Raw genomic sequence first — 54655 nt, 5'->3', positions numbered from 1 at the left:
GGCGACAAGCCCGCGTACAACTTCGAGGTCTGGGAAAAGGCCTGAAAGATCGCAGCCTGCGGCAGCTCCTACAAGGTTTGTGCATTTTCCCTGTAGGAGCTGGCGAAGCCTGCGATCTTTTGGTCTTGCTTTACATCAAGTCTGAGCCAGCTCCGCGTGCTCATCCGCATCCAGCAGCGCTTTATCTGTCTGCTGCATCACTTGACTGGTAATCGCACCGGCGGTGATCGAACCACTCACGTTCAACGCCGTACGACCCATGTCGATCAGCGGCTCAACCGAAATCAGCAGCGCCACTAGCGACACCGGCAAGCCCATCGCCGGCAGCACGATCAGTGCCGCGAACGTCGCGCCGCCACCAACACCGGCCACACCGGCCGAGCTCAGGGTGACAATCGCCACCAGCGTCGCGATCCACAGCGGATCCAGCGGGTTGATGCCGACCGTTGGTGCAACCATCACCGCCAACATCGCCGGGTACAGACCTGCGCAACCGTTCTGGCCGATGGTCGCACCGAACGAGGCGGCGAAACTGGCGATCGACTGCGGAATACCCAGGCGACGGGTCTGCGCTTCGATGCTCAGCGGAATGCTCGCCGCGCTGGATCGGCTGGTGAACGCGAACGTCAGCACCGGCCAGATCTTGCGGAAGAAACGCACCGGGTTGATCCCGGCCGCCGACACCAGCAGGCCGTGTATCACGAACATCAGGCCCAGACCGAGGTACGAGACCACGACGAAACTGCCGAGCTTGATGATGTCCTGCAGATTGGAACCGGCCACCACTTTGGTCATCAGCGCCAGCACGCCGTAAGGGGTCAGCTTCATCACCAGACGCACCAGACGCATCACCCAGGCTTGCAGAGTGTCGATGGCGTTGATCACTTTCTGACCTTTTTCGACGTCATCCTTGAGCAGTTGCAGTGCTGCAACCCCGAGGAACGCCGCGAAAATCACCACGCTGATGATCGAAGTCGGCTTGGCCCGCGCCAGGTCGGCGAACGGGTTCTGCGGAATGAACGACAGCAGCAGCTGCGGCACATTCAGGTCGGCAACCTTGCCGGCGTAGTCGGTCTGGATGGTTTGCAGGCGGGCCATTTCCTGCGTGCCGGCGACCAGGCCTTCGGCGGTGAGGCCGAACAGGTTAGTCAGGCCGATGCCGATCAGCGCCGCAATCGCGGTAGTGAACAGCAGGGTGCCGATGGTCAGGAAGCTGATCTTGCCCAGCGACGACGCGTTGTGCAGACGTGCAACCGCGCTGAGGATCGAGGCGAACACCAGCGGGATCACGATCATTTGCAGCAGTTGCACGTAACCGTTGCCGACCAGATCGAACCAGCCTATCGAGGCTTTCAGTACCGGGTTGCCGGCTCCGTAAACAGTGTGCAGGGCAACACCGAAGGCTACGCCGAGCACCAGCGCGAGCAGGACTTTTTTCGCCAGGCTCCACGTCGTGTGGCGGGTTTGCGCCAGACCGAAGAGCAGGGCGAGGAACACCAGCAGATTGAGGATCAGCGGCAGATTCATGAAGACTCCGATAAGACTTGTGCCAGTCGCCTTCGGGGGCAACTGCGAACCGGCAAGCCTAACAGTTTGATTTCCAATGAATTAATACCGAAATTGCAGGTCATCCGTCGTTTTTGGAATAAGCGCTTGTCGCTCTCGGCAATGCAACTGGCGTTGAGGAGACGTAAGCGGTCGCTGACAGACGGGGACTGTCACACTTATTTGTTAGCGTCGATGTCTTTCAGTCAGGGAGAAAACGCCGATGAAGTTCGCACCGAAAATGCTCGCTGTGGTTCTTGGATTGGGCTTGGCCGCTCATGCATTCGCCACCGACCTGAAGCACTGGCCGGCGGATCAGGCCAAGGCACTGGACGCGATGATCGCGGCCAACGCCAACAAAGGTAATTACGCGGTGTTCGACATGGACAACACCAGTTACCGCTACGACCTCGAAGAGTCGTTGTTGCCGTTCATGGAAAACAAGGGCCTGATCACCCGCGAAAAACTCGATCCCTCCCTGAAACTGATGCCGTTCAAAGACACCGCCGACCACAAGGAAAGCTTGTTCAGTTACTACTATCGCCTGTGCGAAGTCGACGACATGGTCTGCTACCCATGGGTAGCGCAGGTGTTCTCCGGCTTCACCCTCAAGGAGCTCAAAGGTTACGTCGATGAGCTGATGGCGTCGGGCAAACCGGTGCCGGCGACTTATTACGAAGGCGATTTGGTGAAGAAGCTCGACGTCAATCCGCCGAAGATCTTCACCGGCCAGCAAGAGCTGTACAACAAGCTGATGGAGAACGGCATCGAGGTCTACGTGATGACCGCCGCCTCGGAGGAACTGGTGCGCATGGTCGCGGCTGATCCGAAGTACGGCTACAACGTCAAACCGCAGAACGTGATCGGCGTGACCACGTTGCTGAAGAACCGCGAAACCGGCGAGCTGACTACTGCGCGTAAGCAGATCACCGCTGGCAAGTATGACGAGAAGGCCAACCTCGGCCTCGAGCTGACCCCGTACCTGTGGACCCCGGCGACCTGGATGGCCGGCAAGCACGCGGCGATCCTGACCTACATCGATGAGTGGAAAAAACCGGTACTGGTGGGCGGCGATACCCCGAGCAGCGACGGCTACATGCTGTTCCACGATGTGGATGTAGCCAAGGGCGGCATTCACTTGTGGGTCAACCGCAAGGACAAATACATGACCCAGCTCAACGGCATGATGGCCAAGCACGCAGCGGCGCAGGCCAAGGAAGGGTTGCCGGTGACGGCGGACAAGAACTGGGTGATCGTTAAACCCGAGGACATTCAGTAAGCCACACAGGGCCAGTTTGGGAGCGAGCCTGCTCGCGAAAGCGTAGTGTCAGTCACCCTCTTCTTTTCTGACATACCGCATTCGCGAGCAGGCTCGCTCCCACAGTTTGATCTTCAGTGACTTTGGGATCTCGGTCAGACAAAAAATGCCCCGCACTCAGGCGGGGCATTTTTGTGTTCGACGCTTGAAGCTTACAGCCCGTCGAGCATCGCCTTGTTGCGCACCGCACCCTTGTCGGCGCTGGTCGCCAGCAGGGCGTAGGCCTTCAGGGCGGTGGTCACTTTGCGTGGACGCTGCTCGACCGGTTTCCAGCCTTTCTTGTCCTGCTCGACCCGGCGCGCAGCCAGTTCTTCATCGCTGACCAACAGGTTGATCGAGCGGTTCGGGATGTCGATCAGCACTTTGTCGCCGTCCTGCACCAGACCGATCGCGCCACCGGCCGCAGCCTCTGGTGAAGCGTGGCCGATCGACAGACCGGAAGTACCGCCGGAGAAACGACCGTCGGTGAGCAACGCACAGGCTTTGCCCAGACCTTTGGACTTCAGGTACGACGTCGGGTAGAGCATTTCCTGCATGCCCGGGCCGCCTTTCGGGCCTTCGTAGCGAATGATGACGATGTCGCCTTCCTTCACTTCGTCGGCGAGGATGCCGCGCACGGCGCTGTCCTGGCTTTCGAAGATCTTCGCGTTGCCTTCGAAGACATGGATCGACTCGTCGACGCCGGCGGTTTTCACCACGCAGCCATCGAGGGCGATGTTGCCGTACAGCACAGCCAGGCCGCCTTCTTTCGAATAAGCGTGTTCGAAGCTGCGGATGCAGCCGTTTTCACGGTCGTCATCCAGGGTTTCCCAACGGGTCGACTGGCTGAACGCGGTCTGGGTCGGGATGCCCGCCGGGCCGGCCTTGAAGAAGTGATGCACGGCTTCGTCGGTGGTCTGGGTGATGTCCCACTTGGCGATGGCTTCTTCCATGCTGCGACTGTGCACGGTCGGCAGGTCGGTGTGCAGCAGGCCGCCACGAGCAAGGGAACCGAGGATGCTGAAGATGCCGCCAGCGCGGTGCACGTCTTCCATGTGGTACTTCTGGATGTTCGGCGCGACCTTGCACAGTTGCGGCACGCTGCGCGAGAGACGGTCGATGTCGCGCAGATCGAAATCGATCTCGGCTTCCTGGGCGGCAGCCAGCAGGTGCAGGATGGTGTTGGTCGAACCGCCCATGGCGATGTCGAGCATCATCGCGTTCTCGAACGCCTTGAAATTGGCGATGTTGCGCGGCAGCACGGATTCGTCGTTCTCGCCGTAGTAACGCTTGCACAGCTCGACGATGGTGCGGCCAGCCTGCAGGAACAGCTGCTCGCGGTCGCTGTGGGTCGCCAGGGTCGAACCGTTGCCCGGCAGTGCGAGACCGAGGGCTTCAGTCAGGCAGTTCATCGAGTTGGCGGTGAACATGCCGGAGCACGAACCGCAGGTCGGACAGGCGCTGCGCTCGTACTCGGCAACCTTCTCGTCAGAAGCGCTGGAGTCGGCGGCGATCACCATGGCGTCGACGAGGTCGAGGCCGTGGGAAGCGAGTTTGGTCTTGCCGGCTTCCATCGGGCCGCCGGACACGAAGATCACCGGAATGTTCAGACGCAGGGCGGCCATCAGCATGCCCGGGGTGATCTTGTCGCAGTTGGAGATGCAGACGATGGCGTCGGCACAGTGAGCGTTGACCATGTATTCGACCGAGTCGGCGATGATCTCGCGGCTCGGCAGCGAATACAGCATGCCGTCGTGGCCCATGGCAATGCCGTCATCCACGGCGATGGTGTTGAATTCTTTCGCTACACCACCGGCGCGTTCGATTTCCCGGGCAACCAGTTGACCGAGGTCTTTGAGGTGCACGTGGCCCGGCACGAACTGGGTGAAGGAGTTGGCAATGGCGATGATCGGCTTCTTGAAGTCGTCATCTTTCATCCCGGTGGCGCGCCACAGTGCGCGGGCGCCGGCCATGTTGCGGCCGTGGGTGGATGTTTTCGAGCGGTAATCTGGCATGGAGCACTCCGGGCGGCTAATCAGGTATCAAAAGGGAGTGAGCTTCTATTGACGTCTGGAACACTCAGAAATGGCCGTGTGTCCTGGATGTTGCCGATGACTTTGCGGGATCGCCGCTTGCCTCAGCCTGAGCTCATAAACCCGCCGGGGGATGAATGGCGATGAATCAGCCGATTCTACACCGCTGGCGTCTGGAGGGAATGGCGCAAAGCGTTGTTCCAGTGCCGACGGTGCGTATGGCATGACGATCGGCAGGCTCAATCGCTGCCAGAGGGCGTGATGGTGCCGCTCTCGATCATTCTGGCGCGATGACTGATCCGCTTGTTCAACGCCAGTGCGATGCAGCTGAGCAGGACAAAACAGTAGCCGAGGGTGGTTTGCAGGTTGCTTGGGCTCAGGCTGATCAAGGCGCTGATCAATCCGCCACAAATGAAAATGATCGTACTGCCTGCCGAAGCCGAAGTGCCGGCATTCTCGGGAAACAGGCTCATGGCCCGCGACGTGGCTGCAGGGCGTGCGATGGTGGTGCCGGCGGTGCAGATCAACATCGGAATCAGCACCGTGGCCGCTGAGAGCGCAAGGTGCCTGGCCATGAACAGCATTACCAGCCCCGCCAGCAGGATCAGGCTCAGCCCGACCACCATTTGCTGTCCGGGCGAGATTCGCCGGCTTAGCAGCGTGGCGACGATCCCGCCAGTGACATAGGCCGCACCGTAGATCAGCAGGATCAGCGAGAAGTCGTAGGCTGACAGCTGCAATTGATCCATGAAGATCAACGGCGAAATGACGATGAACGAGAAGTGGCAGGCGAACGCGAAAGCCGAGATCAGCCAATAGCCGACGAACTCGAAATCCCCCAGCACCCGTCGGTAAGCCTTGAGAAAATGGATGGGTGTATCTCTTGCAGCGGGCCGACCACTGTCCAGAAAAAGCCAGGCCTTGAGCAACACTACAAGCGCCAGAGCGATGAACAGCCAGAAGCTGCCACGCCAGCCCAGGGTCGCCTGCAGAAAGGTCCCGGCCAGCGGTGACACCGAGATGAATATCCCGGTGGCGGTCACCATCAGGATCCGCAGACGATCACGCTCTGCGCCCTCGAACAGATCCTGCACCAGCGCCTGTGACAGGACGAAACAGCCGCAGCCGATGGCCTGCACGATGCGAAAGGTCATGAACAGTGTGTAGTCACTGGCCATTACGCAACCGATGGCGCCGAGGATCGAGACAGCCATGCCGGCGAGCAACAAGCCCTTGCGCCCGATAACGTCGGACAACGGCCCGATCAGCAGTTGGGCAAAGGCGATGCCCACTGCGAACAGGCTGATCGACAGGGCGATGTCGGTCGGGGTGCTGGCGAAGTGTTCGGCCAGTGCCGGGAACGATGGCAGCAGGACATCCAGCGGAAACACCCCCAGCAGCACCATGGCCAAAAGCAGACTTACCGCCCCGCGTCGTTGTCGGGTAGTTGCCACCGTTCTTCCTTCAAGCATCGATCAGTCCTGCCTTGGCGAAAAGTTTGCGGTTGTTGGGTAGCGCGAAGAATCCGGCCCTTTCGAGTGCGGCAAGCGTGGCCGTGGCTCCGGATCTGGCACGCTGGCGGCTGGCCTGTTCGTTGGTCAGGCTGCCGAGGATTTCCTTGATCGCGCCTTCGCCAATGCCGGCGCGGCGCAGGCTTTGGTGCAGCCATTGCTCGTCGACTTCGAAGAAGGTCGCCAGGGTCTCCAGCAAGGTTCTGGCCGCGAAGGCGCGCTGGCGGCTGTTCAGGGTCAACCAGAGGTAGTGGAAGACCTCGGAAAAAAACCGGCTGTGGCGCGCTTCGTCAGCGAGATGGTCGCGCAACATGTCATTCACGCTGCTGACCAACGTTTCTCGACACACCTCCAGCAGCTCCCGGGCAATGATGGTTTCCGAAACGAAACCGAGCAGAAACCATGCCAGCGGGCGTTTGCTTTCCGGGGTTCGGGCGATCTGACCGGTCAGGCGGGTAATGCGCAGCGGCATCTGCGGACGACCGGTGAAACCATGCAGTTCGGCGATCTGTTCGGCTAGACGATGGGAGAACAGCGCGTGATAACCCTCGTCGGTATAGAGCTGCAGCGCGGCGGTTTTCATCCGTGAAGGAATGTATGCGGGCAACTCGCCATGGACTATGGTTTCCACGGCGCGGTTGACGATGCGGTGCTCAAGCAGCGTGGTGTAGTCGAGAAAGTGCACCAGGTGACTGGCTGCGAGCCGATGCATGACCCTGCTACCTGCAGCTTTGATGGCCGGGTGGGACAGGTACGGCAGGAATGCCGGCGGAAACCAGAAGCGTGTCTGCAGTTGCAACGGCAGGTCTGCGGGTAACTGGTAGTCGTGCCGACTGGTGCGTACCGAAGCGTGGTTGTCCCAATCGCCGAGGGTGAATCGAAGCGCCGAGGGCTCTGGCGCTTCGGGCTGATCCGCGGTTGGTGCGCTCATGGACGCGTCTCCCGCAACAAATCGCGCATTTCCTGACACATCGCCTGACCGTCGCTGGCGCCGCAGCCGACAAAGAACAACGGTTGTTCAGCGCTGCCTTCGAGTTTGAGCAGGGCTTCAACCTGACGATCGGCAAACGCCCCGGTCAGCCACGTTCCCAGGCCCAGCGCCGTGGCCACCAGTTGAAAGGTCTGCGACAGGTGACCCGCCTCGACGAACGCCATGCGATAGGCGCGCGAGTGTTCATACTTCCACCAGAGTTTGTCGAAGCGTGCGGTGATGAACAGACCTAGCGGCAGGTTATTGATGAAATGCTGGCCCGCCAGCAAATGACCCAGCGCGGGGTCGGGCAAGGGATTGACTCGGCTGAGTGCGTGTTCTGCCGGGTGATAGGCATAGATGCCCGGTTTCAGGCCTTCGATATTGCGAGCCAGGAGAAAACCTTCGCAGGCATTCAATCCGCCACCCGACGGGCTGCTGCGACGGGCGCCGAGGCCCTCGGCGATGCTCTCGTCGCGGTCATTGTCGCGATGGCGAAGAAAACCCAGCGAGAGGTACAGCAGCGTGCCGACGTCATTGAGCGTGATCGCTGCGCCAGTGAAGGAGCGGCAGGTTTTTCTCAGGCGCAGGACATTGCCCAGGCTGGCGACGGTCAGGGCCGCAGAGGCGGGCAGGGTGATCAGAGCTTTGTCTTGATGGATCGGGCGATCTTGCGCGGGTGCCGGTGTGGTCAGCACGGCGCTGCAATGGTTCAGGTATTGCCTGGACCACTCTTGAATATTCTGGGGTATCTGTTCGCAGGGAATGTTCTGGGTGCCAATATGATAAATCTTCGACAATTCATCCCAGCCCCATGGCGGACTGTCTATTTTTGCAACGGTTAATATGCCCGCGTTCAGAAGTTGTGAGTCTATTATGTTGCGTCTGTCGAACTGTTCCGGGTTATTGATAAGTTGTGCAAGTCGACAAGAGTAAGTCAGGTCAAGTTCGTGCTGGGTGTGATCTTTATAGTTCCAGACAATTTGCCCGGGTGTGCGCGGCAATATGAATAAATAAGGATTGATGTGCATGTTGTATTGATCGCTCTGGAAAAAGGGTCGAAAGAACGCTGGGGTGCCGGCACTCCCCAGCGTTCTGGCTCACTTAGCGGGCTTTAGGCGCAACCAGGAAGGCCAGGTTTGCGATTTTGTTGGTTTCCAGAGTAATTGCTTTCATAAGTATGAACTCCTTGTTCATTGAGAGTGAATGTCACCGTCGTGGTGACAACTTAATAATAGGTTGTAATGAATTATTGGCAAGCGATACTTGGGTAGGAAATTTCTATTAATTTTGTCGGAGTGGGCGTGCTGCCAGGGCGGGTTTGTAAGTATTAGTTCTTGAAATGTAATGCGCAGGGAAATGTCCTGCATGCATGTAGGAAGTTAGTTGTAGGAAAGAGGAAGCCAATTCGCCGACATTGCATCGCCGTAAAGCCAACGGGAAGCCCGCAGGCTCCCCGTTTCATGGGGCTGTCAGCTGTTAGGCAGCAGACGGCAGGTGATGCTCTTGATGTAGCGAGTCTCGGCGATGGCCGGGTGCACCGGGTGATCCGGGCCTTGACCGCCGCGCTCGAGCATCTGGATGTTGCGGTCCAGATGACGGGCGCTGGTCAGCAGGATGTTCTGCAGGTCGTCCTCCGGCAGGTGCATCGAGCATGAAGCGCTGACCAGAATGCCGTCCTTGGTCAGCAGGCGCATGGCTTGCTCGTTCAGGCGACGGTAGGCGCCTTCGCCGTTCTTCATGTCTTTCTTGCGCTTGATGAACGCTGGCGGGTCGGCAACGATCACGTCGAAACGTTCTTCACTGGCCTTGAGTTCCTTCAGCGCTTCGAAGACGTCGCCTTCGATGCAGGTCATCTTGTCGGCGAAGCCGTTCAGCGCGGCGTTGCGCTCGACGCCGTCGAGGGCGAAGCCCGATGCGTCGACGCAGAACACTTCGCTGGCGCCGAACGCAGCAGCCTGCACGCCCCAGCCACCGATGTAGCTATAGAGGTCGAGGACGCGTTTGCCTTTGGCGTAGGGGGCGAGGCGGGCGCGGTTCATGCGGTGGTCGTAGAACCAGCCGGTTTTCTGGCCGCCAATGACCGGTGCTTCGAATTTCACGCCGTTCTCTTCCAGTGCCACCCACTCCGGCACTAGGCCGAACACGGTTTCGACGTAGCGGTTGAGGCCTTCGGCGTCACGGGCGGCGGAGTCGTTCTTGAACAGGATGCCGCTTGGCTTGAGCACTTGGGTCAGTGCAGCGATCACGTCATCTTTATGCGCTTCCATGGTCGCCGAGGCGATCTGCACCACGAGGATGTCGCCGAAACGGTCGACTACCAGGCCTGGCAGCAGGTCGGAGTCGCCGTAGACCAGGCGATAGAACGGCTTGTCGAACAGACGCTCGCGCAGTGAAAGGGCCACGTTCAGGCGGTGCACCAGCAGCGACTTGTCCAGCGCCAGTTTGATGTCACGCGACAGCAGGCGCGCGCAGATCAGGTTGTTCGGGCTCATCGCGACGATGCCCAGCGGCTTGCCGCCAGCGGCTTCGAGGATCGCCTGATCGCCGGCCTTGAAGCCGTGCAGTGGCGTGGCGGCCACATCGATTTCGTTGCTGTAGACCCACAAGTGGCCGTTGCGCAGGCGACGGTCGGCGTTGGCTTTGAGGCGCAGGCTAGGCAGGGACATGACGTCGCTCCGGAAAAAAGAGCGGGAGTATACCGTGTTGATGCGTGTGCAGGTTCAGCGCTGGACATGTGGCGAGGGAGCTTGCACCTGCCGGGCTGCGAAGCGGCCCCAATTCATGCAACTCGATTCATCAGGACGAACCGGTTGGCAGGGCTTGCGACTGCTGCGCAGCCGAGCGGGTGCAAGCTCCCTCGCCACAGAGGCGCGTCAGGCAGAGAGCGCGTCGATCAACTCACGGCTGAACGCCGGAATATCGTCCGGCTGGCGGCTGCTGATCAAGTGACCGTCCTTGACCACTTCCTTGTCGACCCAATTGGCCCCGGCATTCACCAAATCATCCTTGAGCGTTTTGTAGCTGGTCAGGGTCTTGCCGTTGACCAGCCCGGCGGAAATCAGCAGCCAGCTGCCGTGGCAGATCACCGCGATCGGTTTGCCGGCGGAGGCGCCGGTCTTGACCAGATGCTGGGCATCCTGGTCGATGCGGATGGTGTCGGAGTTCTGCACCCCGCCCGGCAGGACGATCGCGTCGTACTGCTCGCTGCTGGCGCCTTGAAATGTCTGGTCGACCTTGAAGTCATCTGCCGGTTTGTCGTGGTTCCAGCCTTTGACCTTGCCGGCCTCGGCCGAAAGGATGTCGACCTGGGCGCCGGCCTGCTCCAGTGCTTGCTTGGGGCCGGTCAATTCGACCTGTTCGAAACCGTCTGTAACCAAAATGGCGACGCGTTTGCCGTTAAGTGTGTTGGCCATCGCTAAGCTCCTGAGTCTGTGGACGTTTGCCGCCGCACGGGAGCTGAGTCATCCCATGGGCATTACAGATTCCGAAGCCTGAGCGTGAATGAAAGTTCCTGACAATTGCCCACTGGTGTGTCGTCCTGCGGTTTTTAGAGGTTAGAATCGCCGCCTGTCCCAGAGTGTGTACTTATGTCCCAAGAGCTGACCACCGAACAGATTCAACAATCCCTGCAAGGCATCAGCGTGCCGGCGCAGCCGCAGATCATGGTGGATCTGCAGATGGAGCAGTACATGCCCGACCCGGACCTGGAGGTGATCGCCAGGCTGATCTCCCAGGATCCCGGCCTGTCCGGTTCTCTGCTGAAAATCGTCAACTCGCCGTATTACGGCCTGAGCAACAAGATCACTTCGATCCAGCGTGCGGTGAACCTGTTGGGCAGTCGGTCGATCATCAACCTGATCAACGCGCAGTCGATCAAGGGCGAGATGAACGATGACACCATCGTCACCCTCAATCGTTTCTGGGACACCGCCCAGGACGTGGCGATGACGTGCCTGACCCTGGCCAAGCGCATCGGCACCCAGGCCGGCGACGAAGCCTACGCCTTGGGGCTGTTCCACGACTGTGGTGTGCCGTTGATGCTGCAGCGATTCCCCAACTACATGTCGGTACTGGAAAAGGCTTACGCCAACGCCAGCGCCGAATGCCGGGTGGTGGACACCGAGAACGCCGAGTTCAATACCAACCACGCGGTGGTCGGTTACTACACCGCCAAGTCGTGGCGCCTGCCGGAACATGTCAGCACGGCGATCGCCAATCACCACAATGCGTTGGCGATCTTCAGCGACGAGTCCTCGCGCAATAGCCAGATGAAGAATCTGCTGGCGATCCTGAAGATGGCCGAGCACATCTGTGCGTCTTACCGTGTACTGGGCAATCAGACCGAAGACCACGAGTGGAACAGCATCGGCCCGCTGATTCTCGATTACGTCGGTCTGTCGGACTACGATTTCGAAACCCTCAAACAGACGATCCGCGACCTCGGCGCGCATTGATTCGAGAACGCCATGCCTGAATTGCCGGAAGTCGAAACCACCCGCCGGGGCATTGCTCCGCACCTGGAAGGCCAGCGCGTCAGCCGGGTGATCGTGCGTGACCGCCGGCTGCGCTGGCCGATCCCCGAAGACCTCGATGTGCGCCTGTCCGGGCAGCGCATCGTGCTGGTCGAGCGGCGGGCCAAGTATCTGTTGATCAACGCCGAAGTCGGCACTTTGATCAGCCATCTGGGCATGTCGGGCAACTTGCGGTTGGTCGAAGTCGGGTTGCCAGCGCTCAAGCATGAGCACGTCGATATCGAGCTGGAATCCGGTCTGGCGTTGCGCTACACCGATCCACGCCGTTTCGGCGCGATGCTGTGGAGTACCGACCCGCTCAATCACGAACTGTTGATTCGCCTCGGGCCGGAGCCGTTGACCGATCTGTTCGACGGCGAGCGCCTGTTCCAGCTGTCGCGCGGGCGTTCGATGGCGGTCAAGCCGTTCATCATGGACAACGCGGTGGTGGTTGGTGTCGGCAACATTTACGCGACCGAAGCGCTGTTCGCCGCCGGGATCGATCCGCGCCGCGAAGCCAAGAGCATCTCCCGGGCGCGGTATCTGAAGCTGGCGATCGAGATCAAACGCATCCTTGCCGCGGCCATCGAGCGCGGCGGCACCACGTTGCGGGATTTCATCGGCGGTGACGGGCAGCCGGGGTACTTCCAGCAAGAACTGTTCGTTTATGGCCGTGGCGGCGAGCACTGCAAGGTCTGCGGCACCGGCCTGCGCGAAGTGAAGCTGGGGCAACGGGCCAGTGTGTTCTGTCCGCGCTGCCAGACCTGAGGCAACAAGCTGAAAAAGTCCTACGGTCTATAGTGAGTGGTCTCACTGTTCAGCCCGAAGGATCGTGCCATGAAGTCCTTGCAAGTCCTGTTTGCCGCACTGCTGCTGTGTTCCAGCCTGGCTGTCCAGGCCGCGGAAAACGGCAGCGGTGATCCGCGCTACACCATCCAGAACCCGCCCGCCTACGCCATGATCGGCGATTTGCTGATTGCCCGACCCTTATTGGTGGTGGCAACAGTGCTGGGTGCGGGGGTGTTTGTGGTGTCATTGCCGTTTACCGCGTTGGGTGGCGGGGTCGGCGATGCGGGGCAGGCGCTGGTGGTGGACCCGGCGAAAGCTGCGTTTGTGCGGTGTCTGGGGTGTACGGGGGAGGGGTTTGAGCAGCGTGAGTGAGCTGATCAGGATTGTGTGGTGTTGCTGATGGCCCTTTCGCGAGCAGGCTCGCTCCCACAGTTTGAAATGCATTCCAATGTGGGAGCGAGCCCGCTGGCGAAGAGGCCCGAAACAGCGCTACAAAACTGTCAGATCAGGCCTTGCCGGTGATCTTGCGGTACTTCTCCATCAACTGTTCTTCAGTTTCCGGATGCGCCTCGTCCAGTGGAATGCAATCCACCGGGCAGACCTGCTGGCATTGCGGTTCGTCGTAGTGGCCGACGCACTGGGTGCACAGGTTCGGGTCGATCACATAAATCTCTTCGCCTTGGGAAATGGCGGCGTTCGGGCACTCGGGTTCGCAGACGTCGCAGTTGATGCAATCGTCGGTGATGATCAGGGACATGCTAACTCCAGCCGGGGCGGCAGGCCCGGGCGCTATAAATCAATGCGCGCAATTGTGCCGCATTGGCGAGCGCAGTGCACGCTGCTGCGATCAAGGGCACTGACAGCTGCGATCAAAAAACAAAGATCGCAGCCTTCGGCAGCTCCTACTTTTTGAAGCGCAGGGTCAGGGCATCGGCCACGGCCGGATGCACGAACTTGCTGATATCGCCGCCCAGCGCGGCAATTTCCCGCACCAGCGTCGAGGAAATGAACGAATAACGCTCGGACGGGGTGAGAAACAGGCTCTCGACGTCCGGGGCCAGTTGCCGGTTCATGTTGGCCAGCTGGAATTCGTATTCGAAGTCCGACACCGCACGCAGACCACGCAGGAACACATTGGCGTTCTGTTCCTTGGCGAAATGCGCCAGCAGCGTCGAGAAGCCGACCACTTCGACGTTGGGCAGGTGTTTGGTGACCTCGCGAGCCAGTTCAACCCGTTGTTCCAGTGGGAACAGCGGATTTTTCTTCGGGCTGGCGGCGACCGCAATGATCACGTGATCGAACAGGCGCGAGGCGCGTTCGACCAGATCGCCATGGCCCTTGGTAATAGGGTCGAAGGTACCTGGGTACAACACTCGGTTCATCGCGTCGTCCTGGCGGGAGTCCGTTGGGGAGTCGGATGGTATCGCAGCCGTCCCGGTCGGCCAAGTCGCCTGTTGGGTAAGAAAGCACTATAGACGAGGCGATAAACCGGTTTTTTCACGGATTTCTCAGCCGATCGGAGAGGGCAGTCGCCAATTGTGCTGTCAGCCCATACACCGACAATTGCGGGTTGGCGCCAATGCTGGTGGGGAACAGCGAGCCATCGTGAATCGACAGATTGCTCAGTTGATGATGCCGGCCGAGGCTGTCGGTGACTGCGTTTTTCGGGTCTTCACCCATCGCACAACCGCCCATCACGTGGGCACTGCCCAGGCGCGTGCGATACAGCTCAAGGCTCAGACCGTTGATCAGCGTGCGGGCTTCGGCCAGGTTTTTCACGTAGCGCGCATCGGCGTGCATCGGCATCACCGCGTTGGCGCCGCCGGCGAACTGGATCTCGGCCATGCTGTGAAAGGCGCGGCGCAGGCCTTCCCAGGCGTAAGGCGAGACTTGATAGTCGAGCACCGGTGAGCCGTCGCCGCGCAATTCGACACTGCCGCCGGGGCTGTCCGGATGGAAACCGTCGCGCAGCAACGCGAGCATCGCGTGGGTGTGCGGCAGGTCGGCCATGTGTTCGGCGTTCTGCTGGCCGAAGCCGCCGAGCAGCGTCGCCGCCAGCGCGGGTTGCAGCGGTGGCACTTCGAGTTTGTAGCCCATTGGGCCGCTGGTGCCGTCCTTCCATTGGAAATGATCCGAGTAGATCGACTGCGGCGCGCCGTAGAACGGGTTGATCACCTCGTCGAAACGCCCGGCGGACATGTTCACCAGATGCAGGAAGGTGCGTTTGCCGAGGCGCTGATGCGGGTCCGGTGCATCCGAGCGCAGCAGCAGTGCCGGGCTGTTGATGCCGCCGCCGGCCAGCACGTAATGCCGGGCCGTGATCGTGATTTTGCGTCCGGTCGGCGCAACGCAACGTTCGTCCATCGCCACGCATTGCAGGCCGGTGATCTTGTCGCCGTTGATCAGCAGTTTTTCCGCGCGGGCCAGATAGAGCAGTTCGCCGCCCTTTTCCAGGGTCGCCGGAATGGTGGTGACCATCATCGACTGCTTGGCGTTGGTCGGGCAGCCCATGCCGCAGTAACCGAGGTTCCAGCAGCCACGCACGTTGCGCGGGATCAGGTGCCAGCTGTAGCCGAGTTGCTCGCAGCCCTTGCGGATCACGTCGTTGTTGGCGTTGGGCGGGACCATCCACGGCGCGACGCCGAGACGTTGTTCCATGTTCTCGAACCACGGCGCCATCTCGGCCGGGCTGTGGCCTTTGACGTTGTGCTCCCTGGCCCAGTGCTCGAGGGTCGGCTCGGGAGTGCGGAAGCTCGACGTCCAGTTGATCAGCGTGGTGCCGCCCACCGCACGGCCCTGGAGGATGGTGATCGCGCCGTCCTTGCTCATGCGGCCGATGCCTTCCTGATAGAGGCTGCTGTAGGCCTGGTCTTCGAGCATCTTGAAGTCGGAACTGGTCTTGAGCGGGCCTTCTTCGATCAGCAGCACTTTGTAACCGGCGGCGCTGAGGATCTCCGCCGTGGTGCCACCACCGGCACCGCTGCCGATGATTGCGACGTCGGCTTGCAGCGTGAGGTCGCCGGTCAGTTGTGCGCCGTTGTAGGTTTTCCAGCCACGGGCGAGGCCTTCGCGGAACGGGTCGGGTACGGGCATCGATCAGGTTCTCTTGTTCTTGTTGTTCTTGCGGGCGCCTTCGCGAGCTGGCGCGCTCGCACATTTGCAGCGCAATCCCCTGTGGCAGCGAGCCTGCTCGCGAAGGGCGCGACTCGGTTTCAAACGGCAGGCGGGCCGGGGTAGCCGCAATGCGCCCAGGATTCGGCGCGGGTGTACCAGGCCATCATCACCATTTGTTGCAATGAGCTGTGGCCCATGCGCAGCAGGCTCAACGAACTGTTCTGCCAGCGCTCGAGGAAGTTGCGCATGGCCTCGGGGCTGGCGTTTTCCCAACTGCCCCATATCCCGGTGAGCGGGCCGCGGGTGACGGCCAGGCCGAGCACGTCGAACAACTGCCGGGTGAGTTTGAGCATCTCCGGCGACAGGTGATCGAGGCTGTAGTCCAGCGACTTCAAAGTCCCATCTACTGCGCCGGGCATTCTCTCGGCGGCCACGGCGCCTTCGAGCATCACCGGAATCAAGGCGCGCAGAAACAGCAGGTCGCCGTCGCGCAGGGTGACGAAACCGTTGGCCGCGACACTTGATGAACAACCGCTGAGGCTGGCGCCGAGACCGGCGGTGGCGAGAAACGCCGTGGCACCGAGGCTGAATTTCAGCAGGCCACGGCGCGACAGGGCAGGTGTTTCGGTCAGGCTTGGGTGCATTGTTGTTATTACCCGGCGGTGACGACGATTAGCGGATGAACAGCTTCTGGATCAGTTTCTGGATCGATTTGCCGTAGGGCGGGTAAATCAGCCTGGCGGCATTGAAGCGCTGTTTGATCAGCACGCCCTTGGCCTTGCTGAAGGTCAGGAAGCCTTCGTGGCCATGGTAATGCCCCATGCCCGACGGGCCGATGCCGCCGAACGGCATATCGTCCTGCGCCACGTGCAGCAGGGTGTCGTTCAGGCACACGCCGCCAGAGTGGGTTTCGTGCAGCACACGGTTCTGTTCGCGCTTGTCGTAGCCAAAGTAGTAAAGCGCCAGAGGACGCGGGCGCTGGTTGATGTAGGCGAATGCCTGATCGATGTCCTGATACGGCACGATTGGCAGCAGCGGGCCAAAGATTTCGTCCTGCATCACGGTCATCTCGTCAGTGACGTTGAGCAGCAGGCTGTGCGGCATGCGCCGGCCCTGGCCCTGTTCGAACAGCGGGATCAGCAGCGCGCCCTTGCTCGTGGCGTCGCTGACATAACTGTTGAGACGCGTCAGTTGGCGCTGGTTGATGATCGCGGTGTAATCCGGGTTGTCAGCGAGGGTTGGGTAGAAATTGTTCACCACCTGGCGATAGGCTTCGACAAACGCGCCGACGCGGTCTTGCGGTACCAGCACGTAATCGGGGGCGACGCAGGTCTGCCCGGCATTCAGGGTCTTGCCGAAGGCGATGCGTTCGGCGGCGTCCTTGAGCGGCACGTCGCGAGAGACGATGGCCGGGGACTTGCCGCCCAGTTCGAGGGTCACCGGGGTCAGGTTTTCCGCTGCGGCGCGCATCACGTGTTTGCCGATGCTGGTGGCGCCGGTGAACAGCAGGTGATCAAAGCGCAGGCGGGAAAACGCCACGCCGATATCGGCCTCGCCGAGCACCACGCAGACCAGATCTTCGGGGAAAATGCGCCCCAGCAGAGTCTTGAGCAACTGGCCGGTGGCCGGGGTCGATTCGCTGAGCTTGAGCATCACCCGGTTGCCCGCCGCCAGTGCGCCGACCAGCGGGCCGATGGCCAGATACAACGGGTAGTTCCACGGGACGATGATGCCGACCACGCCGAGCGGCTGGTACACGACTTTCGCCGACGCCGGTTGAAAGGCCATGCCGACTTTGCGCCGCGAGGACTTCATCCAGCCCTTGAGATGGCGGCTGGCGTAATGGATGCCGTGCAGGCTGGGCATCAGTTCGGCGAGCAGGGTTTCATCGGCGCTGCGATGACTGAAATCCGCGCTGATGGCTTCAACGAGCGCCTGTCGCTCATGGCTGAGCAATTCGCGCAACGCCTTGAGCCACTGCTGGCGCTGGTCTGCCGCTGGCATCGGGTTGGCGGCATAGGCGGCGCGCTGTGCCGCGAACAGCCGATCCAGCTCTTCCAGGGGCTGTTGCAGCGTTTGCAGATAAGCAATGTCGGCAGTCATCGTCGGCTCCGGATTTATTGTAATGATGACTTTCTAGAGTCTATGCTCTAGAAAGTCAAATGACTTCCCGACACAGCTTTGTTTTATCCAGTTCCGGTTAGGTCGTAAGATGCCCCTCACCGCACTCTGAATTAAAGCTCAAGCCATGGCCCCACGAATAAAAACCAGCGAGCGCATCGTGCAGAACAGCCTTGAACTGTTCAATCAGCAGGGCGAACGCAGCATCAGCACCAATCACATTGCCGCGCACATGGAGATTTCTCCGGGCAATCTGTACTACCACTTCCCCAACAAGCAGGCGATCATCGCCGTGCTGTTCAGTGAGTACGAAAGCCTGGTGGACAGCTTTCTGCGCCCGCCGCAGGGGCGTTCCGCCACCGTCGAAGACAAGCGCTATTACCTCAAGGAGTTGCTGTCGGCGATGTGGGGCTACCGCTTTCTGCATCGCGATCTCGAGCACCTGCTCGACAGCGACCCGGATCTGGCCGCGCGCTACCGGCGTTTCTCCCAGCGCTGCGTGATCCAGGGCATGGCGATCTACGAGGGCTTCGTCGCCGCCGGCATTCTCAAGATGGATCGGGTGCAGATCGAATCCCTGACGATCAATGCCTGGATCATCCTCACCTCCTGGGTACGCTTTCTGTGCACCACCCGGGAAAACTCCAACCACCTCAGCGAACAGGCGATCAAGCGTGGCGTGTATCAGGTGCTGGTGCTGGAAGCCGGATTCGTCACCGATCAGGCCCGCGAAGAGGTGAATGCCTTGTTCGACGAGTTCTACGTGCCGCTGGCCCAGGCCCTCGAGGAAGGGCGCTAAACCATTTCGAAGTCGCTCACAGGAGTCCGTTATGCCGATTGCGCAACTGCTCAGCCCGAATGCACTGGATGCCCGCAAGGAGCAGCCGGGGCTGGTGATTCTCGATTGTCGTTTTGCCCTCGAAGACCCGGACTACGGGCAGCGCAGCTATGCCGAAGGACACATCGCCGGCGCCCGCTTCGCCGACCTTGAGCGTGACCTCAGTGGCAAGGTGATCAAAGGCGTGACCGGGCGTCACCCGTTGCCCGAGCCAGCGGCGTTGATCGAGCGCCTGCAAGCGTGGGGCATCAATGCCGACAGCGAAGTGGTTTTGTACGACGACGGCCCCGGTGCCTATGCGGCTCGGGCCTGGTGGTTGCTGGCGTGGCTGGGCAAGCGCGATGGCGTGTTCATTCTCGACGGCGGGCTCAAGGCCTGGCACGCGGCCGGTCTGCCGCTGAGTTTGGATGCGCCATCGGTCAGCCGGGGCAGCTTCAGCGGCAAACCGGACATGGGCCTGCTGCTGAGCGCCGAGCAATTGCAGAAGCGCCTCGGCCAGCCGTCTCTGACCCTGATAGACGCCCGGGCCTTGCCACGCTTCAAGGGTGAGGTGGAGCCGATCGACCCGATTGGCGGGCACATTCCCGGCGCGCAATGCGCAGCGTTTACCGAAAACCTCGGCAGCGACGGACGCTTCCTGCCGACGGAGCAGCTCAAGCAGCGCTTTGCCGCGAAACTAGGTGATCGTTCGCCAACGGAACTGGTGGCTTATTGCGGTTCCGGGGTGACGGCGTGTCACAACCTGTTTGCGTTGTGTCTGGCGGGATATCCGCTGGGTTCGCTGTATGCCGGGTCGTGGAGTGAGTGGATCAACGAGCCTTCCAGAGGTGTAGCCACGGGCGAATAACAGCAAAAGATCGCAGCCTGCGGCAGCTCCTGCATTGGAATGCATTTCCCTGTAGGAGCTGCCGAAGGCTGCGATCTTTTAGCGTTCCACGCGGGCACTGCGATACGCCGCCGGCCCCACGCCATACACCTGCTTGAACTGCCGGCTCAGATGACTCTGGTCGGCGAAACCCAACTGCATGGCGACTTCCACCGGCAGGCAACCACTCTGCAATAAACCCCGGGCGGTGGCGATGCGCTGCTGCATCAGCCAGGTGTGTGGCGGCATGCCGGTGGCGCGGCGGAACACCCGGGCGAAGTGGAAGGGCGACAGATTCACCGCGGCCGCCAGTTCTTCCAGCGATGGCGGCGCAGCCAGTTGCGCATGCAGCAGCTCCTTGGCCATTACCACCGCGCGATGTTCCTTGCCCGGTTTGCCGTTGATCTGCACCGCCGCATGTCGCTGCAATAGCAGCATCATCATTTCGCGCCACATCGTCTGCTGTTGCAGCGCGGTGGCCGGACTCTCCAGCAAGCGATGCAACTGACAGAAACCGTTAACCAGATCCGGGTCGCGGTACAGCGTTGCGCCGAAGGCCGGCATCGGCGCGGTGGGCAGTTCCAGTTCTTCGAGCAGTGAAACGATCTGTCCGGTATCGGGATAAAACGCCCGGTACAACCAGCCGTCTTCGGTGCCCTTGTGGCCGGTGTGCAATTCGTCCGGGTTGATCAGTACCAGGGTGCCGCTGCCTGCAAGGTGTTCGGCGCCGCGATAACGATAACGCTGGGCACCGGCCATGATCATGCCGATCACATAACCGTCGTGGACGTGCGGGGCGAAGCGATGCTCGATGTAGCGCGCTGACAGCAACTCGATCCCGGCCAGCGGCGCGGTTTGCCAGAATCGGATCGACTCGCCCTGATCGCTCATGACGTCTTACGGGCCAGCCATTGCGGGATGCGCCGTTCCAGGTAGTAACCGGGCTGACGGAACGTGCCATCGACAAATCCGACATGCCCACCCTTGGCCTGCAGCTCGAACCGGGTGCTGGCGGACAGCTCCTCGGGCGTCGGCAAGCTGTGGGGGAACACGAACGGATCGTCAGCGGCCTGAATGATCAGGGTCGGGGTGCGGATTTCACCGAGAAAGTAGCGACTCGATGCCCGGCGATAGTAATCCTCGGCATCGGTAAAACCATGCAACGGCGCAGTGATCCGGCCATCGAAGTCCCAGAAGGTGCGCATGTTCTCCAGCGAACCGAGCGCCGCCAGCGCCGCCAGGCCATCCTCGCGCCCGTCATGCTGGAACTGGCGTTGCTTGTTCTTGATGTAGGCGACCATCTCGCGCATGAAATGCGCCTGATAGACCTTGGAGAAACCCTGGCCGATCCGATCGGCACACTGATCAAGGCGAAACGGCACCGACACCGCCACCGCACCGAGCACGCCGCTGTCGCTGCCGGTCTCGCCCAGATGCTTGAGCAACACATTGCCGCCGAGGGAATAACCGACCGCATACAGCGGCGCCAGTGGCCGCTTGGCGCGCAGGTGTCTGATGGCTTCGGCGAGGTCTTCGCTGGCACCGGAGTGGTAACTGCGCGGCAGCAGGTTGGGTTCGCCGGAGCAGCCGCGCCAGTTCAGCGCGACACTGGCCCAGCCTTGCGCGGCGAGTGCTGCCTGGATCCCGGCGACGTAAGGCGAATTTGAAGAGCCGGTCAGCCCATGCAGCACCAGCACCAGCGGCGCCTCGGCGCTGTGCGGGCCGTGCCAGTCGAGATCGAGGAAATCCCCGTCGTCCAGCCACAGGCGTTCACGCTCGCGATCAAGGTGGACGGTTTTGCGCCACAGCGGCCCCCACAAGGTTTGCAGGTGCGGATTGCCGAGGCCGAAGGCCGGGGTGAAGCGTTCAGTTTCCAGAGGGCACACACCTTTTGTGACGAGGGAGCTTGCTCCCGCTGGGGCGCGAAGCGGCCCTTTTTTGGGACTGCTGCGCAGTCCAGCGGGAGCAAGCTCCCTCGCCACAGGGTTGTTCAATATGTTCAGTTAACTGCCATACGTTGCCACAACGCGTAGTACACCCGCCCGGATTTCTGCTCGCGGTGCAGGCGCCAGTTGCCCGGCAGGCCCAGCGTCGATGGCGCGGTCTCGCTTTCAGTGTAGATCCACGAATCCGCTGCCAGCCATTGGCGCTCTTCCAGCAAAGTACAGACGGCTGGCAACAGGTTCTGGTTGAACGGCGGATCGAGAAATACCAGATCGAACGGCGTGGCGACCTGGGTCTCCAGGTAACGCAGCGCATCGGCGGTTTGCACCTGGCCGTTAGTGCAGCGCAGGGTGCCCAGGTGTTCTTTCAGGCTCGACACCGCAACGTGGCTGGCATCCAGCGCCTGACCCATGGCCGCGCCACGCGACAGTGCTTCAAGAAACAGCGCGCCGCTGCCGGCGAACGGGTCCAGCACTTTGGCCCCGGCCACATACGGCGCGAGCCAGTTGAACAGGGTTTCGCGCACGCGGTCCGGTGTCGGGCGCAGGCCCGGTGCATCGGGGAAGCTCAGTTTGCGGCTGCGCCATTCGCCGCCGATGATGCGCAGCTGGTTCACACCGTTGTGGACGTTCTGCGCAGGTTTTTTAGGGCGAGTAGCCATTAATGCTCCGGAACCCCGAGCGGTTGCTCGGCAGGTTTATCAGATGGGGCCGGTAACGGCTTTTGCGGCACGGTCGGGCCAGCGCTGACGATGACCAGTTTGTCCGTGCTCAGGTGTTTGTTCATTGCGTCTTTGACCTGCTCGACAGTCAGGCTCTGGGACTGACGCATGAAGTCATCCAGATAGCTCAGCGGCAGATTATAGAAGCCCATGGCGCCCAGTTGGCCGACGATATCGGCGTTGCTCGCGGTGGACAGCGGGAAGCTGCCGGCCAGCTCGCGCTTGGCGTCGTCGAGTTCTTTCTGGGTCGGGCCGGTCTTCAGATAATCGGCGAGCACGTCTTGCACCAGTTTCAGGGTGCCTTCGCTCATTTCCGCGCGAGTCTGCAGGTTGATCATGAACGGGCCGCGAGCCTGCATCGGGCTGAAACCCGAGTACACGCCATAGGTCAGGCCGCGCTTCTCGCGCACTTCGCTCATCAGGCGGGTGCCGAAACCGCCGCCGCCGAGGATCTGGTTGCCCATCGACAGCGCTGCGTAATCCGGGTCGTCACGGTCGATGCCCAGTTGCGCGAGCAACAGGTTGGTCTGCTTCGACGGGAACTCGATGTGGCCAATGCTCGCCTTCGGTTCCTGCGGCTGGGCGATTTTCGCCAAGGCCGGGCCTTTGGGCAGCGCGTCGGAGACCTGATTGGCAATCGCCTCGGCTTCGGCGCGAGACAAGTCACCGACCAGCGCGATCACCACGTTGCCGGCCGCGTAGGCCTTGGCGTGGAACTCACGCAACTGTGCCAGGGTGATCTTCGGCACGCTCTGCGCATTGCCGTCACTGGAGTGCGCATACGGGTGATCGCCATATAAACGCTTCATCAGCTCGAGGCTGGCGAGTTTGCCGGGGTTCTGTTTCTGGTATTCGAAACCGGCGAGCATCTGGTTCTTGATGCGCGCAAAGGAGTCGGTCGGGAAGGTCGGTTTGCCCACCACTTCGGAGAACAGCTTCAGCGCCGGCTCGCGCTTGTCGGCGGCGCTCAGACTGCGCAGCGAAGCCAGCGCCATGTCCTTGTAGGCGCCGTTGCCGAAATCCGCACCGAGGCCTTCGAAGCCTTGGGCGATGGCGCCGACGTCCTTGCCGGCCACGCCTTCGTTGAGCATGGCGTTGGTCAGGACTGCCAGGCCCGGCGCATTGCCGTCCTGACTGCTGCCGGCGGCGAAGATCAGGCGCATGTCGAACATCGGCAGCTCATGGGCTTCGACGAACAGCACCTTGGCGCCTTCGGCCGTGTTCCAGGTCTGCACGTCGAGCTTGCGGCTGGCCGGGGCCTTGCCGTCGAGTTCGGCAAGCGATTGCAGCTTCTGGCTGGTCTTGGCGTTGTCCAGTGCTTCGCTGGCGTCGGTTTTGACACCGGGCATCAGATAGAACGCGGCGGAGCCGATGACCGCCACGGCGATCAGGCCAAGCAACAGGCGTGGGGATTTGCGCTCACTCATGAGTCGTCTCCAGTGGCAGGACATGGGCGACGCTGAGACGTTCGCGGGTGAAATACAGCTTGGCGGCGTTCTGGATGTCTTGCGGGGTCACGCTTTCCAGATCGGCGAGTTCGGTGTCCATCAACTTCCACGACAGACCGACCGTTTCCAGTTGGCCGATGGCGGTGGCCTGACTGGTGATCGAGTCACGTTCGAACACCAGGCCGGCGATGACCTGTGCCCGCACGCGCTCGAGTTCTTCGGCGGACGGTGCGGTGGTTTTCAGCTGTTCCAGCAGTTTCCACAGACCGGCTTCAGCTTGCGCCATGGTCTTTTTCTTCTGCGTGTTTGGCGTCGCCGACAGGGTAAACAGGCTGTCGCCACGGGTGTAGGCGTCGTAGCTCGACGAACCGCCCGAGACCAGCTCTTCACCGCGCTCCAGTTGCGTCGGGATGCGCCCGCTGTAGCCGCCGTCGAGCAGCGCCGAGATCAGGCGCAAGGCATTGACCGAGCGCTTGTCTTCAGCGGTGGCGATGCTGGGCACGTTGAAACCGAGCATCAGGCTGGGCAGTTGGGTCTGCACGTGCAGGGTGATCTGGCGCTCGCCCGGCTCGGCCAGTTCCAGCGGTTTTTTCGCCGGTGGCACGTCGCGCTTGGCAATCGGCCCGAAGTAGCGCTGGGCGAGGGTCTTCACTTCATCAGGAGTGACGTCGCCGACCACCACCAGCGTGGCGTTGTTCGGCACATACCAGGATTGATACCAGTGGCGCAGCTCCTCGACCTTCATCCGGTCCAGGTCCGCCATCCAGCCGATGGTCGGCGTGTGGTAGCCGCTGGCCGGGTAAGCCATCGCCTTGTAGCGCTCGTAGGCTTTGGACATCGGCTTGTCATCGGTGCGCAGGCGGCGCTCTTCCTTGATGACTTCGATTTCCTTGGCGAACTCGTCAGCCGGCAGGCGCAGATTGGCCATACGGTCGGCTTCCAGTTCAAACGCTACGCCCAGGCGGTCGCGGGCCAGCACCTGGTAATAGGCGGTGAAGTCGTCGCTGGTGAAGGCGTTTTCTTCGGCGCCCAGGTCGCGCAGGATCAGCGAGGCTTCACCGGGGCCGACTTTCTCGCTGCCCTTGAACATCATGTGCTCGAGCGCGTGGGACAGACCGGTCTGGCCCGGGGTTTCGTAGCTGGAACCGACCTTGTACCAGACCTGCGACACCACCACCGGCGCGCGATGGTCTTCGCGCACGACGACCTTCAGGCCGTTGTCGAGGGTGAATTCGTGGGTCGGTTGCGGGTCGGCCGCCAGGGCCGAAAGGGGCAGGCAGACTGTGCTGAGCAGCAGGCCTGCAGCGCGGCGGGCTAGAGCATTCATTCGTTTTTTAACCTGTTGGGCTGCCCGCTTGGTCTTAGCGTCGGCGGGCGAGAGGGTGCTAGGATACTGATCCGTTTTACCGGCGACCACGCCTATCAGGTTTTCAGGCCTGATGCGGTTGTATAGGTTGGCGGCAGAAAGCTGCGGTTTATCGACTAGACTTCGCTTTTTCGCCGATTTTTCCGGTTTAGTCCTTCGTTAATACGAATCTTTGGGGTGCCACTGGCGCCTCGACAAAATGTTGCGCGTGAACAAGCTGGATGAAACACAGTCTGTTCTGCATCGAATATTTATTTGCCGGGGCGCCCTTATGGCGCGTCGCTACCGTGAGATAGCCGTCCTCCATGTTTGGTTCCAACGACGACAAGAAGACCCCAGCTGCGGCTGGCGAGAAGAAAAGCCTGTTCGGATGGCTGCGTAAGAAACCGCAGGAACCCGTCGTCGAACAGCCGCCCGCGATTCCTGAGCCGGCTCCGGCGCCAGCGCCTGCTATAGAAGAAGAGCCGGCGCCGATCGTGCTGCCGATTGCCGAGCCGGTGCTGCAACCGGTCGAGCCTGAGCCGGAACCTGAAACCCCGGTGGCGGCCGAGCTTCCACTGACTCCGGCGGCCGAGCCGTGGCTGACCTTGCCGGTGGCGGAAGAGCCGGTGGCGTTGGTCGAAGAGGCCGCGCCGCATGTGACCCCGCCGATTCCTGCGCCTGCCGCGTTCGTCCCTGAGGTCGTTTCGGCGCCAGCGGTTGAGCCCGTTGTCGAGCCTGCTCCGGTTGTTCCCGAGCCAGTGGCCCCGGTGTTCGTTGCCCCTGTTGCGCCGGTCGTTCAGCCGCCCGAGCCTGCACCTGCACCTGCACCTGCACCTGCACCTGCACCTGCACCTGCACCGGTCGTCGCTGCTCCGGTGGTGCCGCTAGACGTGGTTGCTGAAACGCCCGTGGAAGGCCCGCGCAGTGAAGAAACCAAAGTCGGCTTCTTCGCCCGCCTCAAGCAAGGCCTGTCGAAAACCAGCGCCAGCATCGGCGAGGGCATGGCCAGCCTGTTTCTCGGCCGTAAAACCATCGACGACGACCTGCTTGATGAGCTGGAAACCCGTCTGCTGACCGCCGACGTCGGTGTCGAAGCCACCACGCAGATCATCCAGCGCCTGACTCAGAAGGTCGCCCGCAAAGAGCTGGCCGACGCCGATGCGCTGTACAAATCCCTGCAGGCTGAACTGGCCGCGATGCTCAAGCCGGTGGAACAACCGCTGAAAATCGCCTCGCAGACCAAGCCGTTCGTGATTCTGGTGGTCGGCGTCAACGGTGCCGGCAAGACCACCACTATCGGCAAACTGGCGAAGAAGCTGCAACTGGAAGGCAAGAAAGTCATGCTCGCCGCCGGCGACACCTTCCGCGCCGCTGCCGTTGAGCAGTTGCAGGTCTGGGGTGAGCGCAACAAGATCCCGGTGATCGCCCAGCACACCGGTGCCGACTCCGCGTCGGTGATCTTCGACGCCGTGCAGGCTGCCAAGGCCCGTGGCATCGACGTGCTGATCGCCGACACCGCCGGTCGTCTGCACACCAAAGACAACCTGATGGAAGAACTGAAGAAGGTTCGCCGGGTGATCGGCAAGCTCGATGCCGACGCGCCGCACGAAGTGCTGCTGGTGCTCGACGCCGGCACCGGTCAGAACGCCATCAATCAGGCCAAGCAATTCAACCAGACCGTCGAACTGACCGGCCTGGCGCTGACCAAGCTCGACGGTACCGCCAAGGGGGGGGTGATTTTCGCCCTGGCCAAGCAGTTTGGCCTGCCGATCCGCTACATCGGCGTCGGTGAAGGCATTGACGACCTGCGTACCTTTGAAGCCGAACCCTTTGTCCAGGCACTGTTTGCCGAGCGGGAGCGTTCATGATTCGTTTCGAACAGGTCGGTAAACGCTACCCGAACGGTCACGTCGGCTTGCATGAGCTGAGCTTTCGAGTCCGTCGTGGCGAGTTTCTGTTTGTCACCGGCCACTCCGGTGCTGGTAAATCCACGCTGTTGCGCCTGCTGCTGGCGATGGAGCGTCCGACCAGCGGCAAACTGCTGCTGGCCGGGCAGGATCTGAGCACCATCAGCAATGCGCAGATTCCGTTCCTGCGTCGGCAGATTGGTGTGGTGTTCCAGAATCACCAGTTGCTGTTCGATCGCACGGTGTTCAACAACGTCGCGCTGCCGCTGCAGATTCTCGGCCTGTCCAAGGCCGAGATCGCCAAGCGCGTCGATTCGGCACTGGAGCGCGTGGCGCTGTCGGATAAAACCGATCTGTACCCCGGCGACCTGTCCACCGGTCAGCAACAGCGCGTCGGCATCGCCCGCGCCATCGTCCACCGTCCGGCCCTGCTGCTGGCGGACGAACCCACCGGTAACCTCGACCCGCGCCTGGCGGCCGAGATCATGGGCGTGTTCGAAGACATCAACCGGCTGGGCACCAGCGTGCTGATCGCCAGTCACGACCTGGCGCTGATTGCGCGCATGCGCCACCGCATGCTCACTCTGCAACGCGGCCGATTGATCGGCGACGGGGAGGCCGGCGTATGAGTGCGACACGCAGTCCGAAGGTTTCCGAGCGCGTGGCCCCGAAAGCCGCCGACCCGCAACCGCCCAAGAAGAAAAAACACGACGATGACGACGGCCCGGACTTTTCCACGCTGTTGCGTTCGTGGATCGAAAGTCACCGCGCCAGCCTGCTCGACAGCCTGCGGCGCCTCGGCAAGCAGCCGATCGGCAGCTTCTTCACCTGCATGGTGATGGCCGTGGCGCTGAGTCTGCCGATGGGCTTGTCGCTGCTGATCAACAACGTCGAGCGTCTCGGCGGTTCGTGGCAGCGTGCGGCGCAGATTTCCCTCTACCTGCAGCTGGATGCCACGCCCGCGCAGGGTGAATCGCTACGCGAGCAGATCAAAGGCATGCCCGGCGTTGCTGATGCCGAATATGTCGGCCGTGATCAGGCGCTGGAAGAGTTTCAGCAGCAGTCCGGTCTGGGCGAAGCCCTGCGCGAACTGCCGGAGAACCCGCTGCCGGGCGTGGTGCTGGTGACCCCGAACGAGGTCGACAAGCCGACTCTGGAAGCATTAAGACAAAAACTTTCCGAGCTGCCCAAGGTGCAACAGGCGCAACTTGATCTAGTCTGGGTCGAGCGTCTGGCCGCCATCCTCAAGCTCGGTGACCGCTTTGTCTTCGGTCTGACGGTGCTTTTGGTGTCTGCATTACTTTTGGTGATAGGCAATACCATTCGTCTTCATATTGAAAACCGCCGCACAGAGATAGAAGTGATTAAACTCGTCGGCGGCACTGACAGTTATGTGCGTCGCCCCTTCCTTTATATGGGCGCGTTGTATGGCTTCGGTGCGGGTGTCTTGTCCTGGGGTGTGCTGGCGTTCGGTCTCAATTGGCTGAACGACGCGGTGGTTGGACTGGCCGGTTTGTACGGCAGTGATTTCGCGCTGGCCGGAGTGCCAGTTGCCGACGGTCTGTCGCTCTTGCTTGGCGCGGTGCTGTTGGGTTATATCGGTGCATGGATTGCAGTCGCACGTCATCTCAGGGAGCTGGCGCCGAAGTAGAATCTTTTTTTGCGCGTGATTGACCTTGCGGTTTTTTTGGGAACTTGTACTTGAATTCCCGGTCAATTTTTCGCAGTGCCGAGAGGCACGAGTATGTAAGTGGGAGGTTTTTTCGCATGACCAATTCTTTGCAACCTGCGTACGCGTTGGTTCCGGGTGCGAACCTGGAAGCCTATGTGCACACCGTCAACAGCATTCCATTGCTGACGCCGGAGCAGGAGCGTGAACTGGCCGAGAGTCTCTACTATGAGCAGGATTTGGGGGCGGCTCGGCAGATGGTGCTCGCCCACCTGCGATTTGTCGTACACATCGCCCGTAGCTATTCCGGCTACGGTCTGGCTCAGGCTGACCTGATCCAGGAAGGCAACGTCGGTCTCATGAAGGCTGTGAAACGCTTCAACCCGGAAATGGGTGTGCGTCTGGTGTCGTTCGCCGTGCACTGGATCAAGGCGGAAATTCACGAGTTCATCCTGCGCAACTGGCGCATTGTGAAGGTCGCGACCACCAAGGCCCAGCGCAAGCTGTTCTTCAACCTGCGCAGCCAGAAGAAACGTCTGGCGTGGCTGAACAACGAGGAAGTCCACCGTGTGGCGGAAAGCCTCGGCGTCGAACCACGTGAAGTGCGCGAGATGGAAAGTCGCCTGACCGGCCATGACATGGCCTTCGACCCGGCTGCAGAAGCTGACGACGACAGTGCTTTCCAGTCGCCGGCCAACTACCTGGAAGACCACCGGTACGACCCGGCGCGTCAACTGGAAGATGCCGACTGGAGCGACAACTCCAACCACAACCTGCACGAAGCGCTGGAAGTGCTGGACGAACGTAGCCGCGACATCCTCTACCAGCGCTGGCTGGCAGAAGAGAAAGCCACGCTGCACGACCTGGCGCAGAAGTACAACGTGTCGGCCGAGCGGATCCGTCAGCTCGAGAAGAGCGCGATGAACAAGCTCAAGTTGTCGATCGCCGCATAACCGGCGCCTCGGCAAACAAAAACGCCCCGATCAGCGATGATCGGGGCGTTTTCATTTAGAAGATCAAAAGATCGCAGCCTTCGGCAGCTCCTACATGGGATTGCATTTCACCTGTAGGAGCTGCCGAAGGCTGCGATCTTTGCATTACTGCGCCCAAGGCGCCCGGCGCGAATCATCAAGCCCCAGCAGGTAACTGGTCCCACCCAACTGGCTCATCTGCTGCCGAATCCACCCGGCCCGGCGCGACACATAAGCCGTCGGATGGCTGGCGCTCCACACTCGCGGGTTAGGCAGTACCGCCGCCAGATAACTCGCCTGCTGACGCGACAGTGACTTCGCGCTCACGCCAAAGTGATGGCGTGCCGCCGCTTCGGCACCAAACACTCCGTCATCCCACTCGACGCTGTTCAGGTACACCTCAAGAATCCGCTGCTTGGGCCAGAGCACCTCGATCAGCGCGGTAAACCACGCTTCCAGACCCTTGCGCAGATAACTGCGACCGGACCACAGAAACAGGTTCTTCGACACTTGCTGGCTCAAGGTGCTGGCACCGCGAATCGAACCGCCGAGTTCGTTGTGGGCCAGCGCAGCCTGGATCGCGCTGAAATCAAAGCCCCAGTGCTCGGGAAACTTCTGGTCTTCGCCGGCCATGACCGCGACCTTGAGATCGTCGGAGATCTCGTCCCATGGTTTCCAGGTGCGCTGCAGGTCAATCGGCTCGCCGTCGACCCAGGACTCGATCTTGCGCTCGACCATCAGCGCCGTGCCCGGCGGCGGCACGAAGCGAAACAGCAACACCAGCAACACACTGCCGCCCGCGAACCAGAGCAGGGCCTTCGTGAGACGACGCAAAAGTGAACGCAGCATAGAGATGGCTTGGCCGAACCGATAGAGCGGGCCATTATACAGACCCTGCCGAACGAGTCTGACTGGAGTTCCACATGCTGCGTGGCTTTCTGATGCTGGCCGCTTTCTTTGGTTTTACCGGTGTGGGCCTGGGCGCCTTCGCGGCGCATGGCCTGAAAAGCCGCCTGACCCCCGAGTATCTGGCGATTTTCCACACCGGCGTGACCTATCAACTGGTGCACACGCTGGCGCTGTTCGGTGTGGCGCTGCTGGCCACGCAGGTTCAGGGGCGGCTGGTGACCTGGGCGGGCATTTCGTTCGCCGTCGGCATCCTGCTGTTCTCCGGCAGCCTGTATGTGCTGACCACAACAGGCATCAGCAAGCTCGGCATTATTACCCCGTTCGGCGGTCTGGCGTTTCTGCTCGGATGGCTGTGTCTGGGCCTCGCCGCCTGGCGCCTGCAACTGACCTGACCGATTCCTGCAGGAGCTGCCGCAGAGGGATGGCTATTTCATGGGGGCGGCGCCTTTCAAGACGAATGGCTTGGGTCACCCCGTGTGATCGGGCTAGAATGCCAGCCCCTAAAAATGATGGCGGCCTGGCGCATGCGCATTCAGTTGAACGGCGAATCCCTTGAACTGCCCGACGGTGAAACCGTTGCGGCCCTGATCACCCGTCTGGAACTGACCGGACGTCGAGTGGCAGTCGAACTCAATCTGGATATCGTCCCGCGCAGCCAGCATGCCGACACCGTGCTCAACGACGGCGACACCGTCGAAGTGGTGCACGCCATCGGCGGCGGCTGATCGCCCGGCCCGCAAGGGCACAGAATTCTGCAAGACCCTCACCCCTAAAGAGGATTCCCCATGAGCATCGTTCGCAGCGACAAGCCTTTTGTTCTGGCCGGTCGTACTTACCAGTCGCGTTTGCTGGTCGGTACCGGCAAGTACCGTGACATGGAAGAAACCCGCCAGGCCATCGAAGCCTCGGGTGCCGAGATCGTCACCTTCGCCGTGCGTCGTACCAACCTCGGCCAGATCGAAGGCGAGCCGAACCTGCTCGACGTGCTGTCGCCGGATCGCTACACCTTCCTGCCGAACACTGCCGGTTGCTACGACGCTATCGAGGCCGTGCGCACCTGCCGCCTGGCCCGTGAGCTGCTCGATGGTCACAACCTGGTGAAGCTGGAAGTACTGGCCGACCAGAAAACCCTGTTCCCCAACGTGATCGAAACCCTCAAGGCCGCCGAAACGCTGGTCAAGGAAGGCTTCGACGTGATGGTTTACACCAGTGATGACCCGATCATCGCCCGGCAACTGGCGGAAATCGGCTGCATCGCGGTCATGCCGCTGGCCGGTCTGATCGGTTCCGGTCTGGGGATCTGCAACCCGTACAACCTGCAGATCATCCTCGAAGAAGCCAAGATTCCGGTGCTGGTGGATGCCGGTGTCGGTACCGCTTCCGACGCTACCATCGCCATGGAACTGGGTTGTGACGCGGTGCTGATGAACTCGGCCATCGCCCACGCCCAGCAGCCGGTGATGATGGCCCAAGCCATGCAACACGCGATCGTCGCGGGCCGTCTGGCCTACCTCGCCGGCCGCATGCCGAAAAAACTCTATGCCAGCGCCTCTTCGCCGCTGGATGGTCTGATCAAGTAAGAGCCATTGATGACTGAATCGAACGACACGCCTATCCAGACGGAAGAGGGCGACGAGCGCCAACACCGCCGCATCAAGAGTTTCGTGATGCGCGCCGGGCGCATGACCGAAGGCCAGCAGCGCGGTCTGGACCAGGGCGCGCCGCTGTATGTGCTGCCCTTGGCCGACGCGCCGGTGGATTACGATCAGGTGTTCGGCCGTTCGGCGCCGCGCTCGCTGGAGATCGGGTTCGGCATGGGCCACTCGCTGCTGGAAATGGCCGCGGCGGCACCCGATCAGGACTTCATCGGTGTGGAAGTACACCGTCCGGGTGTTGGCGCGCTGCTCAACGGCGTGCTGACCCAGGGCCTGACCAACCTGCGGGTCTACGATTGCGACGCGATCGAAGTGCTCAACCGCTGCATCGCCGACAACAGCCTCGATCGCCTGATGCTGTTCTTCCCGGATCCATGGCACAAGAGCCGTCATCACAAGCGTCGCATCGTTCAGGCGTCCTTTGCCGAACTGGTGCGCAGCAAGCTGAAGGTTGGCGGCATCCTGCACATGGCCACCGACTGGGAACCGTACGCCGAGTACATGCTGGAAGTGATGAACGTCGCCCCGGGCTACCGCAACCTCGCCGAAGACGGCAAATGCGTACCGCGCCCGGCCGAACGCCCGATCACCAAGTTCGAACGCCGCGGCGAACGTCTCGGGCATGGCGTGTGGGATCTGAAGTTCGAAAAGCAGTCTTGAGCCTTACTCAAATACCCCTGTAGGAGCTGCGGCACGCTGCGATCTTTTGATTTTGTTTTTCAAGATCAAAAGATCGCAGCGTGTCGCAGCTCCTACAGGGTATTTTTGAGAAATTGAAATCAGCGGCGGTCAGCGACGACGCCAATCAACACCAGTACCACCAGCAGCACCGGCGCCAGGCTGTAGTTGTTGAACTGGCTCAGGCCCCTGACCACCCACGGCGTCGCATAGATCAGCGCGGCGCCGCTGCCGATCACGCACAGCAGGGCCATCAGCGGTACGCGCAGGGCGCCGGCGATGCTGCCCAGGCGTTGCTCGACCCAGCCTTTGAAGTCGGCGCCGAACAGCACCAGCAGGCAGCCCACCAGGGCCAGGGCGATTTCCGAGAGGTTGCTGCGGCTCCAGCGGGACACGGTGGCGAGCAGATCGAGTATCAAATCCATGGTTTTTCCTTGGGGCGGCCTTCAGGCTCAGCTCAGAAATTTCTGCAGCAAGTCATTGAGGAACAGTTGTCCGCGCTCGGTGGCCGCCAGACGTGACGGTTCGACCTGCATCAGGCCGCTTTGTTCGGCCTCGCGGCGGTGTTCGGCGAGACTTTCCAGTGGCAGGCCGGTGCGCTCGGGATACAGGTGCGATTCCACCCCGGCCGTCAGGCGCAGGGCGTTCATCAGGAACTCGAACGGCATCTCATCGTTGCTCAGAGCTTTCTCGCCGGCCTGGAAGCTCTTGGCCGGGTTGAGATAGTCCTTCGGCAAGCGCGTTTTCCAGGTGCGCACAATGCGCCCGTCCGGATGACTGAGCTTGCCGTGCGCGCCGGCGCCGATGCCGATGAAGTCACCGAAACTCCAGTAATTGAGATTATGCCGCGCCGGACGCCCGGGCTGGGCATAGGCCGAGACTTCGTATTGCGCGTAACCATGCGCGGCGAGCAGCGCTTGCCCGGCTTCCTGAATGTCCCACAGCGTGTCGTCTTCCGGCAGCACCGGCGGCTGGTTCCAGAACACCGTGTTCGGCTCCAGTGTCAGCTGATACCAGGAGATGTGCGTCGGTTGCAGTTCGATGGCCTGGCGCAGATCGCTCAAGGCATCGTCCAGCGATTGATCGGGCAAGCCGTGCATCAGGTCGAGATTGAAGTTATCGAACCCGGCCTGGCGCGCCATACCCGCCGCGCGCACCGCTTCGTCGCCGTTGTGGATACGTCCGAGGGCTTCGAGTTTCTGCTGCTGGAAGCTCTGGATGCCGATCGACAGGCGATTGATCCCCAGCTTGCGATACGCGACGAACTTCTCTTGCTCGAAGGTGCCGGGGTTGGCTTCCAGAGTGATCTCGATGTCGTGCGCAAACGGGATGCGCTGCTCGACGCCTTTGAGCAAGCGCCCGAGGGCTTGCGCGCTGAACAGGCTAGGCGTCCCGCCACCGAAGAAGATCGAACTGATTTCACGGCCATACACCGCGTGCAGATCCTGATCGAGGTCAGCCAGCAAGGCGTCGACGTATTCCTCTTCTGGCAGCACCGGGCTGGCAGTGTGCGAGTTGAAATCGCAATACGGACATTTGCGCACACACCACGGAATGTGGATGTACAGCGCCAGAGGCGGCAGCATAGGCAGCGGCGCCCGAGGCGAAGAGGCGGCGCCGCCGATGATCAGCGACGACGCGGAGGGGCTGTCGGTCATTTCAGGCCCAGACGCTGGCGCAGCAGATCCATTGCACGGGCGCGGTGGCTGATCTGGTTCTTGTCGGCCGGGCTCAGTTCGGCGCTGGATACGTCACGCTCCGGCACCCAGAACAACGGGTCGTAGCCGAAACCGTGCTCGCCGCTGGCGGCGGTCAGGATGCATCCGTGCCACAGGCCTTCGCAGAGAATCGGCAGCGGATCATCAGCGTGGCGCACCAATGCCAGCACGCAAACGAACTGCGCGCCGCGCTGGGCTTGCGGCACGTCTTTGAGGGCGTCGAGCAGTTTGGCGTTGTTCGCCGCATCGCCCTTGCCATCGGCATAACGCGCCGAGTAGATGCCCGGCGCACCGCCGAGGAAATCCACTGCCAGACCGGAATCGTCGGCCAGCGCCGGCAGACCGGAAATGCGCGCGGCATTGCGCGCCTTGAGGATCGCGTTCTCGACGAACGACAGACCGGTTTCTTCCGGCTCGACCTTGCTCCATTCGCCGATCGAGCGCAGTTGCACCGAGTCGCCGAGCATGGCCTGGAGTTCCTTGAGTTTGCCGGCGTTATGGCTGGCCAGTACGAGTTGCGTGAGGTTCATCATTCGCCGGGGAAGAGTTCTTGGTTGAAGTTGATGGTGTTGATCTTGTCACCGTTCTGCACCTTGATTTCAAAGGTGCGGGTTTCCTGCTGCTCCACCGGGTACTGCGCGATGTAGTAGATCGCGCCCTGTTCGGTGACCTGGCGGAAGTTCAGTGGCACGCTCTGGCTGGTCAGGTCTTTGACCGTGCCGGTGACGTTGGCGATCAACGGTTTGCCGTCCTTGATCACCGACACGTTGATCACGCCCTGGTTCTTGCTGCGGATCAGCTCGGCTGCTTTGGCGATGTCGGGTGTCAGGAAGGTCGAGTTGAAGGTGTTGTAGTGCACGGTAACGTCACCGAACACTTCCTTGCGTTCGCCCTTGATGGCATCGGCGGCCACCGCCGACAGACTCAGGCAGGCGGCCAATAGCACAGTAATCAAGCGACCCATGATCGTTCTCCTCGAAATGTCGTGGTTCAGACCGCGACCCGATGATCTGCAAGCACCGGGCTGCTGACGCGGTAGATACCAATCTCACCTAACAGATTAGGCCATAGCTTACTGGCCCACCCGTGACGGTGCTGTTGATCCACGGCAAGCCGATCAATGACCTTCGCATCACGTTCGCGACAAAGTTCTTCAAAGTCTTCGAAGGTGCAGAAGTGAATGTTCGGCGTGTTGTACCAGGTGTACGGCAGAAACTCCGACACCGGCATCCGGCCCTTGCTCGCCAGGTACCAGCGGCAGCGCCAGTGACCGAAGTTGGGGAAGGTGATGATGCACTGACGACCGACTCGCAGCATCTCGTCGAGGATCTTGTCCGGGTAATGCACGGCTTGCAGGGCCTGGGTCATGACGACGATGTCGAAACTGTTGCTGGCGAAGTTGCCCAGCCCCTTGTCCAGGTCCTGCTCGATGACGTTGACGCCCTTGGCCACGCATTCGGCGATGTTGTCGGCGTCGTTTTCCAGGCCATAACCGGTGACGTTCTTGTTGTCGCGCAGCCAGGTCAGCAGTTCGCCGTCGCCGCAACCAAGGTCGAGCACGCGGCTGCCGGCGGGGATCCATTCCTGGATGATTTCCAGATCAGCTCTCATGGCTTGTTCACACCGTAATTCGGTTCATGTAATTGCCGAACGCCTGCAAATAGCGCGGGATCGGAATCAGGAAGGCGTCGTGGCCCTGGGGTGCGTCGATTTCCAGATAGCTCACGTCTTTGCGTGCTGCCATCAGCGCGTCCACCAGTTCTCGCGAGCGAGCCGGGGAGAAGCGCCAGTCGGTGGTGAACGACATCACGCAGAACTTGGCGGTGGCGTTTTCGAAAGTTTTCGCCAGGTTATCGTCGAAGTTCGCCGCCGGATCGAAGTAATCCAGCGCCTTGGTCATCAACAGATAGGTGTTGGCATCGAAACGACCGGAGAATTCTTCACCCTGATAGCGCAGGTAGCTCTCGACCTGGAACTCGACGCTGTGGAAGTCGTAGTTGAGCTTTTCGCTCTTCAGGCCACGGCCGAATTTCTCGCCCATCGAGTCGTCGGACAGGTAGGTGATGTGCCCGACCATCCGCGCCAGCATCAGCCCGCGCTTGGGGATCACGCCCGCTTCCTGGAACGAACCGCCGTGGAACTCCGGGTCGGTAAGGATCGCCTGGCGCGCCACTTCGTTGAAGGCGATGTTCTGCGCCGACAGTTTGGGCGCCGAGGCGATGGCCAGGCAATGGCGCACGCGATCCGGGTAGGTGATGGTCCACTGCAACGCCTGCATGCCGCCGAGGCTGCCGCCGATCACTGCGGCGAACTGGCGGATGCCGAGTAGATCGGCCAGACGCGCCTGGCTGTGCACCCAGTCTTCCACGGTGAGCACCGGGAAGTCGGCGCCGAACGGCTTGCCGGTCTCCGGGTTGATACTGCTCGGGCCAGTGGAGCCGTTGCAGCCGCCCAGATTGTTCAGGCTGACCACGAAGAACCTGTTGGTGTCGATCGGTTTGCCGGGGCCGATGCAGCTGTCCCACCAACCGGGCTTGCGGTCGTCGACGCTGTGATAGCCGGCGGCATGGTGATGCCCGGACAAGGCGTGGCAGATCAGCACGGCGTTGCTCGCTTGCGCGTTCAGCGTGCCGTAGGTTTCATAGATCAGGTCGTAGGCGGGCAGCGAACGGCCACAGGCCAGGGCCAGAGGTTCACTGAAGTGCGCCGTTTGCGGCGTCACCAGACCAACAGAATCGGGGGGAAAGGCAGCTGGCATCGACCCTGCTCTCGTTGAAATGAGGCGTAAGTCTAAAGACCGGGGGGGTTAGCGGCAAGCAACGTTGGGGCTCAGATGTCTTCGCTCTGGACCGAGGTGCAGCCATTCGCGAGCAGGCTCGCTCCCACAGGGGATTGCATTCCAATGTGGGAGCGAGCCTGCTCGCGAATGGAGCGACTCGGTGGATCAGACCGGACGAGCCAGGTCAGGCAGCTCCGGCAGCTTCTTCGGCGAACAGATCTTCACCCGTTTCTGCCGGTTCAACTCGCCGCTGAGCAAGCTGACCTGGCTCTTGGACACGCCAAACGCCTTGGCCAGAAAGCCCATCAGATACGCATTCGCCTTGCCCTCGACCGGCGGTGCGGTGAGGCGGATCTTCAGGCGGTCACCGTGCAGCCCGGCGAAATCATCGCTGCGGGCTGCCGGTTGCAGATGACATTCGAGGATCAAGTCGTCCCCGTCCCAGCGAAACCAGCTCACATCAGCAGGCGCAGGATTTCCGGCATCATCGTCATCGCCGCCAGATTGTTGATCACCAGCATGTCGATCAGCTTCAGCGCCAGAAAGGCGAAGATCGGCGACAGGTCCAGACCGCCGAGGTTCGGCAGAATCTTGCGGAACGGTGCCAGCGCCGGCTCGCAGATCTGGTTCACCAGTTCAGCGCCCGGATTGTGGCTGCCCGGAGCGACCCACGAGAGGATCACGCTGATGATCAGGGCGAAGAAGAAGATCTTCAGGAACAGTGCGGTCACGCCGATGATCGACCAGATGAACAGCTGCAGCGGGTTGCCGGTGGTGCCGTAGGTCAGCAGCAGGGTCAGGGCCATCAGGGCCAGTTGCACCAGAATCGCCAGCACCAGCGATGACATGTCCAGGCCGAAGATGCTCGGGATGATCCGGCGCAGTGGCTTGAGCAGCGGCTGGGTAGCCTTGACCACGAACTGGCACAGCGGGTTGTAGAAGTTTGCGCGCACCAGTTGCAGGACGAAGCGCAACAGCACGATCAGCAGGTACAGGCTGCCGAGGGTTTGCAGCACGTAAACCGCTGCGGTGTTCAATCCAATCATGTAAGGCTCCTTATTTGCCCAGTTGTTCGGCCATTTCGGCCGAGCGGTGCGCGGCGGCGCCGAGTGCTTTTTCTACCAGGGCTTCGAAGCCGTTAGCCTGGAATGATTTGATCGCGGCCTCTGTGGTGCCATTTGGCGACGTCACGCGGCGGCGCAGTTCGGCAGCGTCGACATCGCTGGACACCGCCATGTGCGCGGCGCCCAGAGCCGTTTGAAGGGTCAGTTGCTCGGCGATTTCCTTTGGCAGGCCGAGTTTGACGCCAGCGGCGGTCATCGCTTCGATCAGCAGGAAGAAGTACGCCGGGCCGGAACCGGAGACGGCGGTGACCGCATCGAGTTGCTGTTCTTCGTTCAGCCAGAGCGCGATGCCGACGGCGGACAGCAGCTCTTCAGCCTGCTGACGCTGTTCGGCGGTCACTTCGCTGGTGGCATACAGGCCGCTGACGCCCTGACGCAGCAGTGCCGGGGTGTTCGGCATGCAGCGCACGATCGGCTGCTCGCCGAGCCACGCAGTCATGCTCGCGCAAGTGATGCCGGCGGCGATCGACACCACCAGTTGCTGCGGTTGCAGGCTTGGGCGGATGGCTTCGCACACGGCTTTCATCGCTTGTGGCTTGACCGCCAGCACGATCACGTCGACGCCGTCGATGGCCTGGGCGTTGTCGGCGAAGGTTTCGATGCCGTGTTCGGCGCTGACGCGTTGGCGGGTCTCTTCGCCCGGATCGCTGGCGCGAATGTGGCTGGCTTGCAGACCCTTGGCCCGCAGGCCGCCGATCAGGCTGGCGGCCATGTTGCCGGCACCGATAAAGGCAATGCGTGTGTTGCTCATGTCAGGTCCTTTTTCAGATGGCTGTCGGTCATTGCTGACCGTAATCTCTGGCGCCAAACAGGGCGGTACCGATCCGCACCCAGGTGGCGCCTTGGGCGATAGCCGACTCGAGGTCGTGGCTCATGCCCATGGAAAGTGTGTCGAGCGGCAGATTCAGGCTGGCCTGCAAACGTTGCACGGCAGCAAAAGCGGCATCTTGCTCGGCGCGATCTTCGGTCGGCTCGGGAATCGCCATCAGCCCGCGCAGTTTCAAGCGGGGCAGGGCGCTGATGGCCTCGGCCAGCGTCGGCAGGTCGGCCGGGGCGCAGCCGGACTTGCTGGCCTCACCGCTGACGTTGACCTGAATGCAGATGTTCAGCGGCGGCAACTCGGCCGGGCGCTGTTCGGACAGGCGTTGGGCGATTTTCAGGCGATCCACGGAGTGCACCCAGTCGAAATGCTCGGCGATGGCGCGAGTCTTGTTCGATTGAATGGGGCCGATGAAGTGCCAGATCAAGGGCAGGTCGGCCAGTTCGAGCTGTTTGCCCAGGGCCTCCTGCAGATAATTCTCGCCGAAATCACGCAGGCCGGCGGCGTAGGCTTCACGCAGGTCTTGTGCGGGTTTGGTCTTGCTGACCGCCAGCAACTGCACGCTGTTTTCACTGCGTCCGGCCGCTGCGGTGGCAGCCTGGATGCGCGAACTAACCAGTTGGATGTTGTCTGCTATCGTGGACATCAAGAGGCGCCGGCGGTCTGAAGGTTCGCGGCATTCTACTGGAATTGAGGAGCGCTATGGATATCACTGAATTGCTGGCGTTCAGCGCCAAACAGGGCGCTTCCGACCTGCACCTGTCGGCCGGTCTGCCGCCGATGATCCGCGTCGATGGCGATGTGCGGCGGATCAATCTGCCGGCGCTGGATCACAAGCAAGTGCACGAATTGATCTACGACATCATGAACGACACCCAGCGGGTCGACTTCGAGAAACACCTGGAAACGGATTTCTCGTTCGAAGTCCCCGGCGTCGCGCGTTTCCGGGTCAATGCGTTCAACCAGAACCGGGGCGCCGGCGCGGTGTTCCGCACCATTCCCTCGAAAGTGCTGAGCATGGAAGACCTTGGCATGGGCGACGTCTTCCGCAAGATCACCGATGCCCCGCGTGGGCTGGTGCTGGTGACCGGGCCGACCGGGTCCGGCAAATCGACCACGCTGGCGGCGATGATCGATTACCTCAATACCCATCGCCATCACCACATCCTCACCATCGAAGACCCGATCGAGTTTGTCCACGAATCGCGCAAATGCCTGATCAATCAGCGCGAAGTCCATCGCGATACCCGCAGCTTCGCCACCGCGCTGCGCTCGGCGCTGCGCGAAGACCCGGATGTGATTCTGGTGGGCGAGATGCGCGATCTGGAAACCATCCGTCTGGCGCTGACCGCTGCCGAGACCGGGCATCTGGTGTTCGGTACGTTGCACACGACGTCGGCGGCAAAGACCATCGACCGGGTGGTGGACGTATTCCCCGGTGATGAGAAGTCCATGGTGCGTTCGATGTTGTCCGAGTCGCTGCTGGCCGTGGTGTCGCAGACGCTGATCAAGAAGATCGGCGGCGGGCGGGTGGCGGCGCACGAGATCATGCTGGGAACGTCGGCGATCCGGAACCTGATCCGCGAGGACAAGGTGGCGCAGATGTATTCAGCGATTCAGACCGGTGGGTCGTTGGGGATGCAGACACTCGACATGTGCCTGAAGGAGCTGGTAACCAAGGGCTTGATCAGTCGCGAGCATGCGCGGGAGAAGGCGCGTACGCCGGATAATTTCTAAAGGCTGGATTACGCCTGTGGCGAGGGAGCTTGCTCCCGCTTGAGCGCGTAGCGCTCACAAGATTTTGGGGCTGCTGCGCAGCCCGGCGGGAGCAAGCTCCCTCGCCACAGTTGATCGTGTTTCAGCGCTGGACGACACGCATCTGCTTGCCAGCCGGTTCTTTCGGCAGCACACGCTTGGCAACCACGTAATGCTGTTCCCAGTACGGCTTGTTCAGCGTGTCGATGCTCACCGCTTTGCCACGGCGTGGTGCGTGGATGAAGCGGTCGTTGCCCAGGTAGATGGCGACATGGTTGACCCGACGGCTCTTGATGTTGAAGAAAATCAGGTCGCCCGGTTTCAGATCCTTGCGTTCGACTTTCTCGCCATGCCCGCTGGCCATCGCGTTGGAGGTGCGTGGCAGGTCGAACGTGGCGTCGTTGAACGCGTATTTCACCAGACCGCTGCAGTCGAAACCTTTACTTGGGCTGCTGCCGCCCCAACGGTATGGAGTACCGAGGACGTTCACCGCACGGCTCAGGACGTTGCTGCTTTCCTTGTTGGCCATCGGTGGCACCAGCTTGCCGTGATTCTTGCTGGCGAGCGTGGTGTGTTTCGTTTGTTTGCTGCTCTTGCTCGAAGGAGCCGAAGCATGGGATTTAGGGGTGAAACCGTTAACGTTGGGAAGACGTTGCTCACGATTGGTGGCGTGGGCGGCCAGTGGCATTAATAGGCAAATAGTTAGCCATGTCTTGAAAAATGGTCGCATTAGGCGTGGCTCTTATGTGTTAGCGCGCAACTTTATAACAGCTTTTTTGTCCCTTCCGAGGCCGTTGGTCGATTCCATCGGAGGGCAACGGAACCAAACAAGCGGCAAACGGACGCAATTGTCGGACAGAAGTCCGGTGCTATAAGGCTTTGACGGACGACACGGTAACATTTGCCGTACGTCGGCTACATGTAAAAAAGTCACAAAGAATTAAAGAAAATTTATCTATCGTGTGAATCGAGGTCTTCATGAACCGCTATCAGCAGGTCGCTGCACCGCAGGATACGCACAGCAAAATCATCGGTTATCTGCTGTGGATTTTTGGCTTCACCGGCGCTCACCGCTTCTATTACGGTAAACCGGTGACCGGGACGATCTGGTTCTTCACCTTCGGTCTGTTGGGCATTGGCTGGCTGATCGACGTGTTCCTGATCCCGGCGATGGACCGCGAGGCGGATCTGCGCTTTGCCGCAGGGCCGATCGAATACAACGTGGCGTGGATTCTGCTGACGTTCCTGGGCGTATTCGGCGTGCACCGGATGTACCAGGGCAAGTGGATCAGCGGGCTGCTGTATCTGCTGACCGGCGGATTGTTCTTTATTGGTGTGCTGTATGACTTCTGGACCCTGAATGATCAGGTGTCGGTACGCAACGCGCAGAACCGCGGCGCCTTCCAGTAAGTTATCGCCAGCCTGCTGGCGATTCGGGGCGATGCCGAGTGAAGATCAAAAGATCGCAGGCTGCGCCAGCTCCTACAGGTTGGAATGCATTTTCCCTGTAGGAGCTGCCGCAGGCTGCGATCTTGTGCTTTTTAGGCCTGGTGGCTGATCCGCCCGTCCACCAGCGTATAGCGCACCACACCCGGCAGGGTGTGACCGAGGAACGGGCAGTTCTCGCCCTTCGACAGCCAGCCTTCGCCGGCCACGGTGGATGCTTTCGGATCGAACAGTACGATATCCGCCGCACCGCCCACCGCCAGTTTGCCCGCCGGCAGACGCAGCGCCTGGGCTGGACCAGCGCTCAAGCGCGCCAGCAGGGTCGGCAGATCCAGCAAACCATCCTCAACCAGCGTCATCGCCAGCGGCAGCAGCAATTCAACACTGCTGATGCCCGGCTCGGTCGCGCCGAACGGTGCCAGTTTGGCGTCGCGTTCGTGCGGCTGGTGATGGCTGGAGATCGCCGAAATCACCCCGGACTTCACCGCTTCACGCAGGCCGTCGCGGTCGGCGCGGGTGCGCAGCGGCGGTTGCACATGATACAGGCTGCTGAAGTCGATCAGCGCTTCATCGGTGAGGATCAACTGATACAGAGCGACATCTGCGGTGACCTTCAAGCCACGGGCCTGCGCCTGAGCGATCAGAGCCACGCCGCGCGCGCTGGTCAGTTGGCTGAAGTGCGCGCGCACGCCGGTCTGCTCGACCAGCAGCAGATCGCGAGCGAGGGCCACGGTTTCCGCGGTTTCCGGAATCCCCGGCAGGCCGAGGAAACTGGCGACCGCACCTTCATGGGCCAGACCGCCATCGGCCAGATCGTGATCTTGTGAATTGAAAATCACCGTCAGGTCGAAGGTCGCCGCGTATTCCAGCGCCCGGCACAGGGTGCGGGTGTTGCGGAAACTCTCCAGACCATTGCCGAACGCCACACACCCGGCGTCGCGCAGCGCCACCAGCTCTGCCAGTTGTTCGCCGTCCAGCCCTTTGCTCAGCGCGCCGATCGGGAACACTTTGGTGTTGCCGGCTTCGCGGGCGCGGTCGAGGATCAGTTCGGCCACGGCCGAAGTGTCGAGCACCGGTTTGGTCTTCGGCGGGCAGCACAGGCTGGTCACGCCGCCGGCTGCCGCGGCGCGGGTTTCGCTGGCGATGCTGCCTTTGCGGCTGTAACCCGGCTCGCGCAGGGCCACGTTCAGATCGACCAGACCGGGTGCTGCAACCAGACCGTTGGCGTCGATGGTTTCCACTGCGGTGAAACCGGCCGGCGCGGCGCCGAGGGCGACGATCTTGCAGGCTTCAACGTGAATGTCGGTGATTTGATCCAGGCCACTGCTTGGATCGATGACGCGGGCGCCGAGAATGCTGAGCTTCACTGGGCGTTCTCCTGCTCGAATTGGCGCTGGGCAGTTTGTCCGCTCATGGCCATGGACAACACGGCCATACGGATGGCGATGCCGTAGGTCACTTGATTGAGGATCACCGAGTGCGGGCCGTCGGCCACCGCGGACTCGATCTCCACCCCCCGGTTGATCGGCCCCGGGTGCATGACGATGCAATCGGGTTTGGCCCCGGCCAGACGTGCGGTAGTCAGGCCGAACAGGCGGTAGAACTCGCCTTCGCTCGGCAGCAGGCCGCCGGTCATGCGCTCGCGCTGCAGGCGCAGCATGATCACCACGTCGACGTCTTTCAGGCCTTCGTTCATGTCGGTGTAGACCTTGACGCCGTACTGCTCGATGCCGATCGGCAACAGAGTCTTCGGCGCGATCACGCGGATGTCCGGGCAGCCGAGGGTCTTCAGGGCGAGCATGTTCGAGCGCGCCACCCGCGAGTGCAGGATGTCGCCGACGATCGCCACCGAGAGGTTTTCGAAACCGCCCTTGTGCCGACGGATGGTGAGCATGTCGAGCATGCCCTGGGTCGGGTGCGCGTGACGGCCGTCGCCGCCGTTGATGATCGCCACCTGCGGGCAGACGTGCTCGGCGATGAAGTGCGCGGCGCCGGAGTCACCGTGGCGCACGACGAACATGTCGGCGGCCATCGCTTCGAGGTTGCGCAGGGTGTCGAGCAGGGTTTCACCTTTGCTGGCCGACGAGGTCGACACGTTCAGGGTGATCACGTCCGCCGACAGCCGCTGGGCCGCCAGTTCGAAGGTGGTGCGGGTGCGGGTGGAGTTTTCGAAGAACACGTTGCACACGGTCTTGCCGCGCAGCAACGGGACCTTTTTCACCGCCCGGGCACCGACTTCGAGGAACGAGTCGGCAGTGTCGAGGATTTCCGTCAGCAACTCGCGGCGCAGGCCATCGAGCGAGAGGAAGTGGCGCAGCTGGCCCTGATCATTGAGCTGCAGCGGGCGCTTGGTATCTAGAGGCGTCATCGCGAGGGGGGACTCTCAATAAGGGCGGGTTAGGAATTCAGGTCTTGCAGTTCGAGCGTCAGCGGCTCCGGGCCGGACAGCTTGACCCGCTCATTGGCGGCCAGCGACAGGGTCGCACCCACCACGTTCGGGCGGATCGGCAGCTCGCCGGCGTCCAGGTCGAGCAGGCAGACCAGGGTCACGCTGGCCGGGCGGCCGTAGTCGAACAGTTCGTTCATGGCGGCGCGGATGGTCCGGCCGCTCATCAATACGTCATCGATCAGCACCAGATGCTGGCCTTCGATCTCGAAGGGCAGGGCCGAGGGGCGCACTTGCGGGTGCAGGCCGTTCTGGCTGAAGTCGTCGCGGTAGAAGGAAACATCCAGCGTGCCCAACGGTGCGTCGCTGGCCAATTCCTTGAGCAGGGCCTGTGCGACCCAGATGCCACCAGTGCGGATGCCGATGTAACGCGGTTCGCTGATATCACGCTGTGCAAGGTGCGCCTTGAGGCGGGTTGCCATCTGGCTGATCAGATCGGCGGGATTGGGCAGGCTCATGGTTGCTCCTTCGTGATTCCGAGCCGCGTCCTGCCGGACGTGGCTGGGTTTATAACCAAAAGAAAAGCGCCGAAGCGCTTGTCAGGATTCAAACAATGCAGTGTTTTCGTCGAGCCAGCCCTGCAACAGCAGGGCGGCGGCGATGGCGTCCACCGGGTTGTCGCGGTAACTGCCTTTCTGCCCGCCGCGCACCAGTCGCTCACCCTTGGCCTCAAAGGTGGTCAGGCGTTCGTCGTGGGTATAGAAGGGCACATTGAAACGGCCATTGAGACGGCGGGCGAATTTTTCCGCGCGCAGGCACATCTCGCTGGGCGTACCGTCCATGTTCAGCGGCAGGCCGACCACCACGGCATCGGGTTTCCATTCCTTGAACAGCGCTTCGACCTGATTCCAGTCGGGCACGCCGTTCTGCGCTTTCAGGGTGCACAGCTCGCGAGCCTGGCCGGTAATCACCTGGCCGACCGCAACGCCGATCTGTTTGGTGCCGTAGTCGAAGCCGAGAATCAGGCGCAGGGCCATCAGGCGTGCCCCGCCTGACTGGTCAGCAGGCTGAGGTTGATCCCCAGATGCCGTGCCGCCGCTTCCAGACGCAGCTCGCTGCTGGTGTTGAACAGGATGTCGGCGTCGTACGGGCAGGTCAGCCAGGCGTTGTCGGCCAGTTCGGCCTCCAGTTGCCCGGCTTCCCAACCGGCATAACCGAGGGCGATGACGCTTTTCGCCGGGCCCACGCCGTCGGCGATGGCGAACAGCACGTCCTGCGAGGTGGACAGCGCCAGATCACCGTCCAGCTCGACGGTGGCCTGAAAGGTCTTGCCTGCCGGGTGCAGGACAAACCCGCGATCGGTCTGCACCGGGCCGCCAATGAAGATCGGCACATGCTGGCACAGCGCTGGCGGATCGATGTCCGGGCGCAATTGCTCGAGGATGTCAGCCAGATTCAGCTCTTGCGGTCGATTGACCACCAGCCCCATGGCGCCATTGGCTGTGTGCTCGACGATGTAGGTCAAGGTGTGGGCAAAGTTTGGGTCGGCCATGTGCGGCATGGCGATCAGGAAGTGATGCTTGAGATAGCTGGGGCTGACGTTTTTCATGAGCGATAGTGTGGCGTTCAAGGGGCGAACTGACAAGCTGGAGATGCGTTGCGAAAGGTCTTCCCTACCCCTGTGGTGAGGGAGCTTGCTCCCGCTCGGCTGCGCAGCAGTCGTAAAATCTGATAACGCGGTGGATCTGGAAAAAGCAGGGGGCCGCTTCGCAGCCCAGCGGGAGCAAGCTCCCTCGCCACAAAAGCTCCCTCGCCACAAAGCTCGCTTGGCGCTGGTCAATTGCTGGAGAGCTTGTCGCCCCGGGCGAATTTCCAGGTGCGGATGATTTCCAGTCGGTCGATATCCGACAGATCGCCGGTAAACGGCGCAAACGGTGCCGCCAACCGGACGATGCGCTGCGCCGCCTGATCCAGCAGCGGCTGCCCGGAGGATTCGAGCACCAGCACTTCGTACAGCGAGCCGTCGCGGTTGATCGAGACCATCAGCCGCAGGTTGCCGTAGATCTGCTTGCGCCGCGCTTCTTCCGGATAATTGAGGTTGCCGATGCGCTCGACCTTCTTGCGCCAGTCATCCTTGTACCAGGCGCCCTTGTCGCGCATGGTCGAGGCCGCGCTCAAGCGGTGGATGCGCGGACGCTTGGCGTATAGCTGCTGTTCGTTGGCCAGTTCCGCTTCAAGGCTGGCGATGTCGCTGGACAGCTGCGAGCTGTCGAACGTCGGCGCGTTGACCGCAGGTTTGGTCTCGGTCTTGGTTTCTTCTTTTTTGGTCGGCGCCTTTTGCTGTTTCGGCGCCACCGTGGTCACCGCAGCCTTGGGCGCCGCTTCGCGTACTTCCGGTTTGGCGGCCGGGGGCGGGGTGACCTTCTTGACCTGATTGTCCTGGAACGGCGCGACCTCGGTGGTCTTGGGAATCGCCTTCTTGTCGAGGGTGCCGCTGCCTTCCTGGTTTTCCTGAGCGAGGAAATCAGCCTTTTTCGGCTTGGTTTCGCTCTTGAAGGTGGCGAGGGTGATTTCCAGGGTTTTGCTGATCTGCTTGGGCTCGACCATGGTGAAGCCGACGCCGAGCAGCAGCGCCAAATGAATCAGCGCCGCGAGAAACAGGGTAAATCCGAGGCGATCGGCCGGGCGCACGCCACGATGGGCGAGTTCTGCGGGCAGATCGGACGGGAGTGTCATGACAAGAAAACCAACATCGCGTTTTTCAGAGGCTGCGCATGATAACGCAATGTTGGTTTCACGCCTTGGGCTTCACGCTTCAAGCGACAGACTGCATGTGACACACGTCAAGCTTGCGGCTTTTTGCCGGCGGCTTGCAGCTTCTTCTCAATGGCATCCATCAGCATGCCGCCGATGTCGGTGCCGAAAGCGTTGTCGATTTCGCGGATGCAGGTCGGGCTGGTGACGTTGATTTCGGTGAGGTTTTCACCGATCACGTCCAGACCGACGAACAGCAGACCTTTCTCGCGCAAAGTCGGACCGACCTGGGCGGCGATCCAGCGATCCTTGTCGGTCAGCGGCCGCGCTTCACCACGACCACCGGCGGCGAGGTTGCCACGGGTTTCGCCCTGGGCCGGAATCCGTGCCAGGCAGTAATCCACCGGCTCGCCGTCGATCATCAGGATGCGCTTGTCGCCGTCCTTGATCGCCGGCAGGTAGGCCTGGCCCATGATCTGCTGATTGCCGAGGGCGGTCAGGGTTTCGAGAATCACCGACAGGTTCGGATCGCCGGCGCGGTGACGGAAGATCGAAGTACCGCCCATGCCGTCCAGCGGCTTGAGGATCACGTCGCCATGCTTGGCGGCGAACTCACGCAGCACATCGGCGCGGCGGCTGACCACGGTTGGCGGGGTGCACTGCGGGAACAGCGTGGCGAACAGTTTTTCGTTGCAGTCGCGCAGGCTCTGCGGCTTGTTGACCACCAGCACGCCGGCGGTTTCGGCCTGTTCCAGCAAGTAGGTGGAGTAGACGAACTCCATGTCGAACGGCGGATCCTTGCGCATCAGGATCACATCCAGGTCGCTCAGCAGGTTGTCCTGCTCGGCGTCCAGTTCGAACCATTTTTCCGGGTTGGCGAAGACTTTCAGCGGCTTCATGCGCGCCCGGGCCTGACCTTCGGCCTGATACAGGTCGCGCTGCTCCATGTAGAACAGTTCCCAGCCACGTTTCTGCGCGGCCAGCAGCATGGCCAGCGAGCTATCCTTTTTATAGGAAATGCTGGCGATAGGGTCCATGACAATCCCGACGCGAACGCTCATTGGGTTTTCCTCGAAAATTGGCTACCGGATCGGTATTGAAAAAGTGCCGCCAGAGTGGCTCCGGGCGGGTTTTCGGTCAAGGAAAAACCCGTCGATAGATTGCATCTGGAGACTGTGCTAAAAAGGCTGGCATAGCGTGTTGACCCTTGAGCATCAAGGGTTTCCAGCCATTACTCATCGCAAAACGGACAATTTGATTCGCAAAGGCGACGGTAGAGCCCCCTTATGGAACAGCAGTCCAGCGCCTTGAAGGTCATGGTGATCGATGACTCGAAAACGATTCGTCGCACCGCCGAAACGCTGTTGAAAAATGTGGGCTGCGAAGTCATCACGGCCATCGACGGTTTCGACGCGTTGGCCAAGATCGCCGACAACCACCCCGGAATCATTTTTGTCGACATCATGATGCCGCGTCTGGATGGTTATCAGACCTGCGCTTTAATCAAGAACAACAGTGCGTTCAAGGCCACGCCGGTGATCATGCTGTCGTCGCGTGACGGGCTGTTCGACAAGGCCAAGGGGCGGATTGTCGGTTCTGATCAATTTTTGACCAAGCCTTTCAGCAAGGAAGAACTGCTCGACGCGATTCAGGCCCATGTTCCGGGCTTCGCCGCCGTTTTGCCGCAGTAAGACACGTACAGTGACGCTCGGCCAGCGGGCCGGGTGTCGACAAGAAAAATGGGGAAGACCATGGCACGTATCCTGATCGTCGATGATTCGCCGACTGAAATGTACAAACTCACCGGCATGCTGGAAAAGCACGGCCATGAAGTGCTCAAGGCCGAAAACGGCGCCGACGGCGTGGCCCTGGCCCGTCAGGAAAAGCCCGACGCGGTCTTGATGGACATCGTCATGCCCGGCCTCAACGGCTTCCAGGCCACTCGACAGCTGACCAAGGATGCCGAGACCAGCCACATCCCGGTGATCATCATCACCACCAAGGATCAGGAAACCGACAAGGTCTGGGGTACGCGCCAGGGTGCGAAGGATTACCTGACCAAACCGGTCGAAGAGGACACCCTGATCAAGACCCTGAACAACGTGCTGGCCGGTTGATCGCGCGGCCATGAACCAGTCGCTGACCGCGTTCGAGCTGCTGTGGCAGATCGACCAGCGCTGCCGCCTGCTGGCGGCGGATCTGCCGTCGCAGCCCGGCCGTCAGGATCGCTGGAGCGGCATCGGCTTTCGTCTCGGCGAGCACTGGTACGTGACGCCGATGGGTGAAGTCAGCGAAGTGCTGCACGAACCGCGCTGCACTCAGTTGCCTGGGGTCAAGCCGTGGGTCAAAGGGGTGGCTAACCTGCGTGGGCGGTTGCTGCCGATCATGGACCTGTGCGGATTCTTTGGTCACGAACTGTCGCCGTTGCGCAAACAGCGGCGGGTATTGGTGGTGGAGCACAACGATGTGTTCGCCGGGCTGCTGGTCGATGAGGTGTTCGGTTTGCAGCACTTCGAGCAGGACAGCTTCGAACCGATCTCGATCAGCAAGCGCCAGGGTTCCAAGGCCGAGTTCGTCAAAGGCTATTTCCGGCGCGAGCAGAACTGGCGGGTGTTCAGCCTGTTTGCGCTGGCCAAATCGCCGGTGTTCATGAGCGTCGCGATATAACAGATTCAACACTGTCCCCTGTGGCAGCGAGCCTGCTCGCGAAGAGGGCGTGTCAGGCAAGATGAATATTGGCTGACCCGACGCTTTCGCGAGCAGGCTCGCTCCCACAGGGATTACAGCAGGCCTCAAAGGTGTGGGTTAAAGGCGAGGACCGATGACAAAAGCAAAAACAGGCAAATCGGCGGAAGGATCGCGCAGTCGCTCGCAGATCATCGTGCTGTTCATCGCACTGATCGTGTTCATCATGCTGCTGTTCGCCAACTTCGCCTACCTCAACACACAGGCCAACTACGACAAACAGTACATCGGCCACGCCGGTGAGCTGCGCGTGCTGTCGCAACGCATCGCCAAGAACGCCACCGAAGCGGCTGCCGGGAAGTCGGCTGCGTTCAAGTTGCTGAGCGATGCGCGCAACGATTTTGCCCAGCGCTGGGGTTACCTGAAGAAAGGCGATCCGGCCACCGGCCTGCCGCCAGCACCGGCCACCGTGCGCCCGGAAATGCGCGCGGTGCAGCTGGACTGGGAACGCCTGCTGAAAAATACCGACGCGATTCTCTCCAGCGAACAGACCGTGCTTTCGCTGCATCAGGTCGCCGCGACGCTGGCCGAGACCGTTCCGCAATTGCAGATCGAGTACGAAAAAGTCGTCGAGATCCTCCTGCAACGCGGCGCGCCGGCAGCGCAGGTGGCGATGGCCCAGCGCCAATCGCTACTGGCTGAACGCATCCTCGGCGCGGTCAACACCGTGCTCGCTGGCGACGAGAATTCGCAGCAGGCCGCCGATGCGTTTGGTCGCGACGCCACCCGTTTTGGCCAAGTGCTCAACGGCATGCTGCAGGGCAACCCGACCCTGAAAATCAGCCAGGTCGAAGACCGCGACGCCCGTGCGCGCCTGAGTGAAATTTCCGAGCTGTTCCAGTTCGTCTCCGGCTCCGTTGACGAAATCCTCGAAACCTCGCCGGAGCTGTTCAAGGTTCGCGAGTCGGCGAGCAACATTTTCAGCCTGTCGCAGACCCTGCTCGACGAAGCCTCGCACCTCGCCAGCGGTTTCGAAAACCTCGCCGGCGGGCGCAACACCGACACCATCGGCGGCTACGTGCTGGGCTTGCTGGCGTTGGCGTCGATCATCCTGATCGGCCTGGTCATGGTTCGTGAAACCAACCGCCAGTTGCGCGAGACCGCCGAGAAAAACGAACGCAACCAGAACGCGATCATGCGCCTGCTCGATGAAATCGAAGACCTCGCCGACGGCGACCTGACGGTGACTGCCTCGGTGACCGAAGACTTCACCGGGACCATCGCCGATTCGATCAACTACTCGGTTGACCAACTGCGCGATCTGGTCGCGACCATCAACCTCACCGCCGGCCAGGTCGCCGCCGCCGTGCAGGAAACCCAGGCCACCGCGATGCACCTGGCGCAAGCCTCGGAACATCAGGCGCAGCAGATTTCCGAAGCCTCGACGGCGATCAGCGACATGGCCCAGTCGATCGATCAGGTCTCGGCCAACGCCGCTGAATCCTCGGCGGTGGCCGAGCGTTCGGTGGAAATCGCCAACAAGGGCAACGAGGTGGTGCACAACACCATCCACGGCATGGACAACATTCGCGAACAGATTCAGGACACCGCCAAGCGCATCAAGCGTCTGGGCGAGTCGTCGCAGGAAATCGGCGACATCGTCAGTCTGATCGACGACATTGCCGACCAGACCAACATCCTCGCGCTCAACGCGGCGATTCAGGCGTCGATGGCCGGGGACGCCGGGCGCGGCTTTGCCGTGGTTGCCGACGAAGTGCAGCGGCTGGCTGAACGTTCGTCCGCCGCTACCCGGCAGATCGAAACCCTGGTGCGGGCGATTCAGACCGACACCAACGAAGCGGTGATTTCCATGGAACAGACCACCACCGAAGTGGTGCGCGGCGCGCGGCTGGCGCAGGATGCCGGGGTGGCCCTGGAAGAAATCGAAGGCGTTTCGAAAACCCTCGCGGCGTTGATCCAGAGCATCTCCAACGCGGCGCAGCAGCAGACCTCGTCGGCCGGGCAGATCTCGCTGACGATGAACGTGATCCAGCAGATCACCACGCAGACCTCGTCCGGCTCCACCGCCACCGCCGAGAGCATCGGCAACCTGGCGAAAATGGCCAGTCAGCTGCGCCGTTCGGTATCCGGTTTCACCTTGCCGTCGGCGTCCGCGACGGACAAGGCGTGAGTGGAGTGGTTATGGGTGACCGGCACGACTACGTGGCCCTCGAATGGGTCAAGGGTGAAATTGCCGAAACGCTGAGGCAGGCGCATCAGGCGATTGAAACCGTGCTCGATGACCCGCAGGCCGCGCCGGGGCTGGATGAGTGTCTGGCGTATATCCATCAGGTGCACGGCAGTTTGCAGATGGTCGAGTTCTACGGCGCGGCGTTGCTCGCCGAAGAGATGGAACATCTGGTCGAAGCCCTGCAGCAGGGTCGCGTCAGCCACCGCGACGAAGCCTTGCACCTATTGCTGCAAGCCCTCGGGCAATTGCCGATCTACCTTGATCGGGTGCAGAGCGCCCGCCGCGATCTGCCATTGGTGGTGCTGCCGCTGATCAACGATCTGCGCAGTGCGCGCGGCGACAGTCTGCTCTCGGAAACCAGTCTTTTCAGTCCGCCACTACCGGACTTGCCGCCGTTGAGCGCAGAAGCGCTGGCCGCGCTGGAGCCGGCCGAGTGGCCCCACGTACTGCGCAAGTTGCGCCAGACGCTGCAAATGGCGCTGGTCGGGTTGCTGCGCGAGCAGGATGACCAGACCCACCTCGAATACCTGGCGAAAGTTTTCCAGCGCCTCGAAGCGCTCAGCGCCGATGCGCCGTTGAGTCCGCTGTGGCAGGTCGCTTCAGCGCTGGTCGAAGGCATGCGCGAAGGCGCCATCGCCAACAGCCCGGCGCTGCGCAGCCTGTTCAAGGACGCCGACAAGGAACTCAAGCGCCTGCTCGAACAAGGCCCGCGCGGCCTCAATCAGCCGCCCCCGCCGGAGTTGCTGAAAAGCCTGCTGTTCTATATTGCCAAAGCCGAACATCCCACCGGGCAGATGCTGACCATGAAAGATCGCTACTCCCTGGACGACGCGTTGCCCGACAGCGCGATGGTCGACGAAGAACGTGCGCGTCTGGCCGGTCCCGACCGCGATGCGATGCGCTCGGTGCTGGCGGCGCTGTGCGAAGAGCTGGTGCGGGTCAAGGAGCGCCTCGACCTGTTCGTGCGCAGCGACCGTCAGCACACCGCTGATCTGGAGAGTCTGCTGGCGCCGTTGCGGCAGATCGCCGACACCCTCGCGGTGCTCGGTTTCGGCCAGCCGCGCAAAGTCATCATCGATCAACTGGCGGTGGTGCTCAGCCTCGCCCAGGGCCAGCGCGAACCGAATGACGCGACCCTGATGGACGTTGCCGGCGCGCTGCTCTACGTCGAAGCCAACCTCGCCGGGATGGTCGGCACCGTAGAGCCGGAAAGTCCCGAAGACGCGCGCCTGCCGACCACCGACCTGACACAGATCCACCAGATCGTGATCAAGGAAGCACGCATCTGCCTGCAACAGGCCAAGGACATGATCGTCGATTACATCGACGCCGACTGGGATCGCCAGCAACTGCAACCGTTGCCGGAACTGCTGACCCAGGTGCGCGGTGCGCTGGCGATGATTCCGCTGAGCCGGGCGGCGAGTCTGGTCGAGGCCTGCAACAGCTTCATCCGCGAACACCTGCTGCTCGATCCGCACCAGCCAGGCTGGCAGCAACTGGATAATCTGGCCGACGTCATCACCAGCCTCGAGTATTACCTCGAACGCCTGAGCGACGACCCGCAAGCGCCGAATGAACAACTGCTGGATGTCGCACAAAAGAGCCTCGCCAGCCTTGGTTTCTTTCCACATGAGCAGCACGTGCCGCTGCTCGACGACGTGCTCAGCCCCAGCGAAGCGCTGGTAATGCAGGATCTGCAGACACTGGATGACCCCGAAACCGTGCAGTCGCTGGCCGAGGTGCTGGCCAGCCCGGTGTCGGCGGTCAACCCGCCGGCCTTGATAACCCCGGGCAGCCTGATGCCGCCGCCGGTCGATGAAGAACCGGTGGACGATGAACTGCGCGAAGTGTTCCTCGAAGAGACCGACGAAGTCCTCGAAGTCCTGCACGAATACCTGCCGCGCTGGTCGGCCGACACCCACGACCGCGCCGCCCTGACCGAACTGCGCCGCGCCTTTCATACCTTGAAGGGCAGCGGGCGCATGGTTCGCGCGCTGATCCTTGGCGAGCTGGCCTGGGCCGTGGAAAACCTGCTCAACCGCGTGCTGGAACACAGTGTCGAACCTGGTGCGCAGGTGCAGCAGTTGCTC

Annotated in this window: 58 protein-coding genes (2 of these 58 cut by a window edge); 22 read left to right on the top strand and 36 right to left on the bottom strand. The window is 61.5% G+C overall.

Translation table 11 applies throughout. From position 1 onward, the window contains the following. Positions 1 to 45: the 3' end of a dihydrofolate reductase gene (locus BW33_RS01280; RefSeq protein WP_047596621.1), read on the top strand. It extends 468 nt beyond the left edge of the window; 45 of the gene's 513 nt are visible here — the last part of the coding sequence; the start codon falls outside the window, past its left edge; its stop codon occupies positions 43 to 45. A 90-nt stretch (positions 46 to 135) separates the two neighbouring features. Here the strand turns inward: BW33_RS01280 and BW33_RS01275 are convergent, their stop codons facing one another. After that, positions 136 to 1527, bottom strand: a complete 1392-nt coding sequence (locus tag BW33_RS01275; RefSeq protein ID WP_047596620.1) for an L-cystine transporter — start codon at positions 1525 to 1527, stop codon at positions 136 to 138. 241 nt (positions 1528 to 1768) lie between these two features. Between BW33_RS01275 and BW33_RS01270 the strand changes: the two genes are divergently transcribed. Beyond that, a complete protein-coding gene (locus tag BW33_RS01270; RefSeq protein ID WP_047596619.1) occupies positions 1769 to 2824 on the top strand; it encodes a hypothetical protein in 1056 nt (351 codons plus the stop codon). 191 nt (positions 2825 to 3015) lie between these two features. On the opposite strand, the gene ilvD is transcribed toward BW33_RS01270, so the two are convergent. The 6 genes from ilvD to BW33_RS01240 form a co-directional block, all read right to left on the bottom strand. Next, entirely contained in the window at positions 3016 to 4857 is a 1842-nt protein-coding gene (gene ilvD, locus BW33_RS01265; protein WP_007964170.1) for a dihydroxy-acid dehydratase, read from the bottom strand. Positions 4858 to 5114: 257 nt separating this feature from the next. Beyond that, positions 5115 to 6347 carry a multidrug effflux MFS transporter gene (locus BW33_RS01260; protein WP_047596618.1) on the bottom strand — a complete coding sequence of 411 codons (1233 nt, stop codon included), beginning with the start codon at positions 6345 to 6347 and terminating at the stop codon, positions 5115 to 5117. Continuing rightward, positions 6340 to 7317 carry a diiron oxygenase gene (locus tag BW33_RS01255; RefSeq protein ID WP_047596617.1) on the bottom strand — a complete coding sequence of 326 codons (978 nt, stop codon included), beginning with the start codon at positions 7315 to 7317 and terminating at the stop codon, positions 6340 to 6342. Before BW33_RS01255 ends, BW33_RS01260 begins: the two co-directional genes overlap by 8 nt. Further along, positions 7314 to 8387 carry a SagB family peptide dehydrogenase gene (locus tag BW33_RS01250; RefSeq protein WP_047596615.1) on the bottom strand — a complete coding sequence of 358 codons (1074 nt, stop codon included), beginning with the start codon at positions 8385 to 8387 and terminating at the stop codon, positions 7314 to 7316. Before BW33_RS01250 ends, BW33_RS01255 begins: the two co-directional genes overlap by 4 nt. A 441-nt stretch (positions 8388 to 8828) precedes the next feature. Then, positions 8829 to 10025: a class I SAM-dependent rRNA methyltransferase gene (locus tag BW33_RS01245; RefSeq protein ID WP_047596614.1), complete on the bottom strand. Its 1197-nt coding sequence runs from the start codon at positions 10023 to 10025 to the stop codon at positions 8829 to 8831. A gap of 207 nt (positions 10026 to 10232) precedes the next feature. After that, positions 10233 to 10772 (bottom strand): type 1 glutamine amidotransferase domain-containing protein, encoded by a 540-nt coding sequence (locus BW33_RS01240; protein ID WP_047596613.1) that lies wholly within the window; start codon positions 10770 to 10772, stop codon positions 10233 to 10235. A 228-nt stretch (positions 10773 to 11000) separates the two neighbouring features. Between BW33_RS01240 and BW33_RS01235 the strand changes: the two genes are divergently transcribed. From BW33_RS01235 to BW33_RS01225, 3 genes are all read left to right on the top strand, one after another. After that, positions 11001 to 11813, top strand: a complete 813-nt coding sequence (locus BW33_RS01235; protein ID WP_177327454.1) for an HDOD domain-containing protein — start codon at positions 11001 to 11003, stop codon at positions 11811 to 11813. Between the two features lie 12 nt (positions 11814 to 11825). Then, complete coding sequence (mutM, locus tag BW33_RS01230) at positions 11826 to 12638, top strand: bifunctional DNA-formamidopyrimidine glycosylase/DNA-(apurinic or apyrimidinic site) lyase (RefSeq protein WP_003229159.1); 813 nt, start codon at positions 11826 to 11828, stop codon at positions 12636 to 12638. A gap of 69 nt (positions 12639 to 12707) precedes the next feature. Continuing rightward, a complete protein-coding gene (locus tag BW33_RS01225; RefSeq protein ID WP_047596611.1) occupies positions 12708 to 13031 on the top strand; it encodes a hypothetical protein in 324 nt (107 codons plus the stop codon). A gap of 133 nt (positions 13032 to 13164) precedes the next feature. Here the strand turns inward: BW33_RS01225 and BW33_RS01220 are convergent, their stop codons facing one another. The 5 genes from BW33_RS01220 to BW33_RS01200 all read right to left on the bottom strand — a co-directional run bounded on the left by BW33_RS01220 (position 13165) and on the right by BW33_RS01200 (position 17876). Continuing rightward, positions 13165 to 13416 (bottom strand): YfhL family 4Fe-4S dicluster ferredoxin, encoded by a 252-nt coding sequence (locus BW33_RS01220; protein ID WP_003195146.1) that lies wholly within the window; start codon positions 13414 to 13416, stop codon positions 13165 to 13167. A gap of 145 nt (positions 13417 to 13561) precedes the next feature. After that, a complete protein-coding gene (gene coaD, locus BW33_RS01215; RefSeq protein ID WP_003229157.1) occupies positions 13562 to 14041 on the bottom strand; it encodes a pantetheine-phosphate adenylyltransferase in 480 nt (159 codons plus the stop codon). Positions 14042 to 14156: 115 nt separating this feature from the next. Continuing rightward, positions 14157 to 15752 carry a GMC family oxidoreductase gene (locus BW33_RS01210; protein WP_047596609.1) on the bottom strand — a complete coding sequence of 532 codons (1596 nt, stop codon included), beginning with the start codon at positions 15750 to 15752 and terminating at the stop codon, positions 14157 to 14159. A 119-nt stretch (positions 15753 to 15871) separates the two neighbouring features. Then, positions 15872 to 16417 carry a hypothetical protein gene (locus tag BW33_RS01205; RefSeq protein ID WP_047596608.1) on the bottom strand — a complete coding sequence of 182 codons (546 nt, stop codon included), beginning with the start codon at positions 16415 to 16417 and terminating at the stop codon, positions 15872 to 15874. Between the two features lie 28 nt (positions 16418 to 16445). Beyond that, positions 16446 to 17876, bottom strand: a complete 1431-nt coding sequence (locus BW33_RS01200) for a coniferyl aldehyde dehydrogenase (RefSeq protein ID WP_047596607.1) — start codon at positions 17874 to 17876, stop codon at positions 16446 to 16448. A 145-nt stretch (positions 17877 to 18021) separates the two neighbouring features. Here BW33_RS01200 and BW33_RS01195 point away from each other — a divergent pair, with 145 nt between their 5' ends. After that, positions 18022 to 18693 carry a TetR/AcrR family transcriptional regulator gene (locus BW33_RS01195; RefSeq protein WP_047596605.1) on the top strand — a complete coding sequence of 224 codons (672 nt, stop codon included), beginning with the start codon at positions 18022 to 18024 and terminating at the stop codon, positions 18691 to 18693. Between the two features lie 31 nt (positions 18694 to 18724). Further along, the gene (locus tag BW33_RS01190) at positions 18725 to 19579 is read left to right on the top strand and encodes a sulfurtransferase (protein WP_047596604.1); all 855 of its coding nucleotides are present in this window, start codon (positions 18725 to 18727) and stop codon (positions 19577 to 19579) included. A 78-nt stretch (positions 19580 to 19657) separates the two neighbouring features. On the opposite strand, the gene BW33_RS01185 is transcribed toward BW33_RS01190, so the two are convergent. The 5 genes from BW33_RS01185 to BW33_RS01165 form a co-directional block, all read right to left on the bottom strand. After that, complete coding sequence (locus BW33_RS01185; RefSeq protein WP_047596603.1) at positions 19658 to 20488, bottom strand: AraC family transcriptional regulator; 831 nt, start codon at positions 20486 to 20488, stop codon at positions 19658 to 19660. Then, a complete protein-coding gene (locus BW33_RS01180; RefSeq protein ID WP_047596601.1) occupies positions 20485 to 21483 on the bottom strand; it encodes a hydrolase in 999 nt (332 codons plus the stop codon). The genes BW33_RS01185 and BW33_RS01180 overlap by 4 nt, the downstream gene beginning before the upstream one ends. 113 nt (positions 21484 to 21596) lie before the next feature. Next, entirely contained in the window at positions 21597 to 22202 is a 606-nt protein-coding gene (gene rsmD / locus BW33_RS01175) for a 16S rRNA (guanine(966)-N(2))-methyltransferase RsmD (protein ID WP_047596600.1), read from the bottom strand. Beyond that, positions 22202 to 23689 carry a M16 family metallopeptidase gene (locus tag BW33_RS01170; protein ID WP_047596598.1) on the bottom strand — a complete coding sequence of 496 codons (1488 nt, stop codon included), beginning with the start codon at positions 23687 to 23689 and terminating at the stop codon, positions 22202 to 22204. Before BW33_RS01170 ends, rsmD begins: the two co-directional genes overlap by 1 nt. Next, entirely contained in the window at positions 23682 to 25037 is a 1356-nt protein-coding gene (locus tag BW33_RS01165) for a M16 family metallopeptidase (protein ID WP_025112091.1), read from the bottom strand. The genes BW33_RS01170 and BW33_RS01165 overlap by 8 nt, the downstream gene beginning before the upstream one ends. Before the next feature lie 344 nt (positions 25038 to 25381). On the opposite strand from BW33_RS01165, the gene ftsY reads away from it, so the two are divergent. The 4 genes from ftsY (at position 25382) to rpoH (ending at position 29587) form a co-directional block, all read left to right on the top strand. After that, entirely contained in the window at positions 25382 to 26926 is a 1545-nt protein-coding gene (gene ftsY, locus BW33_RS01155) for a signal recognition particle-docking protein FtsY (RefSeq protein WP_047596596.1), read from the top strand. Beyond that, the gene (gene ftsE / locus BW33_RS01150) at positions 26923 to 27594 is read left to right on the top strand and encodes a cell division ATP-binding protein FtsE (protein WP_003229148.1); all 672 of its coding nucleotides are present in this window, start codon (positions 26923 to 26925) and stop codon (positions 27592 to 27594) included. The genes ftsY and ftsE overlap by 4 nt, the downstream gene beginning before the upstream one ends. Further along, positions 27591 to 28616, top strand: a complete 1026-nt coding sequence (ftsX, locus tag BW33_RS01145) for a permease-like cell division protein FtsX (protein ID WP_007964135.1) — start codon at positions 27591 to 27593, stop codon at positions 28614 to 28616. The genes ftsE and ftsX overlap by 4 nt, the downstream gene beginning before the upstream one ends. A gap of 116 nt (positions 28617 to 28732) precedes the next feature. Continuing rightward, positions 28733 to 29587, top strand: coding sequence for an RNA polymerase sigma factor RpoH (gene rpoH, locus BW33_RS01140; RefSeq protein WP_003229146.1), 855 nt, complete (start codon positions 28733 to 28735; stop codon positions 29585 to 29587). 144 nt (positions 29588 to 29731) lie between these two features. On the opposite strand, the gene mtgA is transcribed toward rpoH, so the two are convergent. Continuing rightward, the gene (gene mtgA / locus BW33_RS01135) at positions 29732 to 30454 is read right to left on the bottom strand and encodes a monofunctional biosynthetic peptidoglycan transglycosylase (protein ID WP_047596595.1); all 723 of its coding nucleotides are present in this window, start codon (positions 30452 to 30454) and stop codon (positions 29732 to 29734) included. A 74-nt stretch (positions 30455 to 30528) separates the two neighbouring features. On the opposite strand from mtgA, the gene BW33_RS01130 reads away from it, so the two are divergent. The 4 genes from BW33_RS01130 to trmB all read left to right on the top strand — a co-directional run bounded on the left by BW33_RS01130 (position 30529) and on the right by trmB (position 32829). Continuing rightward, positions 30529 to 30906 (top strand): DUF423 domain-containing protein, encoded by a 378-nt coding sequence (locus BW33_RS01130; RefSeq protein ID WP_047596594.1) that lies wholly within the window; start codon positions 30529 to 30531, stop codon positions 30904 to 30906. A gap of 132 nt (positions 30907 to 31038) precedes the next feature. Continuing rightward, positions 31039 to 31239, top strand: a complete 201-nt coding sequence (gene thiS / locus BW33_RS01125; RefSeq protein ID WP_177327450.1) for a sulfur carrier protein ThiS — start codon at positions 31039 to 31041, stop codon at positions 31237 to 31239. Positions 31240 to 31299: 60 nt separating this feature from the next. After that, entirely contained in the window at positions 31300 to 32094 is a 795-nt protein-coding gene (locus BW33_RS01120; RefSeq protein WP_047297148.1) for a thiazole synthase, read from the top strand. A gap of 9 nt (positions 32095 to 32103) precedes the next feature. After that, on the top strand, positions 32104 to 32829 hold the full coding sequence (gene trmB, locus BW33_RS01115; RefSeq protein ID WP_016983240.1) for a tRNA (guanosine(46)-N7)-methyltransferase TrmB: 726 nt from the start codon (positions 32104 to 32106) through the stop codon (positions 32827 to 32829). A gap of 119 nt (positions 32830 to 32948) precedes the next feature. Here trmB and BW33_RS01110 read toward each other — a convergent pair whose 3' ends face one another. From BW33_RS01110 to BW33_RS01065, 10 genes are all read right to left on the bottom strand, one after another. Further along, the gene (locus BW33_RS01110; protein WP_047596593.1) at positions 32949 to 33272 is read right to left on the bottom strand and encodes a DUF3392 domain-containing protein; all 324 of its coding nucleotides are present in this window, start codon (positions 33270 to 33272) and stop codon (positions 32949 to 32951) included. A 27-nt stretch (positions 33273 to 33299) separates the two neighbouring features. Further along, positions 33300 to 34433 carry a radical SAM family heme chaperone HemW gene (hemW, locus tag BW33_RS01105; protein ID WP_236645186.1) on the bottom strand — a complete coding sequence of 378 codons (1134 nt, stop codon included), beginning with the start codon at positions 34431 to 34433 and terminating at the stop codon, positions 33300 to 33302. A 68-nt stretch (positions 34434 to 34501) separates the two neighbouring features. After that, positions 34502 to 35098 (bottom strand): RdgB/HAM1 family non-canonical purine NTP pyrophosphatase, encoded by a 597-nt coding sequence (gene rdgB, locus BW33_RS01100; protein ID WP_047596590.1) that lies wholly within the window; start codon positions 35096 to 35098, stop codon positions 34502 to 34504. Then, positions 35095 to 35529, bottom strand: a complete 435-nt coding sequence (locus BW33_RS01095) for a DUF4426 domain-containing protein (RefSeq protein WP_027610575.1) — start codon at positions 35527 to 35529, stop codon at positions 35095 to 35097. Before BW33_RS01095 ends, rdgB begins: the two co-directional genes overlap by 4 nt. Before the next feature lie 26 nt (positions 35530 to 35555). Then, positions 35556 to 36176 carry a methionine biosynthesis protein MetW gene (gene metW / locus BW33_RS01090; RefSeq protein WP_047596588.1) on the bottom strand — a complete coding sequence of 207 codons (621 nt, stop codon included), beginning with the start codon at positions 36174 to 36176 and terminating at the stop codon, positions 35556 to 35558. Positions 36177 to 36183: 7 nt separating this feature from the next. Then, the gene (gene metX / locus BW33_RS01085) at positions 36184 to 37323 is read right to left on the bottom strand and encodes a homoserine O-succinyltransferase MetX (protein ID WP_047596586.1); all 1140 of its coding nucleotides are present in this window, start codon (positions 37321 to 37323) and stop codon (positions 36184 to 36186) included. Between the two features lie 186 nt (positions 37324 to 37509). Next, positions 37510 to 37803 carry a DUF167 domain-containing protein gene (locus tag BW33_RS01080; RefSeq protein WP_047596584.1) on the bottom strand — a complete coding sequence of 98 codons (294 nt, stop codon included), beginning with the start codon at positions 37801 to 37803 and terminating at the stop codon, positions 37510 to 37512. Next, positions 37800 to 38390: a YggT family protein gene (locus BW33_RS01075; protein ID WP_027610578.1), complete on the bottom strand. Its 591-nt coding sequence runs from the start codon at positions 38388 to 38390 to the stop codon at positions 37800 to 37802. The genes BW33_RS01080 and BW33_RS01075 overlap by 4 nt, the downstream gene beginning before the upstream one ends. 10 nt (positions 38391 to 38400) lie before the next feature. Further along, a complete protein-coding gene (proC, locus tag BW33_RS01070) occupies positions 38401 to 39219 on the bottom strand; it encodes a pyrroline-5-carboxylate reductase (RefSeq protein ID WP_047596583.1) in 819 nt (272 codons plus the stop codon). A gap of 28 nt (positions 39220 to 39247) precedes the next feature. After that, positions 39248 to 39934: a YggS family pyridoxal phosphate-dependent enzyme gene (locus BW33_RS01065; protein WP_047596582.1), complete on the bottom strand. Its 687-nt coding sequence runs from the start codon at positions 39932 to 39934 to the stop codon at positions 39248 to 39250. Positions 39935 to 39990: 56 nt separating this feature from the next. On the opposite strand from BW33_RS01065, the gene BW33_RS01060 reads away from it, so the two are divergent. Then, positions 39991 to 41025 carry a type IV pilus twitching motility protein PilT gene (locus BW33_RS01060; RefSeq protein ID WP_003229114.1) on the top strand — a complete coding sequence of 345 codons (1035 nt, stop codon included), beginning with the start codon at positions 39991 to 39993 and terminating at the stop codon, positions 41023 to 41025. 121 nt (positions 41026 to 41146) lie between these two features. Here the strand turns inward: BW33_RS01060 and BW33_RS01055 are convergent, their stop codons facing one another. Beyond that, positions 41147 to 41773, bottom strand: coding sequence for a C40 family peptidase (locus BW33_RS01055; RefSeq protein WP_003229112.1), 627 nt, complete (start codon positions 41771 to 41773; stop codon positions 41147 to 41149). Between the two features lie 248 nt (positions 41774 to 42021). Here BW33_RS01055 and BW33_RS01050 point away from each other — a divergent pair, with 248 nt between their 5' ends. Further along, positions 42022 to 42453 carry an NINE protein gene (locus BW33_RS01050; RefSeq protein WP_047596579.1) on the top strand — a complete coding sequence of 144 codons (432 nt, stop codon included), beginning with the start codon at positions 42022 to 42024 and terminating at the stop codon, positions 42451 to 42453. Positions 42454 to 42584: 131 nt separating this feature from the next. On the opposite strand, the gene BW33_RS01045 is transcribed toward BW33_RS01050, so the two are convergent. The 7 genes from BW33_RS01045 to gshB all read right to left on the bottom strand — a co-directional run bounded on the left by BW33_RS01045 (position 42585) and on the right by gshB (position 48690). Further along, positions 42585 to 43856, bottom strand: a complete 1272-nt coding sequence (locus tag BW33_RS01045) for a dihydroorotase (RefSeq protein WP_047596578.1) — start codon at positions 43854 to 43856, stop codon at positions 42585 to 42587. Continuing rightward, positions 43853 to 44857, bottom strand: a complete 1005-nt coding sequence (locus tag BW33_RS01040; protein WP_003229107.1) for an aspartate carbamoyltransferase catalytic subunit — start codon at positions 44855 to 44857, stop codon at positions 43853 to 43855. The genes BW33_RS01045 and BW33_RS01040 overlap by 4 nt, the downstream gene beginning before the upstream one ends. Positions 44858 to 44886: 29 nt before the next feature. Beyond that, complete coding sequence (gene pyrR / locus BW33_RS01035) at positions 44887 to 45393, bottom strand: bifunctional pyr operon transcriptional regulator/uracil phosphoribosyltransferase PyrR (protein WP_027610583.1); 507 nt, start codon at positions 45391 to 45393, stop codon at positions 44887 to 44889. A gap of 81 nt (positions 45394 to 45474) precedes the next feature. Continuing rightward, positions 45475 to 45912, bottom strand: a complete 438-nt coding sequence (ruvX, locus tag BW33_RS01030) for a Holliday junction resolvase RuvX (protein WP_003229101.1) — start codon at positions 45910 to 45912, stop codon at positions 45475 to 45477. Beyond that, positions 45912 to 46484: a YqgE/AlgH family protein gene (locus BW33_RS01025; RefSeq protein ID WP_025109150.1), complete on the bottom strand. Its 573-nt coding sequence runs from the start codon at positions 46482 to 46484 to the stop codon at positions 45912 to 45914. Before BW33_RS01025 ends, ruvX begins: the two co-directional genes overlap by 1 nt. Before the next feature lie 227 nt (positions 46485 to 46711). Continuing rightward, positions 46712 to 47611, bottom strand: coding sequence for an energy transducer TonB (locus BW33_RS01020; RefSeq protein ID WP_007964106.1), 900 nt, complete (start codon positions 47609 to 47611; stop codon positions 46712 to 46714). A 107-nt stretch (positions 47612 to 47718) separates the two neighbouring features. Then, positions 47719 to 48690 (bottom strand): glutathione synthase, encoded by a 972-nt coding sequence (gene gshB / locus BW33_RS01015; protein WP_047596576.1) that lies wholly within the window; start codon positions 48688 to 48690, stop codon positions 47719 to 47721. Positions 48691 to 48915: 225 nt separating this feature from the next. On the opposite strand from gshB, the gene pilG reads away from it, so the two are divergent. From pilG to BW33_RS00990, 5 genes are all read left to right on the top strand, one after another. Further along, a complete protein-coding gene (gene pilG / locus BW33_RS01010) occupies positions 48916 to 49320 on the top strand; it encodes a twitching motility response regulator PilG (RefSeq protein WP_041063509.1) in 405 nt (134 codons plus the stop codon). Between the two features lie 60 nt (positions 49321 to 49380). After that, a complete protein-coding gene (pilH, locus tag BW33_RS01005; RefSeq protein WP_003229091.1) occupies positions 49381 to 49746 on the top strand; it encodes a twitching motility response regulator PilH in 366 nt (121 codons plus the stop codon). A 10-nt stretch (positions 49747 to 49756) separates the two neighbouring features. Continuing rightward, positions 49757 to 50296 carry a chemotaxis protein CheW gene (locus BW33_RS01000; protein ID WP_007964098.1) on the top strand — a complete coding sequence of 180 codons (540 nt, stop codon included), beginning with the start codon at positions 49757 to 49759 and terminating at the stop codon, positions 50294 to 50296. 154 nt (positions 50297 to 50450) lie between these two features. Next, a complete protein-coding gene (locus BW33_RS00995; RefSeq protein ID WP_047596573.1) occupies positions 50451 to 52505 on the top strand; it encodes a methyl-accepting chemotaxis protein in 2055 nt (684 codons plus the stop codon). Between the two features lie 11 nt (positions 52506 to 52516). Further along, positions 52517 to 54655 carry the 5' portion of an Hpt domain-containing protein gene (locus BW33_RS00990; RefSeq protein WP_047596571.1) on the top strand. 3762 nt of this gene lie beyond the right edge of the window, so the window shows 2139 of its 5901 coding nt (coding positions 1–2139); its start codon is at positions 52517 to 52519; its stop codon lies off the right edge, out of view.

Source organism: Pseudomonas sp. RIT288 (assembly GCF_000631985.1).
Taxonomy (GTDB): domain Bacteria; phylum Pseudomonadota; class Gammaproteobacteria; order Pseudomonadales; family Pseudomonadaceae; genus Aquipseudomonas.
Note: the sequence above shows the minus strand (reverse complement) of the source record. Positions and strands in the feature narration are given on the sequence as shown.

What these genes read in the sequence shown, in the direction of transcription:
- BW33_RS01260 (WP_047596618.1), bottom strand. Translation starts at nt 6,347, where the DNA reads ATGCTTGAAGGAAGAACGGTGGCAACTACCCGACAACGACGCGGGGCG.
- rsmD (WP_047596600.1), bottom strand. Translation starts at nt 22,202, where the DNA reads ATGGCTACTCGCCCTAAAAAACCTGCGCAGAACGTCCACAACGGTGTG.
- hemW (WP_236645186.1), bottom strand. Translation starts at nt 34,433, where the DNA reads ATGCTGCCGCCTCTGGCGCTGTACATCCACATTCCGTGGTGTGTGCGC.
- BW33_RS01000 (WP_007964098.1), top strand. Translation starts at nt 49,757, where the DNA reads ATGAACCAGTCGCTGACCGCGTTCGAGCTGCTGTGGCAGATCGACCAG.
- rdgB (WP_047596590.1), bottom strand. Translation starts at nt 35,098, where the DNA reads ATGATGAACCTCACGCAACTCGTACTGGCCAGCCATAACGCCGGCAAA.
- BW33_RS01200 (WP_047596607.1), bottom strand. Translation starts at nt 17,876, where the DNA reads ATGACTGCCGACATTGCTTATCTGCAAACGCTGCAACAGCCCCTGGAA.
- pilG (WP_041063509.1), top strand. Translation starts at nt 48,916, where the DNA reads ATGGAACAGCAGTCCAGCGCCTTGAAGGTCATGGTGATCGATGACTCG.
- BW33_RS01245 (WP_047596614.1), bottom strand. Translation starts at nt 10,025, where the DNA reads ATGTCCCTGCCTAGCCTGCGCCTCAAAGCCAACGCCGACCGTCGCCTG.
- trmB (WP_016983240.1), top strand. Translation starts at nt 32,104, where the DNA reads ATGACTGAATCGAACGACACGCCTATCCAGACGGAAGAGGGCGACGAG.
- pilH (WP_003229091.1), top strand. Translation starts at nt 49,381, where the DNA reads ATGGCACGTATCCTGATCGTCGATGATTCGCCGACTGAAATGTACAAA.
- BW33_RS01275 (WP_047596620.1), bottom strand. Translation starts at nt 1,527, where the DNA reads ATGAATCTGCCGCTGATCCTCAATCTGCTGGTGTTCCTCGCCCTGCTC.
- BW33_RS01220 (WP_003195146.1), bottom strand. Translation starts at nt 13,416, where the DNA reads ATGTCCCTGATCATCACCGACGATTGCATCAACTGCGACGTCTGCGAA.
- metX (WP_047596586.1), bottom strand. Translation starts at nt 37,323, where the DNA reads ATGCCAGCTGCCTTTCCCCCCGATTCTGTTGGTCTGGTGACGCCGCAA.
- BW33_RS01075 (WP_027610578.1), bottom strand. Translation starts at nt 38,390, where the DNA reads ATGATTGGATTGAACACCGCAGCGGTTTACGTGCTGCAAACCCTCGGC.
- BW33_RS01270 (WP_047596619.1), top strand. Translation starts at nt 1,769, where the DNA reads ATGAAGTTCGCACCGAAAATGCTCGCTGTGGTTCTTGGATTGGGCTTG.
- BW33_RS01020 (WP_007964106.1), bottom strand. Translation starts at nt 47,611, where the DNA reads ATGACACTCCCGTCCGATCTGCCCGCAGAACTCGCCCATCGTGGCGTG.
- BW33_RS01190 (WP_047596604.1), top strand. Translation starts at nt 18,725, where the DNA reads ATGCCGATTGCGCAACTGCTCAGCCCGAATGCACTGGATGCCCGCAAG.
- mtgA (WP_047596595.1), bottom strand. Translation starts at nt 30,454, where the DNA reads ATGCTGCGTTCACTTTTGCGTCGTCTCACGAAGGCCCTGCTCTGGTTC.
- BW33_RS01110 (WP_047596593.1), bottom strand. Translation starts at nt 33,272, where the DNA reads ATGGATTTGATACTCGATCTGCTCGCCACCGTGTCCCGCTGGAGCCGC.
- BW33_RS01170 (WP_047596598.1), bottom strand. Translation starts at nt 23,689, where the DNA reads ATGAGTGAGCGCAAATCCCCACGCCTGTTGCTTGGCCTGATCGCCGTG.
- BW33_RS01065 (WP_047596582.1), bottom strand. Translation starts at nt 39,934, where the DNA reads ATGTCCACGATAGCAGACAACATCCAACTGGTTAGTTCGCGCATCCAG.
- BW33_RS01130 (WP_047596594.1), top strand. Translation starts at nt 30,529, where the DNA reads ATGCTGCGTGGCTTTCTGATGCTGGCCGCTTTCTTTGGTTTTACCGGT.
- BW33_RS01165 (WP_025112091.1), bottom strand. Translation starts at nt 25,037, where the DNA reads ATGAATGCTCTAGCCCGCCGCGCTGCAGGCCTGCTGCTCAGCACAGTC.
- pyrR (WP_027610583.1), bottom strand. Translation starts at nt 45,393, where the DNA reads ATGAGCCTGCCCAATCCCGCCGATCTGATCAGCCAGATGGCAACCCGC.
- ftsE (WP_003229148.1), top strand. Translation starts at nt 26,923, where the DNA reads ATGATTCGTTTCGAACAGGTCGGTAAACGCTACCCGAACGGTCACGTC.
- thiS (WP_177327450.1), top strand. Translation starts at nt 31,039, where the DNA reads ATGCGCATTCAGTTGAACGGCGAATCCCTTGAACTGCCCGACGGTGAA.
- ilvD (WP_007964170.1), bottom strand. Translation starts at nt 4,857, where the DNA reads ATGCCAGATTACCGCTCGAAAACATCCACCCACGGCCGCAACATGGCC.
- BW33_RS01050 (WP_047596579.1), top strand. Translation starts at nt 42,022, where the DNA reads ATGAACCGCTATCAGCAGGTCGCTGCACCGCAGGATACGCACAGCAAA.
- gshB (WP_047596576.1), bottom strand. Translation starts at nt 48,690, where the DNA reads ATGAGCGTTCGCGTCGGGATTGTCATGGACCCTATCGCCAGCATTTCC.
- ftsX (WP_007964135.1), top strand. Translation starts at nt 27,591, where the DNA reads ATGAGTGCGACACGCAGTCCGAAGGTTTCCGAGCGCGTGGCCCCGAAA.
- ftsY (WP_047596596.1), top strand. Translation starts at nt 25,382, where the DNA reads ATGTTTGGTTCCAACGACGACAAGAAGACCCCAGCTGCGGCTGGCGAG.
- ruvX (WP_003229101.1), bottom strand. Translation starts at nt 45,912, where the DNA reads ATGGCCCTGCGCCTGATTCTCGGCTTCGACTACGGCACCAAACAGATC.
- BW33_RS01025 (WP_025109150.1), bottom strand. Translation starts at nt 46,484, where the DNA reads ATGAAAAACGTCAGCCCCAGCTATCTCAAGCATCACTTCCTGATCGCC.
- BW33_RS01040 (WP_003229107.1), bottom strand. Translation starts at nt 44,857, where the DNA reads ATGACGCCTCTAGATACCAAGCGCCCGCTGCAGCTCAATGATCAGGGC.
- mutM (WP_003229159.1), top strand. Translation starts at nt 11,826, where the DNA reads ATGCCTGAATTGCCGGAAGTCGAAACCACCCGCCGGGGCATTGCTCCG.
- BW33_RS01095 (WP_027610575.1), bottom strand. Translation starts at nt 35,529, where the DNA reads ATGGGTCGCTTGATTACTGTGCTATTGGCCGCCTGCCTGAGTCTGTCG.
- BW33_RS01225 (WP_047596611.1), top strand. Translation starts at nt 12,708, where the DNA reads ATGAAGTCCTTGCAAGTCCTGTTTGCCGCACTGCTGCTGTGTTCCAGC.
- BW33_RS01120 (WP_047297148.1), top strand. Translation starts at nt 31,300, where the DNA reads ATGAGCATCGTTCGCAGCGACAAGCCTTTTGTTCTGGCCGGTCGTACT.
- BW33_RS01240 (WP_047596613.1), bottom strand. Translation starts at nt 10,772, where the DNA reads ATGGCCAACACACTTAACGGCAAACGCGTCGCCATTTTGGTTACAGAC.
- BW33_RS01060 (WP_003229114.1), top strand. Translation starts at nt 39,991, where the DNA reads ATGGATATCACTGAATTGCTGGCGTTCAGCGCCAAACAGGGCGCTTCC.
- BW33_RS01055 (WP_003229112.1), bottom strand. Translation starts at nt 41,773, where the DNA reads ATGCGACCATTTTTCAAGACATGGCTAACTATTTGCCTATTAATGCCA.
- BW33_RS01185 (WP_047596603.1), bottom strand. Translation starts at nt 20,488, where the DNA reads ATGAGCGATCAGGGCGAGTCGATCCGATTCTGGCAAACCGCGCCGCTG.
- BW33_RS01205 (WP_047596608.1), bottom strand. Translation starts at nt 16,417, where the DNA reads ATGCACCCAAGCCTGACCGAAACACCTGCCCTGTCGCGCCGTGGCCTG.
- rpoH (WP_003229146.1), top strand. Translation starts at nt 28,733, where the DNA reads ATGACCAATTCTTTGCAACCTGCGTACGCGTTGGTTCCGGGTGCGAAC.
- BW33_RS00995 (WP_047596573.1), top strand. Translation starts at nt 50,451, where the DNA reads ATGACAAAAGCAAAAACAGGCAAATCGGCGGAAGGATCGCGCAGTCGC.
- proC (WP_047596583.1), bottom strand. Translation starts at nt 39,219, where the DNA reads ATGAGCAACACACGCATTGCCTTTATCGGTGCCGGCAACATGGCCGCC.
- metW (WP_047596588.1), bottom strand. Translation starts at nt 36,176, where the DNA reads ATGAGAGCTGATCTGGAAATCATCCAGGAATGGATCCCCGCCGGCAGC.
- BW33_RS01250 (WP_047596615.1), bottom strand. Translation starts at nt 8,387, where the DNA reads ATGCACATCAATCCTTATTTATTCATATTGCCGCGCACACCCGGGCAA.
- BW33_RS01195 (WP_047596605.1), top strand. Translation starts at nt 18,022, where the DNA reads ATGGCCCCACGAATAAAAACCAGCGAGCGCATCGTGCAGAACAGCCTT.
- BW33_RS01255 (WP_047596617.1), bottom strand. Translation starts at nt 7,317, where the DNA reads ATGAGCGCACCAACCGCGGATCAGCCCGAAGCGCCAGAGCCCTCGGCG.
- coaD (WP_003229157.1), bottom strand. Translation starts at nt 14,041, where the DNA reads ATGAACCGAGTGTTGTACCCAGGTACCTTCGACCCTATTACCAAGGGC.
- BW33_RS01210 (WP_047596609.1), bottom strand. Translation starts at nt 15,752, where the DNA reads ATGCCCGTACCCGACCCGTTCCGCGAAGGCCTCGCCCGTGGCTGGAAA.